Source organism: Variovorax sp. P4_B11, from assembly GCF_056402355.1.
Genome location: NZ_JBFUHO010000016.1, coordinates 1 through 55281, shown reverse-complemented (window position 1 = coordinate 55281; position 55281 = coordinate 1). Strand labels below are relative to the sequence as shown.

General features: G+C 68.2%; 54 protein-coding genes and 1 pseudogene (1 of these 55 only partly in view). 33 read left to right on the top strand and 22 right to left on the bottom strand.

All coding sequences use genetic code 11. The features are described from left to right. From pyrF to AC1DYD_RS16415, 5 genes are all read left to right on the top strand, one after another. Window positions 1-534: the 3' portion of an orotidine-5'-phosphate decarboxylase gene (gene pyrF / locus AC1DYD_RS16435; RefSeq protein WP_478173815.1), read on the top strand. Its footprint begins 291 nt before the window's first position; the window shows 534 of its 825 coding nt (coding positions 292-825); its start codon lies off the left edge, out of view; the stop codon is at window positions 532-534. Window positions 535-711: 177 nt separating this feature from the next. Further along, window positions 712-2565 (top strand): DUF1800 domain-containing protein, encoded by a 1854-nt coding sequence (locus AC1DYD_RS16430; RefSeq protein WP_478173814.1) that lies wholly within the window; start codon window positions 712-714, stop codon window positions 2563-2565. Between the two features lie 11 nt (window positions 2566-2576). Continuing rightward, window positions 2577-4052, top strand: coding sequence for a DUF1501 domain-containing protein (locus tag AC1DYD_RS16425; protein WP_478173813.1), 1476 nt, complete (start codon window positions 2577-2579; stop codon window positions 4050-4052). A 36-nt stretch (window positions 4053-4088) separates the two neighbouring features. Continuing rightward, window positions 4089-4445 (top strand): GFA family protein, encoded by a 357-nt coding sequence (locus tag AC1DYD_RS16420; protein ID WP_478173812.1) that lies wholly within the window; start codon window positions 4089-4091, stop codon window positions 4443-4445. After that, window positions 4442-4939: a GFA family protein gene (locus AC1DYD_RS16415; protein ID WP_478173811.1), complete on the top strand. Its 498-nt coding sequence runs from the start codon at window positions 4442-4444 to the stop codon at window positions 4937-4939. The genes AC1DYD_RS16420 and AC1DYD_RS16415 overlap by 4 nt, the downstream gene beginning before the upstream one ends. On the opposite strand, the gene AC1DYD_RS16410 is transcribed toward AC1DYD_RS16415, so the two are convergent. Beyond that, the gene (locus AC1DYD_RS16410) at window positions 4920-5747 is read right to left on the bottom strand and encodes an IclR family transcriptional regulator (protein ID WP_478173810.1); all 828 of its coding nucleotides are present in this window, start codon (window positions 5745-5747) and stop codon (window positions 4920-4922) included. The two genes, AC1DYD_RS16415 and AC1DYD_RS16410, sit on opposite strands and share 20 nt — an antisense overlap. A gap of 116 nt (window positions 5748-5863) precedes the next feature. On the opposite strand from AC1DYD_RS16410, the gene AC1DYD_RS16405 reads away from it, so the two are divergent. The 6 genes from AC1DYD_RS16405 to AC1DYD_RS16380 all read left to right on the top strand — a co-directional run bounded on the left by AC1DYD_RS16405 (window position 5864) and on the right by AC1DYD_RS16380 (window position 11776). Then, a complete protein-coding gene (locus AC1DYD_RS16405; RefSeq protein WP_478173809.1) occupies window positions 5864-6823 on the top strand; it encodes an MBL fold metallo-hydrolase in 960 nt (319 codons plus the stop codon). Between the two features lie 4 nt (window positions 6824-6827). Beyond that, on the top strand, window positions 6828-8519 hold the full coding sequence (locus AC1DYD_RS16400) for an FAD-dependent oxidoreductase (protein ID WP_478173808.1): 1692 nt from the start codon (window positions 6828-6830) through the stop codon (window positions 8517-8519). A gap of 5 nt (window positions 8520-8524) precedes the next feature. Then, the gene (locus AC1DYD_RS16395; protein ID WP_478173807.1) at window positions 8525-8716 is read left to right on the top strand and encodes a DUF2783 domain-containing protein; all 192 of its coding nucleotides are present in this window, start codon (window positions 8525-8527) and stop codon (window positions 8714-8716) included. Window positions 8717-8735: 19 nt separating this feature from the next. Then, window positions 8736-10055 (top strand): homogentisate 1,2-dioxygenase, encoded by a 1320-nt coding sequence (gene hmgA, locus AC1DYD_RS16390; protein ID WP_478173806.1) that lies wholly within the window; start codon window positions 8736-8738, stop codon window positions 10053-10055. Continuing rightward, window positions 10052-11338 (top strand): fumarylacetoacetase, encoded by a 1287-nt coding sequence (gene fahA, locus AC1DYD_RS16385; protein ID WP_478173805.1) that lies wholly within the window; start codon window positions 10052-10054, stop codon window positions 11336-11338. The genes hmgA and fahA overlap by 4 nt, the downstream gene beginning before the upstream one ends. An 81-nt stretch (window positions 11339-11419) precedes the next feature. Then, window positions 11420-11776: a DUF1622 domain-containing protein gene (locus AC1DYD_RS16380; RefSeq protein WP_478173804.1), complete on the top strand. Its 357-nt coding sequence runs from the start codon at window positions 11420-11422 to the stop codon at window positions 11774-11776. Between the two features lie 3 nt (window positions 11777-11779). Here the strand turns inward: AC1DYD_RS16380 and AC1DYD_RS16375 are convergent, their stop codons facing one another. Further along, a complete protein-coding gene (locus AC1DYD_RS16375) occupies window positions 11780-12229 on the bottom strand; it encodes an acyl-CoA thioesterase (RefSeq protein ID WP_478173803.1) in 450 nt (149 codons plus the stop codon). A 44-nt stretch (window positions 12230-12273) separates the two neighbouring features. Next, window positions 12274-13188 carry a LysR family transcriptional regulator gene (locus AC1DYD_RS16370; RefSeq protein ID WP_478173802.1) on the bottom strand — a complete coding sequence of 305 codons (915 nt, stop codon included), beginning with the start codon at window positions 13186-13188 and terminating at the stop codon, window positions 12274-12276. Between the two features lie 132 nt (window positions 13189-13320). Between AC1DYD_RS16370 and gtdA the strand changes: the two genes are divergently transcribed. The 8 genes from gtdA to AC1DYD_RS16330 all read left to right on the top strand — a co-directional run bounded on the left by gtdA (window position 13321) and on the right by AC1DYD_RS16330 (window position 21881). Beyond that, a complete protein-coding gene (gtdA, locus tag AC1DYD_RS16365) occupies window positions 13321-14358 on the top strand; it encodes a gentisate 1,2-dioxygenase (protein ID WP_478173801.1) in 1038 nt (345 codons plus the stop codon). Between the two features lie 67 nt (window positions 14359-14425). Further along, a complete protein-coding gene (locus AC1DYD_RS16360) occupies window positions 14426-15130 on the top strand; it encodes a fumarylacetoacetate hydrolase family protein (protein ID WP_478173800.1) in 705 nt (234 codons plus the stop codon). A 21-nt stretch (window positions 15131-15151) separates the two neighbouring features. Continuing rightward, on the top strand, window positions 15152-16372 hold the full coding sequence (locus tag AC1DYD_RS16355; protein WP_478173799.1) for a 3-hydroxybenzoate 6-monooxygenase: 1221 nt from the start codon (window positions 15152-15154) through the stop codon (window positions 16370-16372). Between the two features lie 41 nt (window positions 16373-16413). Continuing rightward, window positions 16414-17397, top strand: a complete 984-nt coding sequence (locus AC1DYD_RS16350; RefSeq protein WP_478173798.1) for a Bug family tripartite tricarboxylate transporter substrate binding protein — start codon at window positions 16414-16416, stop codon at window positions 17395-17397. A 68-nt stretch (window positions 17398-17465) separates the two neighbouring features. Continuing rightward, entirely contained in the window at window positions 17466-18446 is a 981-nt protein-coding gene (locus AC1DYD_RS16345; protein ID WP_478173797.1) for a Bug family tripartite tricarboxylate transporter substrate binding protein, read from the top strand. A 12-nt stretch (window positions 18447-18458) separates the two neighbouring features. Further along, entirely contained in the window at window positions 18459-19805 is a 1347-nt protein-coding gene (locus AC1DYD_RS16340) for an FAD-dependent oxidoreductase (protein ID WP_478173796.1), read from the top strand. 79 nt (window positions 19806-19884) lie between these two features. Then, window positions 19885-20772, top strand: a complete 888-nt coding sequence (locus AC1DYD_RS16335; RefSeq protein ID WP_478173795.1) for an acyl-CoA thioesterase — start codon at window positions 19885-19887, stop codon at window positions 20770-20772. Further along, on the top strand, window positions 20769-21881 hold the full coding sequence (locus AC1DYD_RS16330; RefSeq protein WP_478173794.1) for an NADH:flavin oxidoreductase/NADH oxidase: 1113 nt from the start codon (window positions 20769-20771) through the stop codon (window positions 21879-21881). Before AC1DYD_RS16335 ends, AC1DYD_RS16330 begins: the two co-directional genes overlap by 4 nt. 14 nt (window positions 21882-21895) lie before the next feature. On the opposite strand, the gene atpE is transcribed toward AC1DYD_RS16330, so the two are convergent. Together atpE and uvrA are read right to left on the bottom strand one after the other, a co-directional pair. Next, a complete protein-coding gene (gene atpE / locus AC1DYD_RS16325; RefSeq protein ID WP_478173793.1) occupies window positions 21896-22135 on the bottom strand; it encodes a F0F1 ATP synthase subunit C in 240 nt (79 codons plus the stop codon). Between the two features lie 171 nt (window positions 22136-22306). After that, window positions 22307-25348 carry an excinuclease ABC subunit UvrA gene (gene uvrA / locus AC1DYD_RS16320; protein WP_478173792.1) on the bottom strand — a complete coding sequence of 1014 codons (3042 nt, stop codon included), beginning with the start codon at window positions 25346-25348 and terminating at the stop codon, window positions 22307-22309. 174 nt (window positions 25349-25522) lie between these two features. Between uvrA and ssb the strand changes: the two genes are divergently transcribed. Next, window positions 25523-26044 (top strand): single-stranded DNA-binding protein, encoded by a 522-nt coding sequence (gene ssb, locus AC1DYD_RS16315; protein ID WP_478173791.1) that lies wholly within the window; start codon window positions 25523-25525, stop codon window positions 26042-26044. Between the two features lie 468 nt (window positions 26045-26512). Here ssb and AC1DYD_RS16310 read toward each other — a convergent pair whose 3' ends face one another. After that, entirely contained in the window at window positions 26513-27532 is a 1020-nt protein-coding gene (locus AC1DYD_RS16310; protein WP_478173790.1) for a LacI family DNA-binding transcriptional regulator, read from the bottom strand. 226 nt (window positions 27533-27758) lie between these two features. On the opposite strand from AC1DYD_RS16310, the gene ltnD reads away from it, so the two are divergent. The 6 genes from ltnD (at window position 27759) to AC1DYD_RS16280 (ending at window position 33362) form a co-directional block, all read left to right on the top strand. Next, entirely contained in the window at window positions 27759-28655 is an 897-nt protein-coding gene (gene ltnD, locus AC1DYD_RS16305) for an L-threonate dehydrogenase (RefSeq protein WP_478173789.1), read from the top strand. 3 nt (window positions 28656-28658) lie between these two features. Continuing rightward, window positions 28659-29963: a 3-oxo-tetronate kinase gene (gene otnK / locus AC1DYD_RS16300; RefSeq protein ID WP_478173788.1), complete on the top strand. Its 1305-nt coding sequence runs from the start codon at window positions 28659-28661 to the stop codon at window positions 29961-29963. After that, on the top strand, window positions 29960-30607 hold the full coding sequence (locus AC1DYD_RS16295) for a class II aldolase/adducin family protein (protein WP_478173787.1): 648 nt from the start codon (window positions 29960-29962) through the stop codon (window positions 30605-30607). The genes otnK and AC1DYD_RS16295 overlap by 4 nt, the downstream gene beginning before the upstream one ends. 22 nt (window positions 30608-30629) lie before the next feature. Then, window positions 30630-31424: a 2-oxo-tetronate isomerase gene (otnI, locus tag AC1DYD_RS16290; protein ID WP_478173786.1), complete on the top strand. Its 795-nt coding sequence runs from the start codon at window positions 30630-30632 to the stop codon at window positions 31422-31424. A 91-nt stretch (window positions 31425-31515) separates the two neighbouring features. Continuing rightward, a complete protein-coding gene (locus AC1DYD_RS16285) occupies window positions 31516-32817 on the top strand; it encodes an MFS transporter (RefSeq protein ID WP_478173785.1) in 1302 nt (433 codons plus the stop codon). 113 nt (window positions 32818-32930) lie between these two features. Beyond that, window positions 32931-33362 (top strand): FAD-binding protein, encoded by a 432-nt coding sequence (locus tag AC1DYD_RS16280; RefSeq protein WP_478173784.1) that lies wholly within the window; start codon window positions 32931-32933, stop codon window positions 33360-33362. Window positions 33363-33435: 73 nt separating this feature from the next. Here AC1DYD_RS16280 and AC1DYD_RS16275 read toward each other — a convergent pair whose 3' ends face one another. The 3 genes from AC1DYD_RS16275 to AC1DYD_RS16265 are packed head-to-tail and all read right to left on the bottom strand — an operon-like array spanning window position 33436 to window position 37349. After that, entirely contained in the window at window positions 33436-34875 is a 1440-nt protein-coding gene (locus AC1DYD_RS16275) for an MFS transporter (RefSeq protein ID WP_478173783.1), read from the bottom strand. A 4-nt stretch (window positions 34876-34879) separates the two neighbouring features. Further along, a complete protein-coding gene (locus AC1DYD_RS16270) occupies window positions 34880-35848 on the bottom strand; it encodes a tripartite tricarboxylate transporter substrate-binding protein (protein ID WP_478173782.1) in 969 nt (322 codons plus the stop codon). Between the two features lie 49 nt (window positions 35849-35897). Next, window positions 35898-37349, bottom strand: a complete 1452-nt coding sequence (locus AC1DYD_RS16265) for an amidase (protein ID WP_478173781.1) — start codon at window positions 37347-37349, stop codon at window positions 35898-35900. Between the two features lie 69 nt (window positions 37350-37418). Here AC1DYD_RS16265 and AC1DYD_RS16260 point away from each other — a divergent pair, with 69 nt between their 5' ends. Next, window positions 37419-38345 (top strand): LysR family transcriptional regulator, encoded by a 927-nt coding sequence (locus AC1DYD_RS16260; protein ID WP_478173780.1) that lies wholly within the window; start codon window positions 37419-37421, stop codon window positions 38343-38345. A 264-nt stretch (window positions 38346-38609) separates the two neighbouring features. On the opposite strand, the gene AC1DYD_RS16255 is transcribed toward AC1DYD_RS16260, so the two are convergent. From AC1DYD_RS16255 to AC1DYD_RS16215, 9 genes are all read right to left on the bottom strand, one after another. Further along, complete coding sequence (locus tag AC1DYD_RS16255; RefSeq protein WP_478173779.1) at window positions 38610-38936, bottom strand: hypothetical protein; 327 nt, start codon at window positions 38934-38936, stop codon at window positions 38610-38612. After that, window positions 38933-39634 carry an orotate phosphoribosyltransferase gene (locus AC1DYD_RS16250; RefSeq protein ID WP_478173778.1) on the bottom strand — a complete coding sequence of 234 codons (702 nt, stop codon included), beginning with the start codon at window positions 39632-39634 and terminating at the stop codon, window positions 38933-38935. Before AC1DYD_RS16250 ends, AC1DYD_RS16255 begins: the two co-directional genes overlap by 4 nt. A 14-nt stretch (window positions 39635-39648) precedes the next feature. After that, complete coding sequence (locus AC1DYD_RS16245) at window positions 39649-40554, bottom strand: helix-turn-helix transcriptional regulator (protein ID WP_478173880.1); 906 nt, start codon at window positions 40552-40554, stop codon at window positions 39649-39651. Between the two features lie 73 nt (window positions 40555-40627). Next, the gene (locus AC1DYD_RS16240) at window positions 40628-40975 is read right to left on the bottom strand and encodes a hypothetical protein (RefSeq protein ID WP_478173777.1); all 348 of its coding nucleotides are present in this window, start codon (window positions 40973-40975) and stop codon (window positions 40628-40630) included. 10 nt (window positions 40976-40985) lie between these two features. Continuing rightward, window positions 40986-42242 carry a hydantoinase/carbamoylase family amidase gene (locus AC1DYD_RS16235; protein ID WP_478173776.1) on the bottom strand — a complete coding sequence of 419 codons (1257 nt, stop codon included), beginning with the start codon at window positions 42240-42242 and terminating at the stop codon, window positions 40986-40988. A gap of 4 nt (window positions 42243-42246) precedes the next feature. Continuing rightward, window positions 42247-43197, bottom strand: a complete 951-nt coding sequence (locus AC1DYD_RS16230) for a dihydroorotate dehydrogenase (protein WP_478173775.1) — start codon at window positions 43195-43197, stop codon at window positions 42247-42249. Further along, window positions 43190-44038: a dihydroorotate dehydrogenase electron transfer subunit gene (locus AC1DYD_RS16225; RefSeq protein WP_478173774.1), complete on the bottom strand. Its 849-nt coding sequence runs from the start codon at window positions 44036-44038 to the stop codon at window positions 43190-43192. The genes AC1DYD_RS16230 and AC1DYD_RS16225 overlap by 8 nt, the downstream gene beginning before the upstream one ends. A 53-nt stretch (window positions 44039-44091) precedes the next feature. Further along, entirely contained in the window at window positions 44092-45345 is a 1254-nt protein-coding gene (locus AC1DYD_RS16220; RefSeq protein ID WP_478173773.1) for an MFS transporter, read from the bottom strand. 576 nt (window positions 45346-45921) lie between these two features. Next, window positions 45922-46689 (bottom strand): carbonic anhydrase family protein, encoded by a 768-nt coding sequence (locus tag AC1DYD_RS16215; protein WP_478173772.1) that lies wholly within the window; start codon window positions 46687-46689, stop codon window positions 45922-45924. Between the two features lie 276 nt (window positions 46690-46965). Here AC1DYD_RS16215 and AC1DYD_RS16210 point away from each other — a divergent pair, with 276 nt between their 5' ends. The 3 genes from AC1DYD_RS16210 to AC1DYD_RS16200 all read left to right on the top strand — a co-directional run bounded on the left by AC1DYD_RS16210 (window position 46966) and on the right by AC1DYD_RS16200 (window position 48549). Then, window positions 46966-47751, top strand: coding sequence for an amino acid permease (locus AC1DYD_RS16210; RefSeq protein ID WP_478173771.1), 786 nt, complete (start codon window positions 46966-46968; stop codon window positions 47749-47751). 148 nt (window positions 47752-47899) lie between these two features. Beyond that, window positions 47900-48124 carry a LapA family protein gene (locus AC1DYD_RS16205; protein WP_478107630.1) on the top strand — a complete coding sequence of 75 codons (225 nt, stop codon included), beginning with the start codon at window positions 47900-47902 and terminating at the stop codon, window positions 48122-48124. A 47-nt stretch (window positions 48125-48171) separates the two neighbouring features. Beyond that, complete coding sequence (locus AC1DYD_RS16200) at window positions 48172-48549, top strand: SHOCT domain-containing protein (RefSeq protein ID WP_478173770.1); 378 nt, start codon at window positions 48172-48174, stop codon at window positions 48547-48549. Window positions 48550-48581: 32 nt separating this feature from the next. Here AC1DYD_RS16200 and AC1DYD_RS16195 read toward each other — a convergent pair whose 3' ends face one another. After that, a complete protein-coding gene (locus AC1DYD_RS16195) occupies window positions 48582-50123 on the bottom strand; it encodes a phospholipase D-like domain-containing protein (RefSeq protein ID WP_478173769.1) in 1542 nt (513 codons plus the stop codon). Between the two features lie 103 nt (window positions 50124-50226). Between AC1DYD_RS16195 and AC1DYD_RS16190 the strand changes: the two genes are divergently transcribed. After that, window positions 50227-51222 carry an LLM class flavin-dependent oxidoreductase gene (locus AC1DYD_RS16190; protein WP_478173768.1) on the top strand — a complete coding sequence of 332 codons (996 nt, stop codon included), beginning with the start codon at window positions 50227-50229 and terminating at the stop codon, window positions 51220-51222. 49 nt (window positions 51223-51271) lie between these two features. Beyond that, window positions 51272-52456, top strand: a complete 1185-nt coding sequence (gene mnmA, locus AC1DYD_RS16185; RefSeq protein ID WP_478173767.1) for a tRNA 2-thiouridine(34) synthase MnmA — start codon at window positions 51272-51274, stop codon at window positions 52454-52456. Here the strand turns inward: mnmA and AC1DYD_RS16180 are convergent. The 3 genes from AC1DYD_RS16180 to AC1DYD_RS16170 form a co-directional block, all read right to left on the bottom strand. Next, complete coding sequence (locus AC1DYD_RS16180; RefSeq protein WP_478173879.1) at window positions 52446-52913, bottom strand: NUDIX hydrolase; 468 nt, start codon at window positions 52911-52913, stop codon at window positions 52446-52448. The genes mnmA and AC1DYD_RS16180 overlap by 11 nt on opposite strands. A gap of 78 nt (window positions 52914-52991) precedes the next feature. Further along, entirely contained in the window at window positions 52992-53993 is a 1002-nt protein-coding gene (locus AC1DYD_RS16175; protein ID WP_478173766.1) for a hypothetical protein, read from the bottom strand. A 58-nt stretch (window positions 53994-54051) separates the two neighbouring features. Further along, on the bottom strand, window positions 54052-54774 hold the full coding sequence (locus tag AC1DYD_RS16170) for a response regulator transcription factor (protein WP_478173765.1): 723 nt from the start codon (window positions 54772-54774) through the stop codon (window positions 54052-54054). Between the two features lie 225 nt (window positions 54775-54999). Here AC1DYD_RS16170 and AC1DYD_RS16165 point away from each other — a divergent pair. Further along, a pseudogene (locus AC1DYD_RS16165) lies at window positions 55000-55281 on the top strand (NAD(P)(+) transhydrogenase (Re/Si-specific) subunit alpha); the annotation flags it as partial.

Here is a 55281-nt window from a genome sequence, read left to right as displayed (position 1 = left end):
GACATCGGCTCCACCGCCGAGCAGTACGCGCGCGAGGCCTTCGAGCGCTACGGCGCCGACGCCGTCACCCTGTCGCCGTTCATGGGCTTCGATTCCGTCGAGCCCTATCTGCGCCACCCGGGCAAGGGCGCCTTCCTGCTGTGCCGGACCAGCAACCCGGGCGGTGCCGACCTGCAGGGCCAGCGCCTGGCGGATGTCGAGGGCCAGCCCTTCCTGTATGAGCATGTGGCAAGGCTGGCCCAGGGGCCCTGGAACCTCAACGGCCAGCTCGGGCTGGTGGTCGGGGCCACCTACCCGGCCGAGATCGAACGCGTGCGCGCCCTGGCGCCCACGGTGCCGCTGCTGATCCCCGGTGTCGGCGCCCAGGGCGGCGATGCGGTCGCCACCGTCCGCGCCGGCTGGCGCCCGGATGCGCCGATCGTGGTCAATTCGTCGCGTGCCATCTGCTACGCCTCGGCCGGCGAGGACTTCGCCGAGGCCGCCCGGCGCGAGGCCATCCGCACCCGCGACGCGCTCCAGGCCGCCAGGCCCTGAACGACATTCCGCGTCAGTCCGCAAGCGCCTCGTGGTGTCGGTGTGACGGAAAAAGTCACATTTACTCACAAGTGTCGTACTAAACGCTTCTCTTAATTTCCTCGGGGCCCGGGAAAAGGCCGGGCATGGCAATTGCCTGAAGAGGGATGGCGCGTCCGCGTCGAGGAGTGGAGTTCCATGGTGGAAGACATCGCGATCGGTCGCGCCGAAGCGGCCGACGAGACATCGTGCGCGCAGGAAATCGTCGCAGCCTCCCCGGCCGGCGCGTCTTTCGATCGCTTGCCGTTGGCAGCGACCCTGGCCGCGTCGGCGGCACTGACGGCCTGCGGCGGGGGCGGCGGCAGCAGTGGCGGAGGTGCGAGCCTGGCCGGCCTCGGCGGGTCGAGTGCGACCACCGTGCAGGCCGGATCGCTGACGGCGCTGGCCAGCACGCCGACCGCGCAGACCTACGCCTACACGCAGGCCAAGACCGACGATGAAGCCGCGCGCTTCCTGCTGCAATCGCAGTTCTCGGCTTCGGAAGCGGACATCGCCGCGGTGCGCGGCAAGGGCTACCTGCCCTGGCTCGGCGAGCAGGTCGACCGGCCGGCCGAGCAGACGGGCCGCGACTGGATCCTGAGCAAGCCCTACAACACCGTCAACAGCGACGACATGATCTGGAACCAGCTCATGACCGCGCCGGACGGCTTGCGCAAGCGCATGGCGCTGGTGTTCACCGAGATCTTCGTGGTCTCGCGCAACGACATCGGCTCCAACTGGCCCGAGCTCATGATGGCCCAGTACTGGGACATGCTGGTGGCCGGCGTCACGACCAACTTCCGCAAGCTGCTGGAGGACGTGACGCTGAATCCGGCGATGGGCTACTACCTCAACACCAAGGGCAACCAGAAGGAGAACGCCCAGGGTCGCCAGCCGGACGAGAACTATGCGCGCGAGGTCATGCAGCTGATGACCATCGGGCTCTACCAGCTCGATGCCGACGGCACCGTCAAGACCAGCAGCGACGGCGCGCCGCTCGACAGCTACAGCCTGGACGACGTGACCAACCTGGCGCGCGTCTTCACCGGCTACGACCTCGACATCCGCGCCGACGAGAAGAGCGGCACGCCGGGCGCATTCACCCCGCCGGGCGCCAGCTACACCCTCGAGAGCAGCGCCTGGACATCGCGCCCGATGTCGCTCACGGCCTCCCGGCATTCCACGCTCGAAGCCAGGTTCCTCGGCGCCACGGTGCCGGCCGGCACCGAGGGCAGCGCGGCGCTGAAGATCGCGCTCGACACGCTGTTCAACCACCCGAACGTGGGCCCCTTCATCGGCAAGCAGCTGATCCAGCGGCTGGTGACCAGCAACCCGAGCCCGGCCTACGTGAAGCGCGTCTCGGATGTGTTCGCGGACAACGGCGCCGGCGTGCGCGGCGACATGAAGAGCGTCTTCGCCGCGGTGCTGCTCGACAACGAGGCGCGCAGCCCGGCCGGGCTCTCGGATCCGAACTTCGGCCGCCTGCGCGAGCCGATGCTGCGCTTCACGCAATGGGGGCGCAGCTTCGGCGCCGGCTCGACCAGCGGCAACTGGAAGATCGGCGACCTCTCGCGGCCCAACGACCAGCTGGGCCAGAGCCCGCTGCGCTCGCCCTCGGTGTTCAATTTCTTCCGGCCCGGCTACGTGCCGCCATCGACCGCGATGGCCGCCTCGAAGATGGTGGCCCCCGAGTTCCAGCTGGTCAACGAGACCAGCGTGGGCGGCTACCTGAACTTCATGCAGAACAACGTGCTGCCGAAAAGCACCGGCAAGGACGTCAATGCGGCCTATGCGAGCGAGCTGGGGCTGGTGCTCGACCCGACGGCGCTGGTTCAGCGGCTGAACCTGCTGCTGACCGGCAACCAGTTGCCCGCGGCCACCCAGGCGCTGATCGTCGGCGCCCTGGCCAATCCGGTCGTGACCGACAAGAGCACCGACGCCGTCAAGCTCAACCGCATCTATGCCGCGGTGCTGCTGGTGATGGCCTCGCCCTCCTACCTGATCCAGAAGTAAGGGACCGCGCGATGTACCTGATCGACCCCGCCGCGCACACGCGCCGTGCCTTCCTGCGGCGCTCCGGCCAGCTCGCGATGGCCGGCACCGCCCTGCCCTTCGCCCTCAACCTGGCCGCGATGGGCGAGGCCGCGGCGCAGGCCGCGACCGGCGACGACTACAAGGCGCTGGTCTGCGTCTTCCTGTTCGGCGGCAACGACTATGCGAACACCGTCGTCACCTACGACGACCCGAGCTACAACGCCTACAGCACGATCCGCGTGCCGCAGGCCTCGGGCGGCGTCGCCATCGCCAAGGATGCGCTCGCCGGCACATTGCTGGTGCCGGGCGTGGCGCTGCCCGACGGCCGCCAGTACGCGCTGCATCCATCGATGACGCAGCTGGCCGGCCTCTTCAACAACGAAGGCAAGGTGGCGGTGCAGCTCAACGTCGGCCCGCTGGTGGTGCCGCTCACGCGGGCCCAGTACAACAACAGCAACAAGAAGCTCTACCCGCAGCCGCCCAAGCTGTTCTCGCACAACGACCAGCAGTCGACCTGGCAGTCGTCCTCGCCCGAGGGCTCGACGATCGGCTGGGGCGGCAACATCGGCGACCTGATGCTGGACCAGCGGCAGAACACGAACTCGCTGTTCACCTGCATCTCGGTCGCCGGCAATGCGGTCTTCCTGTCGGGCGACCAGGCGCTGCAATACCAGGTCAGCACCGGCGGCGCGGTCGGCATCCGGAGCATCAAGGACAACACGACCTTCGGCTCGAGCACGGTCAAGGCGGCGATGGCGCAGCTGGCCCAGGAGGCCCGCAGCCACGCACTGGAGAACGAATACAACAAGGTCACGAAGCGCGCGGTCGAGGCCGAGACCACGGTCACCGCGGCGATCGCGCCCGCCACCTTCGCCACCGACACCTTCGCCGGCCTCAACAGCGGGCTGGCCAACCAGCTCAAGATGGTGTCGCGGATCATCCGCGGCCGTTCCGCGCTGGGCACCAAGCGGCAGGTGTTCTTCGTCTCGATGGGCGGCTTCGACCTGCACGACAACCTGATCGCCAACCAGCCCAACCTGATGCAGCAGTTGAGCGACGCCCTGGCGGCCTTCCATCGGCAGATGGTCGCTCAGGGCATGGCCGACAAGGTGACGGCCTTCACGGCCTCCGACTTCGGCCGCACGCTGGCCAGCAACGGCGACGGCTCCGACCACGGCTGGGGCGGCCACCACTTCGTCGTCGGGGGTGCGGTCAACGGCAAGAAGTTCTACGGCACGCCGCAGGTGGTCAGCATCAACAACGACGCCAAGCTCGCGGGCTACGAGGGCCACGTGGGGCAGGGCCGGCTGATCCCGACCACCTCGGTCGACCAGTACGGCGCCACGCTCGCCAAGTGGTTCGGCGTGCCCGACGCCGACCTGCCGGGCATCCTGCCGAACCTGAAGAACTTCGGCGGCAACGTCAACGGCATCGAGTACCCGAAGGACCTTGGATTCATGGCCTGACGAGGTGTAATCTCGGTCGCGCCAACGCTTCGGAGATTGCCCGATGATCTACCAGGGAGCTGCCATTGCGGCCGGATCGCCTTTACCGTCGACGGCGAGATCCAGGGCGCGCTGGCCTGCAACTGCTCGATGTGCCAGCGCAAGGGCTCGCTGCTGTGGTTCGTCCCGCGCACGCGGTTCACGCTGCAGACGCCCGAGGACGACAACCTGGGCACCTACCTCTTCAACAGGCACGCGATCCGGCACCGCTTCTGCAAGACCTGCGGCATCCATCCCTTTGCCGAGGCGACGGATCCCAAGGGCCAGCCGACCGCGGCGGTCAACATCCGCTGCCTCGAGGGCATCGACCTCGATGCGGTGCCGGTGCAGCACTACGACGGGCGCTCGCGGTGAACGCGCCCGCGGCCGCCGGGCCGGATCCCTTTCCGATCGAGGGCGGCTGTACCTGCCGCGCGCTTCGCTATCGCATGGCCACGCGGCCGCTGTTCGTGCACTGCTGCCATTGCCGCTGGTGCCAGCGCGAGAGCGGCTCGGCCTTCGCGCTCAACGCGATGATCGAGACCGACCGTGTCCAGCTGCTCGAAGGCGAGGCCGAGCGGGTGCGGACGCCCTCGGCCAGCGGCCAGGGCCAGACCATCGTTCGCTGCACCCGCTGCCGCATCGCGCTGTGGAGCCATTACGCGGGGGGCGGCGAGGCGATCGCCTTCGTGCGCGTCGGCACGCTCGACGACCCCGACCTGCTGCCGCCCGACATCCACATCTTCACGATGTCGAAGCAGCCCTGGGTGGTGCTGCCGCCGGGTACGGCGGCCGTCGCGGAGTACTACCGCCGGTCCGAGCACTGGCCGGCCGGGAGCATCGAGCGCCTCAAGGCCTTGAAAGGCTAGCCCCGAGCCGCTGCGACACCTGGCCGGCGCAGGCCTTGAGCGCCACGGCGGTCTCGCCATCCCAGCGCGTGTCGAAGATGGCCGCCGGCCCGATCGCGGTGACTGCCAGCACGATCGCGCCGGTGTGATCGAAGACCGGCGCCGACATCGCGCTCACGCCGGGCAGGATCTCGCCTTCGGACCGGCTCAGGCCGCGCGATCGCACTTCGTGCAGTTGCGCCTCGAACTCCTTCCAGCCCGGCAGCGGTTGCACGGGCGGCATGCCGCGCTGCGGCGGCACCACAGGGCCTTTTTGCTCGCGCTGGCGCTCCTGCTCGAGCAGGCCCTGGACCACCGCTGGGTCGAGGTAGGCGCCGAAGAGCCGCCCCGACGCGGTGTTGGTGAGTGAGAACACCGTGCCATGGCGCATGTTGACGTGCAGCGGGGCCGGCGATTCGGCGATCCGCACGATGGTGGCGCCGCGGTCGCCCCAGACCGCGATCGCCACCGTGTGGCCGATCTGCTGCGCCAGCTCGGCGATCAGCGGCGTCGCGATGTGCACCGGATTGGCCTGCTGCAGGCTGATCAACCCCAGTTGCAAGGCCAGCGGTCCGAGCAGATAGTGGCCGGTGGTGCGGTCCTGCTCGATCAGCCCGAGGCGGCCGAAGCTGACCATGTAGGGATGCGCCTTGGCGGCGGACATCTCGGCTTCGCGCGCCAGGTCCTTGAGCGCCATCGGCCGGCCATGGTGCACCAGGGCGCGCAGCAGTTGGCCGCCCACCTCGATGCTCTGGATGCCGCGCTGCGCGCGATCGGACTCAGCCGCCATGGTGTTTTGTCATTCGTTGATACAGAAGGCATTAGACATTAACTGATCCTCGAATTACACTTCGCGCATTCGTTCCATGCGAATCCGTTCACTTTAGACAAATCAGGAGACCCGCGATGTCCGAGACCAAGAAGTTCGCCAGCCAGGCCGATCTGGAAGAAAAGAAGATCACCTTCAGCCAGATTTCGGAGCACGCCTGGGCCTACACGGCCGAAGGCGACCCCAACACCGGGATCGTCATCGGCGACGACTGCGTGCTGGTGGCCGACACGCAAGCCACGCCGGCGATGGCGGCCGACGTGATCCGCCGCATCCGCGAGGTCACCGACAAGCCGATCAAGTACGTGGTGCTGACCCACTACCACGCGGTGCGCGTGCTCGGGGCCAGCGCCTACGGTGCGGACCACATCCTCGCCAGCCAGGACACCTACGACCTCATCGYCGAGCGCGGCGAGCAGGACAAGGCCAGCGAGATCGGCCGCTTCCCSCGCCTGTTCGCGGGCGTGGAGACCGTGCCGCCCGGCATGACCTGGCCGACCATGACCTTCACCGGCAAGATGACGGTGTGGCTSGGCAAGCTCGAAGTGCAGYTGCTGCAGCTCGGCCGCGGCCACACCAAGGGCGACACGGTCGTCTGGCTCCCGGGCGAAGGGGCCTTGCTGTCGGGCGACCTGGTCGAGTTCGGCGCCACGCCCTATGCCGGCGATGCGTACTTCAAGGACTGGCCCMAGACRCTCGAGAAGCTCGCTGCGCTCAAGCCCAAGGCGCTGGTGCCCGGTCGCGGCGCCGCGCTCACCACGCCCGACGAAGTGGCCAAGGGCCTCAGCGAGACGCGCGACTTCATCTCGGACGTGTACGCCAACGTGCAGAAAGGTGTCGAAGCCGGCAAGGACCTGAACGCCGTCTACAAGGACACGTTCGCTGCGCTGAAGCCCAAGTACGGCCACTGGGTGATCTTCGACCACTGCATGCCCTTCGACGTCACGCGCTGCTACGACGAGGTCACGAAGTACACCGATCCGCGCATCTGGACCGCCGAGCGCGACATCGAGATGTGGAAAACGCTCGAGGGCTGAAGCCATGCAAGGCCTCGCATCGCATGCCGGGGCGCCGGTCGACTACCAGTCGCTGCGCTTCGATTACAGGCGGCACCCCGACCAGGATGCCGCGACGCCGGCGCACCACCCGGTGGTGGTGGTCGGCGCCGGGCCCGTGGGCCTGGCGCTGGCGATCGACCTGGCGCAGCAGCAGGTGCCGGTGGTGCTGCTCGACAACGACTGCACGCTGTCGAGCGGCTCCCGCGCGATCTGCTTCGCCAAGCGCACGCTCGAGATCTTCGACCGCCTGGGCTGTGCCGACCGGATGGTCGACAAGGGCGTGTCGTGGCAGGTCGGACGGGTGTTCTTCGGCGACGAGCAGGTCTACAGCTTCGACCTGCTGCCCGAGCCCGGCCACGAGCGCCCGGCTTTCATCAACCTGCAGCAGTACTACGTCGAGGGCTACCTCGCGGAGCGCGCCGCCGAGCTGCCGCTGATCGACCTGCGCTGGAACAACAAGGTGGTCGGCATCGCGCAGGACGCCGACCAGGCGCTGCTGACCATCGAGACGCCCGAGGGCGAGTACCGCCTGGCGGCGGGTTATGTCGCCGCCTGCGACGGCTCGCGCTCCAGCCTGCGGCAGCTGCTGGGCCAGGAGGCCAAGGGACGCGTGTTCCGCGACCGCTTCCTGATCGCCGACGTGAACATGGACGCCGACCTGCCGACCGAGCGCCGTTTCTGGTTCGACCCGCCTTTCCATCCGAAGCAGAGCGTGCTGCTGCACAAGCAGGCCGACAACATGTGGCGGGTCGACTTCCAGCTCGGCTGGGACGCCGATCCGGTGGAAGAGCGCAAGCACGAGAACATCATCCCGCGGGTGCGGGCGATGCTCGACAGCATCGGCCACCACGGCGTCAAGTTCGACATCGGCTGGGCCAGCGTCTACACCTTCGCCTGCCAGCGCATGGCGCACTTCCGCCACGGCCGCGTGCTGTTCGCGGGCGACTCCGCGCACGGGGTCTCGCCCTTCGGCGCGCGCGGTGCCAACTCCGGCGTGCAGGACGCCGACAACCTGGCCTGGAAGCTGGCGGCGGTGCACAAGGGCGAGGCGCCCGACGCCCTGCTCGACAGCTACGCCAGCGAGCGCGAGTACGCGGCCGACGAGAACATCCGCAACTCGACCCGCGCAACCGACTTCATCACGCCGAAGAGCGAGGTCAGCCGGCTGTTCCGCGACGCGGTGCTGGAGCTGTCGAAGCGCCATGCCTTCGCGCGGGCGCTGGTCAACAGCGGGCGGCTGTCGGTGCCGAGCACCTTGCGCGACTCGAGGCTCAACACGCCCGACGTGGATGCCTTCGAAGGGCCGATGGTGCCGGGCGCCCCGGCGATCGACGCGCCGATCGTCGACGCCGACGGGCGCCGCGGCTGGCTGCTGCGCGCGCTGTCGCCAGCGAGTGCGGCGGCCACCCGCTTCACGGCCCTGGTCTTCGGCGATGGCGAGGCCGCCCGGCGCAGCCTCGATGCGCTGACCGCGGCCGATCTGCCGCTGCACATGGTGCGCCTCGCGGCCGGCGAGGCGGGCGAGATCGCCGGCCGGCGCTACGACGCCCGCCCCGGTACGGTCTACCTGCTGCGGCCCGACCAGCATGTCTGCGCGCGCTGGCGCGCGCCCACGCCCGAAGCAGTGCGCGCCGCGCGCGACCGCGCGCTGGCGAAGCCAGCCAAGGAGGCCTAGAACCCATGGACCTGATCACCACCCCGAACCTCGACGCGCCCGACGACTTCTACGAAGCGTTGATCGAAGCCCACCAGGGCCTCACGAGCGACGAGAGCCACGCCTTCAACGCCCGCCTGGTGCTGGTGCTGGCCAACCACGTCGGTTCGACCGCCGTGCTGCGCCAGGCCTTCGAGGCGGCCGCGCCTTCCCGTTGAATCTTCAAGAGAAGCCATCATGACGATCGCATCCACGGCCGAGCGCCGCTACCAGGCCGGCATCGGCAACGAATACGCCACCGAAGCCGTCGCCGGCGCCCTGCCGCAGGGCCGCAACAGCCCGCAGCGCGCGCCCTTCGACCTCTACCCGGAGCTGATCTCGGGCACCGCCTTCACGGCGCCGCGGCACCAGAACCGGCGCAGCTGGCTGTACCGTCGCCAGCCTTCGGTGGTGGCCGGCCGCTACCAGGCCTATCCCCAGGCGCACTGGACGACCGGCGCCGACCGCGAGATCGCGCTGCCGCCCGAGCCCCTGCGCTGGGCGCCGATCCCCTTCGGCGGCGACGAGGTCGATTTCATCGACGGCATGCACACGCTGGCGGCCAACGGCGACGCCGAGGCGCAGACCGGCATCGGCGCCCTGGTCTACCTCGCGAGCCGCTCGATGGAGCGCCGCGCCTTCGTCAATGCCGACGGCGAGATGCTGGTGGTGCCGCAGCAGGGCCGCTTGGTGATCACCACCGAGATGGGCGTGCTCGACGTCAGGCCCGGCGAGATCGCCTTGTTGCCGCGCGGCGTGGTGTTCAAGGTCGATCTGCCGGATTCGGAGGCTGGCGCGGGGCCCTCGCGCGGCTATGTCTGCGAGAACTACGGCGCCCAGTTCCGGTTGCCCGAGCTGGGCCCGATCGGCTCCAACGGCCTGGCCAACGCGCGCGACTTCCAGGCCCCGGTGGCGGCGTTCCAGGACGCCAGCGTGGCCTACGAGCTGGTCAAGAAGTCGGGCGGCCGCTTCTGGTCGGCGCCGACCCGGCATTCGCCCTTCAACGTGGTCGCCTGGCACGGCAACCTGGCGCCGGTGAAGTACGACACCGCCCACTTCATGACCATCGGCTCGATCAGCTTCGACCATCCCGATCCGTCGATCTTCACGGTGCTGACCTCGCCCTCGGACACGCCCGGCACCGCCAACTGCGACTTCGTGATCTTCCCGCCGCGCTGGCTGGTGATGGAAGACACCTTCAGGCCGCCGTGGTACCACCGCAACCTCATGAGCGAATTCATGGGCCTGGTCTACGGCGAGTACGACGCCAAGCCCGGCGGCTTCAAGCCGGGCGGCGCCAGCCTGCACAACTGCATGGTGCCGCACGGCCCCGACGAGGAAGCCTTCGACAAGGCCAGCAACGCCCAACTGGCGCCGCAGAAACTCGACAACACGCTGGCCTTCATGTTCGAGAGCCGCTTCCGGTTCATCCCGACCGGGTACGCGATGCAAAGCCCCGCGCTCGACCACGACTACGCCGACTGCTGGGCCGGCCTTCAGGATCACTTCAAGCCATGAACACCACGCTCAATGCCACCCACGATCCGAAGCTGCGCAGCTGGGTCGCCTCGGCCAACGAAGCCGGCAGCGACTTCCCGATCCAGAACCTGCCGTTCGGCCGCTTCCGTGCGGCCGGCAGCAGCGAGGCTTTCCGCATCGGCGTCGCGATCGGCGACCAGGTGCTCGACCTGAAGGCGGCTGGGCTGGTCGACACGGACGACATGAACCTGCTGATGGCCCAGGGCGTGGTCGAGAGGCAGGCGCTGCGCCGCATGCTTTCCGAAGGCCTGCGCGAAGGTAGCCCGAAGCAGGCCGCATGGGCCAAGGCCCTGCATGCGCAGGCGGCCGTCGAGCTGACCGTGCCCTGCCGCATCGGCGACTACACCGACTTCTACACCGGCATCCACCATGCGACCACGGTCGGCAAGCTGTTCCGTCCCGACCAGCCGCTGATGCCCAACTACAAGTGGGTGCCGATCGGCTACCACGGCCGGGCCTCCTCGATCGCGGTCAGCGGCCAGCGCTTCAAGCGGCCGCAGGGGCAGACCAAGGCGCCGGGCTCCGATCCGGCCGAGGCGCCCAGCTTCGGGCCCTCGAAGCGGCTCGACTACGAGCTCGAACTGGGCTTCGTCGTCGGCCAGGGCAACGCGCTGGGCGAGCCGGTCGCGATCGCCGACGCCGAGTCGCACCTGTTCGGCGTCACCCTGCTCAACGACTGGTCGGCGCGCGACTTGCAGGCCTGGGAGTACCAGCCGCTGGGCCCGTTCCTGGCGAAGAACTTCGCCTCCACGCTGTCGCCGTGGATCGTCACCATGGAGGCGCTGGCGCCGTTCCGCGCGAAGTTCGAGCGCCCCGCCGGCGATCCGCAGCCGCTGCCCTACCTGGACTCGCCGGCCAACCGCGAGCGCGGCGCGCTCGACATCACGCTCGAGGTCTGGCTCCAGACCGCGAAGATGCGCGAGGCCGGCGAGCCCGCGGTGCGGCTCACGCGCGGCAACACCGCCGAGGCCGCCTACTGGACCGCGGCGCAGCTGCTCACGCACCACACGGTGAACGGCTGCAATCTGCAGCCCGGCGATCTGCTCGGCTCCGGCACGCTGTCGGGCCCGAAGGCCGACGAAGCCGGCTCGCTGCTCGAACTGACGCTGGGCGGCAAGAACCCGATCACGCTGCCCAACGGCGAGCGCCGCACCTTCCTCGAGGACGGCGACACCCTGAGCCTGCGCGGCTACTGCGAGCGCGCCGGCGCGGTGCGCATCGGCCTGGGCGAGGTCAGCGGCACGGTGCTGGCGGCGGGCTGATCCGGCCCGACCCCTCACCAAAGGGCAATTGCGAACTGCGCCGCGCAGCAGGCACCATGGGCCGAAACCGAAGGCCCTCTCATGGAACAAGCGCTTCAGCTCCTTGCCGAACGTCTGTCGCAGACGCTCCAGTTCATCACCTTGCTGCTGCTCGCCTTCGGCACCGTGGCGGCGCTCTGGGGCCTGGGCACAGGCCTGTTCGCGCGGCGGCCGGTGTCCGCCGTCACGCTCGAGGTCTGGCAGGGGCTCTCGCGCTGGTTGCTGCTGGGGCTTGAGTTCATGCTGGCGGCCGACCTGATCGCCACCGCGGTGTCGCCCAACTGGGACGACATCGGCAAGCTCGGCGCCATTGCCGCGATCCGTACCGTGCTCGGCTTCTTCCTCGGGCGGGACATCGAGCTGGCGCGGCGCATCGCGCAGGAGCCTGCGGCTCGGTGAGCGCTAGCTCGCGGCCGCGGCCGCCCGGGCCGCCTCGAGATGCGCCCGGGCCCGCTCGGCCAGCGCCATCTCGCCCGGCGTGCCGGGCGTGAAGGTGTCGACCGGCAGGGTGCGGCCGTGCGAATCGACCGAGACGAAGACCACCAGGCACTCGGTGGTCTTGTGCATCTCTCCGCCCTTCATGTCGCCGCTGCGCACCTCGACCGAGATGTTCATGCTGCTGTTGCCGGTGTAGGCGAGGCGGGCCTCGACCTCGACCAGGTCGCCGATCATGATCGGGCGATGGAAGCGGATGCTGCCGATGAAGACCGTGACGCAGTAGCGCTTGGACCAGCTGGTCGCGCAGGCGTAGCCGGCTTCGTCGATCCATTTCATGACGGTGCCGCCGTGGACCTTGCCGCCGAAGTTGACGGTGCTGGGTTCGGCCAGGAAGCGCAGGGTGATAGACGACATAGGGGGCCTGGGCGAGGAGTGGATCGAGGGGGCGCCCGCGCCGATTATGCGAGCGCCGCGGCGTTTCGTGGGGCGAACAGCTGCGCCACGGTGCGCCGCAGCCACATGTTGCCGGCGTCGGCGTGGAAGCGCTCGTGCCAGTGCTGCTTGACCGCGTACGAGGGCAGCGCGAAGGGCGGCTCCAGCAGCCTCACCCGCTCCTGCGTCGCCAGCACCTCGCCGAGGATCCGCGGCACGATCACGATCAGCTCGGTGTGGGCCACGATCCGCGCCACGCTCAGGAAGCTGGACAGCCGAACCACCACGTTGCGCTCCAGCCCGAGGCGGGCGATGGTCTTGTCGACGATCGCGTGGCCGGTGCCCGAGGAGGAGATCACGGCGTGCGCCTCGGCCTCGAAGCGGCGGCGCGTGAGCCGGGCGCCGATGCGCGGATGGTTCTGCGCCGCCAGGCAGACGAAGTTCTGCAAGAAGAGCGTCTGCTGGTAGAAGCCGGCGTCCAGCTGCGGCATGAAGCCGACCGCCAGGTCGACCTCGCCATCCTCCAGCCGGCGGCTGCTGTCGGTCGAGATGATCTCGGTCTCGAGGTGCACGCCCGGCGCCTCGCGCCGCAGGTGGTCGAGCAGGCCCGGCAGCAGCACCACCTCGCTGATGTCGGTCATGCAGATGCGGAAGCTGCGCCGCGCCTCGGACGGCGCGAAGCCGGCGCGGCTGCCGCGCGCCTGGTCGAGCTGGGCCAGCACCTCGCGCACATGGCCGCTGAGCCGCTGCGCGTAGGGCGTGGGCTGCATGCCCTGGGCGGTGCGCACGAAAAGCCGGTCGTCGAAATGCGCGCGCAGCTTGTTGAGCATGGTGCTGGCCGCCGCCTGCGCCATGCCCAGGCGGTCGGCCGCCTTCGAGACGCTGCCGGTCTTGTAGACCTCGTCGAAGACCGAGAGCCATTCGAGGTCGAGCTTGGACATGGGGATTCGGGTCGGTGGAAAGCCACCATTATCTAAAAACAATATTCCAAGTATTGAGTAGAAGTCTTGAACAAATAGTGGTCGCGCCCAACAATCCGTGCCTCGGCGTCCGACGCCAGGAGACAACGCCCCATGAACGAACGCCGCGCCTACTACGAGCGCATCCGCCCGCTGAACCTGACCCCGCTGTGGGAGTCGCTGCACGCATTGGTGCCGCGCGAGCCGCAGACGCCCTGCGTGCCGGCGCTGTGGCGCTACGACGAGATCCGGCCGCTGCTGATGGCGTCGGCCGAGCTGATCACCGCCGAGGAAGCGGTGCGCCGGGTGCTGGTGCTCGAGAACCCGGCGATCCCCGGGCGCTCGTCGATCACGCAGTCGCTCTATGCCGGGCTGCAGCTGATCATGCCGGGCGAGGTGGCGCCCTCGCACCGCCACGTGCAGTCGGCGCTGCGCTTCGTCGTCGACGGCAAGGGGGCCTACACCACGGTCGCCGGCGAGCGAACCACGATGTACCCGGGCGACTTCATCATCACGCCCTCGTGGGCCTGGCACGACCACGGCAACGAGGGCATCGCGGGCGTGAGCGAGCCGGTGGTCTGGCTCGACGGCCTCGACATCCCGATGATCCGCTTCTTCGACGCCGGCTTCGCCGAGAACGACGACGCCCGCATGCAGCAGGTGGCGCGGCCCGAAGGCCACAGCCTGGCGCGCTTCGGCCACAACATGGTGCCGGTGCGCCACGACCACACCGCGCCGACCTCGCCGATCTTCAACTACCCCTATGCGCGCAGCCGCGAGGCCCTGGCCCAGCTGCAGAAACAGGAGGCGCCCGACGCCTGGCTGGGCCACAAGCTGCGCTACATCAACCCGCTGACCGGCGGCTCGCCGATGCCGACCATCGCGACGAACCTGCAGCTGCTGCCGGCGGGCTTTGCCGGCAAGGCGCACCGCGCCACCGACGGCGCGGTCTACAGCGTGGTCGAGGGCCATGGCAGCGCCGAGATCGGCGGCCAGCGCTTCGCCTTCGGGCCGCGCGACACCTTCGTCGTGCCCTCCTGGGCGCCGCTGCGCCTCGCAGCCTCCGACGAAGTGGTGCTGTTCAGCTTCTCCGACCGGCCGGTGCAACAGGCGATGGGCGTGCTGCGCGAAGCCTTCCTCGACAACGCCTGATTTCCTCCGGCTGCCGCGCGCAGCCGTTTCTCGATCCCCATGGCCGCAGCGCGCGGCAGGAGCCTCCATGTCCTTCGTCCTTCCTCCCCCGGCCATCGTCGGCCTTCCCGTCGCCGGCACCGCCGAGCTGTTCCCGGTGCGCCGCGTCTACTGCGTCGGCCGCAACTACGCGGCGCATGCGCGCGAGATGGGCTTCGACCCCGACCGCGAGCCGCCCTTCTTCTTCTGCAAGCCGAACGACGACGCCTCGGTGGTGCCGGTGCCCGCCGGCCGTGCCGTGGCCATTCCCTATCCGGCCCAGACCGTCAACTACCACTACGAGGCCGAGCTGGTGGTGGCGATCGGCGAGGGCGGCCGCGACATCGCGGTCGAGGACGCGGTGCGCCACATCTACGGCTACGCGGCCGGCCTCGACATGACGCGCCGCGACCTGCAGATGAAGATGCGCGAGCAGGGCCGGCCGTGGGAGATCGGCAAGGCCTTCGACTTCTCGGCCCCGGTGGGCGTGCTGCGCCCGCGCGCCGCAATGGGCGAGATGACGGCCGGGGCGATCACGCTCGAGGTCGACGGCGAAGTGCGCCAGAAGAGCGACATCCGCAACCTGATCTGGTCGGTCAGCGAGGTCATCGCCAATCTGTCGACCTTGTTCGCGCTGCAGCCCGGCGACCTGATCTTCACCGGCACGCCCGAGGGCGTCGGCGCGGTGCGGCGCGGGCAGACCCTGAACGTGCGCATCGACGGCCTGGAGCCGATCTCGGTGCGCGTCGACTGACTTTTCTCGAAGGGGACCCTCATGAGCCTGACATCCGGAAGCAAACCCTCCGTGCTGCTGGTCGGCGGCGGCATCGGCGGCCTGGCCACGGCGCTGGCGCTGGCGCGGCTGGGCATCGGCGTCGACCTGCTGGAGCAGAGCGCCACCATCGGCGAGATCGGCGCCGGCCTGCAGCTGGGGCCCAACGCCTTCGCGGCGCTCGATGCGCTCGGCGTCGGCGAGGCGGTGCGGCGCGGCTCGGTCTTCACCGACCGGCTGGTGATGATGGACGCGGTCGATTGCCGCGAGCTCGCCTCGGTGCCGGTCGGCGAGGCCTTCCGGGCGCGCTTCGGCAACCCGTACGCGGTCAGCCATCGGGCCGACCTGCACGGCGCCATCCACGACGCCGTGAAGCAGCAGCCGCTGATCCGCTTCCACACTTCGGCGCAGGTCGAGGCGCTGGCGCTGGGCGAGCGCGGCGTGACCGCGGTGACGCGCGACGGCCGCCGCTTCAGCGCCGACGGCATCGTCGGCTGCGACGGCGTCAAGTCGGTGGTGCGCGCCCGGCTCATCGGCGACGCGCCGCGGGTCTCGGGCCACGTGGTCTACCGCGCCGTGGTGCCGGCGGCCGACATGCCGGAGGACCTGCGCTGGAACGCGCCCGTGGTCTGGGCCGGTCCCAACTGCCACCTGGTCCACTACCCGCTGCGCCAGGGCGAGCAATACAACCTGGTCGTCACCTTCCACAGCCGCGAACGCGAGGAGTGGGGCGTCGGCGAAGGCAGCAAGGAAGAGGTGATGTCCTATTTCGAGGGCGTGCATGCGCGCCCGCGGCAGCTGCTCGACCGGCCCACCTCCTGGCGCCGCTGGAGCACCGCCGACCGCGAGCCGGTCGCGACCTGGAGCGAGGGCCGGGCCACGCTGCTCGGCGACGCCGCCCATCCGATGATGCAGTACCTGGCGCAGGGCGCTTGCATGGCGCTCGAGGATGCGGTGACGCTCGGCGCCGCGGTCGAGGCCTGCGACTTCGACCTGGCCGCTGCCTTCCGGCTCTATGCCGCGGCCCGGGTCGCGCGCACCGCGCGCGTGGTGCTGTCGGTGCGCGAGATGGGCCGCCTCTACCACGCCAGCGGCGTCGAGCGCCTGGTGCGCAACAGCCTCTGGGTCGGCCGCACGCCCGAGCGCTTCTACGATGCGGTCGAGTGGCTCTATGGCTGGAACCCGGCGCACTGCCTGGACGACGCGCGCGCCGCAGCAACCTGATGCAAATCCCGACCTTTCATTTCCAACCAGAGACAAGCCGCATGAAATCCCTCCGCTCGCTGCTCGCCGCCAGCGCCACGGCCCTGCTTTCCACCACCGCGGCGGCCCAGGCGCCGGCCGCGGACTTCCCGAGCAAGCCCGTGACCATCGTCACGCCCTTCGCGGCCGGCAGCGGCCCCGACGCGGTGCTGCGGCTGATCTCGGACAAGCTCGGCCGGCTCTGGAACCAGCGCGTGCTGGTCGACAACAAGCCCGGCGGCGGCGGCTTCATCGCGATCGAGCAGGCGCGCCGCGCCGCGCCCGACGGCTACACGCTGCTGCAGCTCGACAGCGAGCACATCGCCGCGCTGCCGCACCTCTACAAGTCGCGCAATTTCGTGACGCTGCAGCATTTCGACCCGGTGGCCTCGCTGTTCCGCACCCCCTTCTTCGTCGCCGTGCCGACCGACTCCAAGTGGAAGACCATGAGCGACCTGGTCGCCGCCGCCAAGGACAAGCCCGGCCAGGTCAGCTATGGCTCATGGGGCGTCGGCAGCCCCGGCCACCTGGGCGCCCAGCAACTCGAGGCGCTGACCGGCACCCACATGCAGCACGTGCCCTACCGCGAGGTCTCGCAGCTGTTCGCCAACGTCGGCTCGGGCGAGGTGGCCTGGAGCTTCGCCAGCCTGCCGTCGAGCCAGGGCATCTACAAGGCCGGCAAGCTGCGCTACATCGCGATCGCGGCGCCGAAGCGCATCCCGCAGATGCCCGACGTGCCGACCATGGCCGAGGCCGGCGGGCCGGCCGGGCTGGACGTCAACTCCTTCGTTTCGCTGCTGACGCCGAAGGGCGTGCCGGCGGCGATCCGCATGAAGATCAACGTGGACGTCGCCAAGGTCATCGCCGACCCCGAGATCCGGGCCCGCTTCGACACCTTCGCCTTCGAGCCGCTGGCCTGGTCGCCGGAAGAGATCGAGCGCAACGCCGAGGCGAAGTCGAAGATCTACGGCGAGCTCGTGAAGCGCGGGAACATCAGCCTCGAATGAGGTCTGATGACGTCTGGTTACAAGAGCGGGCTATCCTTCGTTTCCCAATTTCCCCCCACCGAGTTTCCATGCATCCCTCCAAGAGAGCCCTCCTGATCGCTGCCGCCTGCGGCCTCGCCGCCGGTGCCCTGCCGCTCGCCGCCTCGGCGCAGGGCGCGGCCTGGCCGACCAAGCCGATCCGGCTGATCGTCGGTTTCCCGGGCGGCTCGACCCCCGACATCGCGGCGCGCACCATCGCCGAGCCATTGGCCAAGGCCCTCGGCCAGCCGGTGGTGGTCGACAACAAGCCGGGCGCCTCGGGCAACATCGCGGCCGACCAGGTGGCCAAGGCGAGCGACGACCACACGCTGGGCATCGTCATCAACGGCAACCTGACCTCGTCGAAGATGCTGTACCCGAAGCTGCCCTACGACCCGGGCAAGGATTTCACCTACCTGTCGCTGATCGCCACCGCGCCGCTGGTGCTGGTGAGCCAGAGCAGCCTGCCCACCGGCGCCGCCTTCTTCGACGCCGCCCGCAAGGGCGGCGACAAGTGGAGCTACGGCTCGGTCGGCGTCGGCTCGGTGGGGCACCTCGGCATGGAGTTGCTCAAGAGCAAGGTCCCGGGCCTGAAGGCCGAGCACGTGCCCTACCAGGGCAACCCGCAGGTCATGACCGATCTGATCGGCAACCAGATCCAGATGGCGCTGATCCCGCCCGGCGTGGCGCTGCCGCAGATCAAGGCCGGCAAGGTCAAGGCCATCGGCTTGACCAGCGGGCGCAGCACGCTGGCGCCCGACGTGCCGGCGCTGGCGGACGCGGGGGTGCGCGACTTCAACCTCGAAGTCTGGACCGCACTGGTTGGCCCGGCCAACCTGTCGAAGACGGCGCAGGACCGCATCACGAAGGAGCTGGCGATCATCATGAAGTCGGCCGAGGTGCGCCAGAAGCTGTTCGAGCAGGGCTGGCAGGCGGTCGGCACCTCGCCCGACGGCATGCGCACGCGGGTCAAGGAAGAGGCCGCGATCATGACCAAGATCATTTCCACCAACGGAATCAAGCTTCAGTAACCCCCCAGCAAAATGAACGATGTCCTTCGCGAACCTGCGCGCGATCTGCCGGTCTTCGGCGACTACGACGTCGTGGTGGTCGGCGGCGGGCCGGCCGGCATCGCGGCCGCGGTGAGCGCGGCGCGCCACGGCGCCCGCACGCTGCTGGTGGAGCGCTACGGCTTCCTCGGCGGCATGGGCACCGCCGGCGGCGTGACCAATTTCGCCGGTCTCTACGGCAAGCGCGACGGCCAGATGACGCAGCTGGTGCATGGCGTGGCCGACGAACTGCTGGCGCGCATCGATGCGCTCGGCGGCCTCAACCAGCCGCAGGATGGCCTGCAGGGCCGCATCCGCGTGCGCTCCTACGACACCTCGATCTACAAGTGCGCGGCCGACCAGCTGCTGCTGGACGCCGGCGTGCACCTCTTGTTCCATGCGCTGGCCGCGGCCGTCGTGATGGACGGCGATCGGATCGCGGCGCTGGTGGTCGAGACCAAGTCGGGCCGTCAGGCGATCCGCGCCAATGCCTTCGTCGACGGCAGCGGCGATGCCGATGTCGCGGCCTTCGCCGGCGTGCCCTTCGCGGTCGGCGATGGCCTGGGCAGCGGCCTGTTTCCCTCGACCATGTTCCGGGTCGGCCACGTCGAGGCGGCGCGCGCGCTGGCCGCGGTCGGCGAGTTCAAGGCCATCAACGACCTGATGGCGCAGGCGCGCGAGCGCGACCCGAACGCCTACCGCTTTCCGCGCGAGGGCGCCATCCTGCGCCCGCAGATCGACCCGCGCGAATGGCGCGCCAACGTGACGCAGATCCGCAATGCGGAAGGCGGCGCGATGAACGGCGTCGATGCCCGCCAGCTCAGCGACGGCGAGGTCGAGGGCCGGCGCCAGATCGGCGAGTTCTTCCGTTTTCTCAAGGCCGAGGTGCCGGGCTTCGAGCAGTCGGCCATCGTCGAGATCGCGCCCCAGGTCGGGATCCGCGAGACCCGGCGCATCGAGGGGCTGTACGCCCTGTCCGGCGAAGACATCCTGTCGTCGGCGCGCTTCGACGACAGCATCGGCATCAACGCCTGGCCGATGGAGATGCACGCGGCGGGCCGGATCGAGTGGGCCTTTCCGCGCGACCAGCGGCGCACCTTCAACCAGCTGCCCTGGCGCATGCTGGTGCCGCGCGGGGTCGACAACCTGCTGGTGGCCGGCCGCTGCGCCTCGATGACCCACGAGGGCCAGTCGGCCGCGCGCGCCAGCGGCGGCTGCTTCGTGATGGGGCAGGCCGCGGGCACTGCCGCAGCGGCACTGGGCGCCGGCCGCTTCGCCGAGGTCGAGGTGCCGGCGCTGCAGCGCAAGCTGGCGGCCAACGGCGTCGACCTGGACCGCTGAACATCGCCTGACAGCCGCGGGACAGCGCGGCGGCCGGGTCTTTGCTATCGTGGCAGGCTCCCATTTTCCGGCCTCCCCGATGATTGATCCTTCCACCGCCGCCCGCGTCGTCGCCGACCTGGTCGCGCTGATGCGCCTCGAACCCCTGGGCGACGACCGCTTCCTGGCCCAGAGCGAGGACATCGGCACCCCCGCCGTCTTCGGCGGCCAGGTGCTCGGCCAGGCCCTGATGGCCGCCAGCCGCACGGTCGAAGCCGACCGGCCGGCCCATTCGCTGCACGCCTATTTCCTGCTGCCCGGCGAGCATGCGCCGATCGAGTATGCGGTCGACCGCGTGCGTGACGGCCGCAGCTTCACCACCCGCCATGTGGTGGCGCGCCAGGGCGAGCGCATCATCTTCGAGATGTCGGCCTCGTTCCAGACCGTCGACGACGGCATCGAGCACCAGCTGCCGATGCCCGCCGCGGCCGGCCCGCAGGGCCTGGCGAGCGAACTCGAGCAGCGCCTCACGATGGGCGAGCGCCTGCCCGCGCGCTGGCGCGTCAAGGGCCTGGCGCCGCACGGCCTGGAGTACCGCCGGGTCGACCCCGACGACCTGCTGGCGCCCGAGGCGCGGCCGGCCGAGAGCGCGCTCTGGATGCGCGCCATCGCCGCGCTGCCCGACGACCCCAACGTGCATCGCGCGCTGCTGGCCTATGCCTCGGACCATGGTCTGCTGGGCGCGGCCATGCGGCCCCACGGGCTCAGCTTCATGAGCGGCCAGGTGCGTCCCGCGAGCCTCGACCATGCGATGTGGTTCCATCGCGACTTCCGGCTCGACGACTGGCTGCTCTACAGCCTCGATTCGCCGAGCGCGAGCGGCGCCCGCGGCTTGTGCCGTGGCAGCATCTTCGCGCGCGACGGCCGGCTGGTCGCTTCGACCGCCCAGGAGGGCATGCTGCGGGTGCGGCGCCCTGAAAGCGCATGAGTTCTCTGTTCTCGCCCTTCGCGCTCGGCCCGCTGGGGCTGCGCAACCGCATCGTGATCGCGCCGATGTGCCAGTACTCGGCCGCGGACGGCAATGCGCTCGACTGGCACCTGATCCATCTGGGGCAGCTCGCGCTGTCGGGCGCCGGGCTGCTGATCATCGAGGCGACCGCGGTCGAGGCCCTCGGGCGCATCACGCTCGGCGACCTCGGCCTCTACAGCGACGACAACCAGGCGGCGCTGGCGCGGGTGCTGGCGGCCATCCGGCGGCATTCGCGCATCCCGGTCGCGATCCAGCTCGGCCACGCGGGGCGCAAGGCGTCCAGCCATGTGCCGTGGGACGGCGGCCAGTGCCTGGCGCCGGCGCAGGGCGCCTGGCAGACGGTCGCGCCTTCGGCCCTGCCGCACGCGCCCGGCGAGCCCCCGCCCGTGGCGCTCAATGCCGACGGCCTGGCGCGCGTCAAGGCGGCCTTCGTGCGGGCGGCGCAGCGCGCCGATGCGCTCGGGCTCGATGCCATCGAGCTGCACGCGGCGCACGGCTACCTGCTGCACCAGTTCCTGTCGCCGATCGCGAATCGCCGCGAGGACGATTTCGGCGGCTCCCTCGACCAGCGCATGCGCTTTCCGCTCGAGGTCTTCGAGGCCGTGCGCGCCGCCGTGCCGCAGCGCATGCCGGTCGGGGTCCGCATCTCGGCCACCGACTGGGTCGAGGGCGGCTGGGACGTCGACCAGAGCATCGCCTTCGCCCGGGGGCTCGAGCAGCGCGGCTGCAGCTTCATCCATGTCTCGTCGGGCGGCGTCTCGCCGCAGCAGAAGATCCCGGTCGGCCCCGGCTACCAGGTGCCGCTGGCCGCGCAGATCAAGCGCGCCGTCGGCATGCCGACCGTCGCGGTCGGACTGGTCACCGAGCCGCAACAGGCCGAAGCGATCGTCGCGGCCGGCCAGTCCGATCTGGTGGCGCTGGCCCGCGCGATCCTGTTCGAGCCCCACTGGCCCTGGCGCGCCGCCGCCGAACTCGGGGCCCAGGTCGAGGCCCCGCCGCAGTACTGGCGCTCGCAGCCGCGCGAGCTGAAGGCCTTGTTCGGGGACGCCCGCATCGGACAGCGCTGACTGCGCCGCAGCCGCTACCTGAACGGGTTGGCGGTCGCGAACCAGAGGCCAATGCCGGTGGCGATGATGAAGGCGCTGTCGGTGACGCCGGCGATCAGGAAGAACAGCGTCTGCAGCGTGTCCTTGAGCTCGGGTTGCCGCGCCGTGCCCTCCAGCAGCTTCGCACCCACGATGCCGATGCCGATGCACGAACCCACGGCGGCGATGCCGATGAGGAGGGCCACTGCGAGGGGGAGAATGTCGAAGCCGGTCATGATGCGCTTTCGTTGGCCTTGGAGGGTCGGCCTGGTGGCTGCCGGCACCACCCTGGTTCCGGCTGGCCTCCAATGTCGCGCGGCGCCTGCGCGGCGTCGATGACCTTGCAGGTCATGGCGCCGGCGCCGCACGCGTCGCCGACCCGGCGCGGCGCTGCCTGGGCGCGAGCCTCAGCCCAGCAAGCGCTTGAGGTAGCGCCCGGTGTGGCTGGCCTCGTTGGCGGCGATGTTCTCCGGCGTGCCCACGCCCACCACGGTGCCGCCGCCGGCCCCGCCCTCGGGGCCCATGTCGATCACCCAGTCGGCGGTTTTGATGACGTCGAGGTTGTGCTCGATCACCACGATCGTGTTGCCGGCATCGCGCAGCTGGTGCAGCACCTTGAGCAGCAGTTCGATGTCGGCGAAGTGCAGCCCGGTGGTCGGCTCGTCGAGGATGTAGAGCGTACGGCCGGTGTCGCGCTTGCTGAGCTCGAGCGCGAGCTTGACTCTTTGCGCTTCACCGCCCGACAGCGTGGTCGCCGACTGGCCCAGCTTGATGTAGGAGAGGCCGACGTCGAGCAGGGTGCGCAGCTTGCGCTCGATGGTCGGCACCGCACGCAGGAAGTCGTGCGCGGTCTCGACCGTCATGTCGAGGATCTGCGCGATGTTGCGGCCCTTGTAGAGCACCTCGAGCGTCTCGCGGTTGTAGCGCTGGCCGTGGCAGACCTCGCAGGGCACGTAGACGTCGGGCAGGAAGTGCATCTCGACCTTGACCACGCCGTCGCCCTGGCAGGCCTCGCAGCGGCCGCCCGCGACGTTGAAGCTGAAGCGGCCCGGTCCGTAGCCGCGCTCGCGCGCGGTGTTGGTCTCGGCCATCAGCTCGCGGATCGGCGTGAAGAGTCCCGTGTAGGTCGCCGGGTTGCTGCGCGGCGTGCGGCCGATCGGCGACTGGTCGACGTTGATCACCTTGTCGAAGTACTCGATGCCCTCTACGCCCACGTGCGCGGCCGGCTCCTCGTGGGCGCGGTACAGCGTGCGCGCGACCGTGCTGTAGAGCGTGTCGTTGACCAGCGTCGACTTGCCCGAGCCCGAGACGCCGGTCACGCAGGTCAGCAGGCCGACCGGGAAGGCCACGCTCACGTCCTGGAGGTTGTTGCCGGTGGCGCCGATGACGCGGATTTCCTGCAGGTCGCTCTGCGAGGCCAGATGCGCGGCCTCGCGCGCCGCGCGCCGCTCGGCTGCGGGACTGGGCGGAAAGCGCGGCGGCTTCTTGCCTCCGTGGAAGGCCGCGGTCGCCACCACCGGCAGCCACGGCGTACGGCGCTGGGGCACGTCGATCTTCTTGGCGCCTGACAGGTACTGACCGGTCAGCGAGTCCGGGTGGGCCGCGACTTCGGCGTAGCTGCCCTGCGCCATCACTCGGCCGCCGTGGACGCCGGCGCCCGGCCCCATGTCGATCACGTGGTCGGCCGCGTGGATCATGTCCTCGTCGTGCTCGACCACGATCACGCTGTTGCCGATGTCGCGCAGGTGGCGCAGCGTGCCGATCAGGCGGTCGTTGTCGCGCTGGTGCAGGCCGATGCTGGGCTCGTCGAGCACGTACATCACGCCCGTCAGGCCCGAGCCGATCTGCGAGGCCAGCCGGATGCGCTGCGCCTCGCCGCCCGACAGCGTCTCTGCGCTGCGGTCCAGGCTCAGGTAGTTGAGGCCGACGTCGTTGAGGAACTTGAGCCTGAGGCCGATCTCGCGCACCACCTTGTCGGCGATCTCGGCCTTGGCGCCGCGCAGCTGCAGCTGCTGGAAGTAGGCCAGGCTGTCGCGCAGCGTGGCGCGGCTGACCTCGTAGATCGCCATGCGCTTCGGCTCGGGCCCGGATTCGTCGACCAGGAACACGTTGCGCGCCTCGGGCCGCAGGCGCGAGCCTTCGCAGTCGGGGCAGGGCTGCATGTTGCGAAAGCGCGAGAGGTCTTCCCGCACCATCGTCGAGTCGGTCTCGCGGTAGCGCCGCGCCATGTTCGGGATGATTCCTTCGAAGGGATGCTTGCGCACCAGCTTCTTGCCGGCCTGCTGGCCGCTGTCCATCACGTAGCTGAACTTGATCTCTTCCTGCGCCGAGCCGTGCAGCACCGTCTGCTGGACCGAGGCGGGCAGCTCCTCGAAGGGCTTGTCGACGTCGAACTTGTAGTGCTTGGCCACGCTCTCCAGCATGCTGAAGTAGTAGCCGTTGCGCCGGTCCCAGCCCTTGACGGCGCCGCTCGCGAGGCTCAGCGACGGGAAGGCGACCACCCGCGCCGGATCGAAGAACTCGCGGTGCCCGAGGCCATCGCAGCTCGGGCAGGCGCCGACGGGCGAATTGAACGAGAACAGCCGCGGCTCGAGCTCAGCCAGCGAGTAGTGGCAGATCGGGCAGGCGAACTTGGCGTTGAACAGGTGTTCCTGCGGCGCGGCGGGCGCGCTGCCTTCGGCCGCGGGCGCCTCCATCTCGAGCGCGATCGCGCGGCCGTCGGCCAACCGCAGCGCGGCCTCGAAGCTCTCGGCCAGGCGCTGCTGCATGTCGGGGCGCGCGCGCAGGCGGTCGATCACGACGTCGATGTCGTGCTTCTCGGTCTTCTTGAGCTTGGGCAGGTCGTTGTACTCATAGGTCTGGCCGTCGACCCGGAAGCGGATGTAGCCCTGGGCCTGCATCTCGGCGAACAGCTCCAAGAACTCGCCCTTCTTCTCGCGCGCCACCGGCGCCAGGATCATCAGGCGCGGCTCGTCCGGAATCGCCAGTACGGCATCCACCATCTGCGACACGGTCTGCGCCTGCAGCGGCAGGTGGTGTTCGGGGCAGTAGGGCGTGCCGGCGCGGGCGTACAGCAGGCGCAGGTAGTCGTGGATCTCGGTCACCGTGCCCACTGTGGAGCGCGGGTTGTGGCTGGTCGCCTTCTGCTCGATGCTGATCGCCGGCGACAGGCCCTCGATCATGTCGACGTCCGGCTTGTCCATCAGCTGCAGGAACTGCCGCGCATAGGCCGACAGGCTCTCGACGTAGCGGCGCTGGCCCTCGGCATAGAGCGTGTCGAAGGCCAGGCTCGACTTGCCCGAGCCCGACAGGCCGGTGATCACCACCAGCTTGTTGCGCGGGATGTCCAGGTCGACGTTCTTGAGGTTGTGCGTGCGTGCGCCGCGGATGCTGATGCGCTGCTGCGCCAGCACGGCGCCGAGGTAGGCGTCTTCGGGGGGGAATTTCACGGGGCGGTCGATTTTGGACAACCGGACATGATAAGTCCTGGGCGGTTTCCGAGCCTGGGGGCGGTTTCCTCCCGTTTCCGGTGCGGATGGTTCCGAGGCGGGCCTCCGGCCTCGCGCATGCGGCACAATCTCCGGTTTTCCTTCTCCTTCATCCATTCATCAGGGGCAGTGCATATGGCATCGGTCAACAAAGTCATCCTCGTCGGCAATCTGGGACGCGATCCCGAAACCCGCACCTTTCCCAGCGGCGACCAGGTCTGCAACGTGACCCTGGCCACCACCGACAAGTGGAAGGACAAGCAGAGCGGCGAGATGCGCGAGGCCACCGAGTGGCATCGCCTGGTGTTCAACGGCCGGCTGGCCGAAATCGCCGCGCAGTACCTGCGCAAGGGCTCGCAGATCTACGTCGAAGGCCAGATCCGCACCCGCAAGTACAACGACAAGGACGGCGTCGAGAAATACGCCACCGACATCCGCGTCGACCAGATGCAGATGCTCGGCAGCCGCCAGGGCCAGGGCGGTCCTTCGGGCGGGGACGACGACGGCGGCTACTCGCAGGGTGGTGGCGGCGGCGGTGGCTATTCGCGTCCGCCCGCAGCCGCTCCGCGCGCGCCTGCGGCCGCGCCGGCTCCACGCCAGGCACCGGCCAAGTCGTCGTCGGGCTTCGACGACATGGACGACGACATTCCGTTCTAGTCTGGACTTGAACTGATTTGTCAATAAAGGAGCCGGTTCTCATCGAGAACCGGCTCTTTACTTTTGTGCCACGTTTTTTGTAGACGCCGCTTGTCATGGAACTGGCGCTCATGTAGACAAAATGGAGACAAGCAATCATGTCCACATGCTTGTCTTGCGTTCAGGAGAGCGCCTGCCCGTCTGCTGGACCGGGGCTCCGGCACGCCGCTCTTCTTACCCTCCATATACGCTCTGACGACGGGGCGCATGAAGGGCCGATCCGAATCCACGATCGAGCAATCCCTCAGGGCCATCGGGTGGCTCTACGACTTTCTCAGACGGGAGGGTATCGACTTGATGGTCAAACGCAGGCCGCTTTCTCCCTCAACTGTTCCGTCCCGCGTGGAACTACGTCACTCCCGCGACCGGGATGAACTCGATCCGATCGAAACCCGCAATCAGTTGAGTGCCACGTCACTACATCGATTGCTACGCCGTTTGGCCGGCGATGAATTCACACCCCACGTCCTCGCGCCGCCGGGGTGTTTCGCCGGCAAGCGTGGCCAGAATGTTCTCCGCCGCCAACTGGCCGATTCGGTAGCGGGGAGAACGTATCGTCGTCAGCCTCTGCGGCACTGCTTCGCCAATTTCCAGACCATTGAAACCCGCCACTGCGAGCCGGCCCGGCACGGCAATGCCGGCGGCCATGCAATGCATCAGCCCGCCCACGGCCATGTCGTCGTTGGAGAAGTACACGGCATCCAGGTCCGGGTGCTGCGCCAGCAGGTGCGCCAGGCCCGCACGGCCCAGGAGCAGCGAGGAGGGCTCGTCGGCGGTGAACTGACCCTGTAGTGACACGCCGCGCTCCTCGAGCGCCTGCACAAAACCTTGAAGCCGTTTGGCCGCGCGCAGATCGCGCTCGAGATGACCGCCCACGTAGCCGATGCGGCGCCGTCCACTGTCCACCAGGTAGGCGCCCATGTCGCGGCCCGCGCCAACGTTGGAGAAGCCCACCGCCATGTCGATGGGGTTTCCGTCAACATCCATCACCTCCACCACGGGGCTGCGGGCCTCGCGCAGTATCTGGCGTGCGCGCGGTGTGTGCTCGAGCCCGGTCACGATCCAGCCCGAGGGGCGCCAGGATTGCATGGCCGCGATGAGTTGCTCTTCGCGGTCCAGGTTGTAGTCCGAGACCCCGATCACGGCCTGGTAACCGGCGGCCTCGAACCGTTCGTTGGCGCCGCGCAGCACTTCGGGAAACACAATGTTGCCCAGCGACGGGATGATCACAGCCATCAGCCGCGTCTTGGCCGTGACCAGCGCACCGGCCAGTTGGTTGGGCACGTAGCCGAGCGCCACCACGGCGGCCTGCACCTTGGCGCGGGTCCGTGCGGAAACGTTGGCGTGGCTATGCAACACGCGCGAGACGGTCATGGCGCTCACGCCGGCCAGACGCGCCACTTCGGACAAGGTGGCAGGGCCGCTCGCGTCCCGTTCGTCGATCGTCATCAGACTGGATCCATCGTTGTCAATACACGGCACCACGGCCCGATACACCCCGAGCATAGCGGCAGGCCATTGGGCTGGACGGCCGCCGTCACGGGCCTGTCGTGGATGACGGGCAAAGGCCGCAATCAGGGTTATTGCCAATATGTTCACGCTAACAATCGTTAAATAATTAATTGTTAACGCAAACAACAACTTCCACCTCGGTCAACCGTTGAGGAGAAATTTCATGAACAAGATCGGCGTCGTCGGCCTGGGAGCCATGGGTTCGGGCATGGCCAGGTCGTTACGGCGCGCCGGCTACAACGTGCACGTGTGCGATGCGCGGCCGGGCGCGGCAGATGCCTTTGCGAGCGAAGGAGGCGTGGCCTGCGCGACGCCGGCGGAACTGGCCAAGGCCTGCCAGACCGTGGTTTCAGTCGTGGTGAATGCCCAGCAGACCGAGACCGTGCTGTTCGGGCCGGAGGGGGCGGCCGCCGCCATGGCGCCGGGCAGCGTGTTCGTGATGTGCTCGACGGTGGACCCGAACTGGTCCATCGCGCTCGAGGGCCGGCTGGAGGAAAAGGGCTTGCTCTACCTCGATGCGCCGATCTCGGGCGGCGCCGCAAAGGCGGCCTCCGGCGAGATGACCATGATGACGGCCGGCAAGCCCGCCGCCTACACCGCCTGCGGCGAGGCGCTGGACGCGATGGCGGCCAAGGTCTATCGGCTCGGCGGCCAGGCCGGCAATGGCAGCAAGGTGAAGATCATCAATCAGCTGCTGGCGGGCGTGCACATTGCTGGCGCGGCCGAAGCCATGGCACTGGGCCTGCGCGAAGGCGTGAACGCCGAAGCGTTGTATGAGGTCATCACCCACAGCGCGGGCAACAGCTGGATGTTCGAGAACCGCATGGCCCATGTGCTGAAGGCCGACTACACCCCGCTCTCCGCCGTCGACATCGTCGTCAAGGACCTGGGGCTGGTGCTGGACACGGCCCGCGCCAGCAAATTCCCGTTGCCGCTGGCCAGCACGGCGCACCAGATGTTCATGCAAGCCTCGACCGCGGGCTACGCCAAGGAAGATGACAGCGCGGTCATCAAGATCTTCCCCGGCATCGAGCTGCCCGAGCCGCCACGGAAAGGCTGAGCCATGAGCAAGCCATTGCTGGGCTGCATCGCCGACGACTTCACCGGCGCCACCGACCTCGCCAACAACCTGGTGCGCGGGGGCATGCGCACGGTGCAGACCATCGGTGTACCCGAAGACGCCGCATCGGCCGTCGACGCCAACGCCATCGTGGTCGCCCTGAAGTCGCGCACGATTGCGCCGGCTGAAGCCGTGGCGCAATCGCTGGAAGCGCTGCGCTGGTTGCGGGCGCAGGGGGTGCAGCAGGTCTATTTCAAATATTGTTCCACCTTCGATTCGACCCCCGACGGCAACATCGGCCCCGTCACCGATGCGCTGCTGGATGCGCTTGCCGATCTGCCGGGCAGCGGCCTCACCATCGCCTGCCCGGCCTTTCCGGAGAACCAGCGCACGGTCTTCAAGGGCCACCTTTTCGTGGGCAACCAATTGCTCAGCGAGAGCGGCATGCGCAAGCACCCACTCACGCCCATGACCGACGCCAACCTGGTGCGCGTGATGCAGGCGCAAACTCGACACAAGGTGGGCCTGGTGGCCTACGACGCCGTCGCCCGAGGCCCGCGGGCCATACGCGAACGTTTCACGGAATTGCAAGCCGAAGGTGTGCGCGTTGCCATCGTCGATGCCGTCTCGAACGACGACCTGATGCGCATCGGCGCGGCACTGAAGGACATGCCGCTGGTCACCGCCGGCTCCGGCATTGCCATCGGTCTGCCGCAGAACTGGCCGCAGCTCGTGCAGGGCGCTGCCGCCTCGCGCGCCAACCGGTTGCCACGGGCGACGGGCCTGCAAGCGGTGGTGTCCGGCAGCTGCTCGCTGGCCACCAACACCCAGGTGCTGCATTTCAAGCGCAGCGGACGGCCCAGCTTCGCCATCGACCCGTTGGCCATCGCCGCCGGTGACGACGTAGCGGGCCAGGCCCTGGCCTGGGCCGGTCAGCATATGGCGGATGGACCCGTGCTCGTATACGCCACGGCCGAGTCGGCCGGCGTCAAGTCGGTGCAGTCCCGACTGGGTGTGGCACGCGCCGGTGAGATGGTGGAACAGGCGCTGTCCGCCATCGCCGCAGGCCTGGTGGCGCGCGGCGTGCGACAACTGGTGGTTGCCGGGGGCGAAACCTCCGGTGCCGTTGTGCGCGAACTGGGGGTACGTCAAATGCTCATCGGCCCGCAGATCGACCCCGGCGTGCCGTGGACGGCGGTGCAGTCTCCGGCCTGCGCGGGTGAGACCGTGCACGTGGCGCTGAAATCCGGCAACTTCGGCACCGACGATTTCTTCACCAAGGCATTCACCGTGCTGGCGGGTGCATGACGGCGGCGCTGCGTGAAGAAATCTGCCGTGTCGGTGCGTCGCTTTACGCACGCGGCTATGTGCACGCGACCGCCGGCAACATCAGCGTTCGCACCGACGCCGGCTACCTGATCACCCCCACGGACGCCTGCCTGGGCCACCTCGATCCCGCGCGTCTTGCCGAGGTCGACATCCGTGGCCAGCAGATGGCAGGTGACCGCGCCTCCAAGACCCTGGCCCTGCACCGGCGCATCTACGCTGCCGACACGGACGCGCGTTGCGTGATCCACACCCACTCGACGCACCTCGTCGCGCTGACGCTGGCCGGCGCTTGGAGCCGCGACGACATCGTGCCGCCCATCACGCCCTACTTCGTGATGAAGGTGGGGCATGTGCCGCTGATCCGCTACCGCCGCCCGGGCGACCCGGCCGCGGGCGACGAGGTGGCCCGCACGATAGAAGCCATGCACGCCAAGGGCACGCCGATCCGTGCCGTCGTGCTGGAGCGACTGGGCCCCAACGTCTGGCACCGTTCACCAGGCGAAGCCAGCGCGGTGCTGGAAGAGTTGGAAGAAACCGCTCGTCTCTGGCAGATGGCGCACCCCGAGCCACTTACACCGGCCCAGATCGATGAACTGCGCGTTCAATTCGGCGCGCGCTGGTAACCCGCAACAAGAAAGCATTGCCATGCCCCGTTTTGCCGCCAACCTCTCGATGCTCTACAACGAGCACGACTTCCTGGACCGTTTTGCTGCCGCCGCGCGCGATGGGTTCAAAGCCGTCGAATACCTGTTTCCCTACGCCTACCCGGCCGACACGCTGGCGCAGCGCCTGACGGAAAACGGTCTGCAGCAGGTGCTGTTCAATGCCCCGCCGGGCAATTGGGACGCGGGCGAGCGCGGCTTGGCGTGCCTGCCAGGGCGCGAAGCGGAATTTCGTGACGGGACGCTGCGGGCGCTCGACTACGCCGCCGTCTTGAAGTGCCCGCGCGTGCACCTGATGGCGGGCCTGGCGCCTACCGGCACGGACCGCGCGGTGCTGCGACGCACCTATGTGGCCAACCTGGCCTGGGCCGCACAACAGGCCGCGTCGCGCGGCGTGACCGTGCTGATCGAGCCCATCAACACCCGCGACATCCCCGGCTTCTTCCTGAACCGTCAGGACGAGGCGCACGCGATCGTGGCGCAAGTGGGTGCGCCCAACCTCAAGGTGCAGATGGACCTGTATCACTTGCAGATCGTCGAGGGCGACGTCGCAATGAAGCTGCGGCAGTACCTGCCCACTGGCCAGGTCGGGCACCTTCAGATCGCCGGTGTGCCGATGCGCCATGAGCCCGATTTGGGAGAACTGAACCACGACTACCTTTTCAGCGTGATCGACGAACTCGGGTTCGAAGGCTGGATAGGCTGCGAATACCGGCCAAAGGGTTCGACGTCGGCCGGCCTGAGCTGGTTGAAAAGGATCGCAGGCTCGGGACAGTAGAGAGCGCGCATTGAAGCACCGCGGCCCGAATCGGTCATTCGGGCGGCGACTTTTGCATCTGGCAAGTCAGACCACCACAAAAGGAGACGAAATGAATTCAACGCTCGAGCAGCGCACCATGTCCAAAGTGACCTGGCGCCTGGTGCCATTCTTGATGGTTTGCTACTTTGTCGCCTACCTGGACCGGGTCAATGTCGGTTTCGCCGGCGCCAGCATGAGCAAGGACCTGGGTCTGACGGCAGCCGCATTCGGCGGCGCGGCCGGCATCTTCTTTGTCGCCTACTTCTTCTTCGAAGTGCCGAGCAATCTGGCGCTGAACAGGTTCGGCGCGCGCAAGTGGATCGCCCGCATCATGTTCACGTGGGGCCTCATCACCGGCGCGCAGGCATTCGTGCAGGGTGAGTTCTCGTTCAACCTGGTGCGGCTGCTCCTTGGGGTGGCAGAAGCCGGCTTCTTCCCGGGCATCATCTTCTACCTCACACTCTGGTTTCCGTCAGCCTACCGCGCGCGCATCGTGGGCCTCTTCATGTTCGCGATCCCGATTTCGACGGTGATCGGCGCACCTATCTCGGGGTTGCTTCTCAATCTCGATGGCATGGGGGGCCTGAAGGGCTGGCAGTGGATGTTCATCATCGAGGCGGTTCCCGCCTTGCTGCTGACCTTTGCGGTCTTGTACTACCTCACGGACCGTCCGGCTGATGCGAAATGGCTGGCGCCCGATGAGCGCGGATGGCTCCAGGGCCGGCTCGATCAGGAACGCGCCAATCGCGAATCGATCCATCACATGTCCTGGAAGCAGTCGCTGCTGAACCCGCGCGTGATCGCCTTCGGCTTTGTCTACATGGGTTGCAACATTCCGCAGTACGGCCTGAGCTTCTTCTTGCCGCAGATCGTCAAGGCGTTCGGAGGCCTCGGCAACATCGAGATCGGACTCATCACCGCGCTGCCCTATGCCGTAGGGGCCATCGGCATGATCCTGTGGAGTCGCCACTCCGACGCCACGGGTGAGCGCATGTGGCACGCCGTGATTCCGCTCGGCATCATCGCGATCGGCCTCGTTCTGGCGGCAGTCACACCGGGTCCGGCGATGAAGATGGCCTTTCTGTGTGTCGCAGGTTTCGGCTTCTTTGCGGTCTTGCCGATCTTCTGGACCCTGCCCACGGCGTACCTGAGCGGCGCGGCGGCGGCCGCAGGCATCGCGGCGGTCAACTCGATCGGCAATCTCGGTGGCTTCTTCGGCCCCAAGATCTTCGGCATGCTGAAGGACCAGACCGGCGGGGACTTTGCCAGCCTCATGTTTCTGGCCGCGTGCGCGGTGGTCGGCGCCGTGATCGTGCTGGTGATTGGCCACAATCCGGCCCTGGAGCGAGCGCCAGTCCGGCAGCCGGCTTGAGGTCTCGGTTCGGCCCTCGACCCGCGGCGCTTTGGCGCTCACCGAAACTGACCCAGCGTCGCCCACCGAAATTGACCCAGTACCGGGCGGAACACCGAGGGCTGTTCCGCTACATGACCAAGGTCGACTACGTGCACGTGCCCTACCGGGGCGGCGCGCCGGCCATGCCCGACTACCGCCCCAACCGGCCCGACGTGTTCACCGAGGCGTCTACGCTGGAGGCCCTGGCGGCGCGCCTGGGCATGGACGCGGCGGCGCTCGTGCGCAGTGCCGGAGAAGGTGGCGTGCGCGCGCTCGGTGCCGGCCCCTACGTGGCGCTCGGCCCGGTGCGCTCGGTGTTCGTCCACAGCGAAGGCGGGCTGATGGTGGACCAGCGGCACCGCGTGCTCGACGCTAACGACCAGCCGCTGCCTGGCCTCTACGCGGCCGGCTCCACCGGTCAGGGCGGCTTGCTGCTCAAGGGCCACGGCCACCACCTGGCCTGGGCTTTCGTTTCTGGACGTCGCGCGGGGCGATTCGCGGCCGAGGCCGCAGGCCAGGTGTGAAGCTCCAATCCGACGAAACCGTTGCACCTTAAGGGTTGCATGACCGTTCTAGCTCGTTCGAAAGCCGCCCGCCTCAGGCGGGTTGTCCCACCTGGGGCGTGCGGCAGTTCTTCGCGATCAGGGCTGCACCCATAAAGCAAAGGGAAGCGAGCATTGCGAAAGCAGCTCTTGCACCCTGAGTGAATGCGGCGACATCGAAGCCCGAGAGGCCTGAACCGCCATTTCCAAGAATCATGCGCTGCGAGCTGTAGGGCAGATTGGCCAGCGCCACGCTCAACGTGAGGGCCGTTCCCGCCATGATCCCGGTGTTTTGCAGCGTCGAGCGGACGCCGTTCGCAATACCCCGGCGTTGGGGCACCACGCTCTGGAGAATCGACGCGTTGTTCGGTGTCACGAAGCTCCCGATGCCCAGGCCCAGCATCCAGAGGCAGACGGCCAGTTGCCCGGCACCGATGGCCGGTTGCAGCACGGCTGCCAACAGCGCCAGCGCGCCGCCGGCGAGCAGCATGCCTCCGACACAGATGACGTCGGGCGTGACGCGCCGCATCAGGCTGCCGGCCGCCGGAGCGGCCATCAACATCCCCAGCGCGACCGGCGCGATGCGCAGGCCCGCCTCCGAGGGTGCCAGGCCCGCGCAGGCCTGGAGATACAGGGCCACAAGCAGCAGGGGCGCGGCCTGCGACATCGACAGCAGCAAAATGCCTGCGTAGGCGATGCGACGCCTCGGATCCCTGAACAGCGCCGGGTCGACCAAGGGGCTCGCCACGCGCTGTTGCACACTGGCGAACACGAGGATGGCGCAAAGCCCGGCGAGCATGAAGGCCCACACGGGGGTGCTGGTCCAGCCGCGTGTCCCCGCCATCGTGAGCGCATAGGTCACGCCGCCGATCCCGGCCAGCGACAGCACGGCGCCGGCCAGGTCGAAGCGCTCGGCCTTGGCCGCCGCGCTCTTCGGCAGCAGCAGCCACGAGCCAGCGAGCACGCAAAGCCCGATCGGGACGTTCAGCATGAAGAGAACGCGCCAGCCCCACCACGACACGACGAAGCCGCCGGCCAGCGGCCCCGCGACCTGCGCCAGGGCGGCCACCATGGCGAGCACGCCGAGCGCGAGGCCCACCCTTTGGCGGCCGAACGCGTCGCCGACCAATGCGCTGGTGTTGGCCATGACACCGGCCGCACCCACGGCCTGGCAGACGCGAAAGACCAGCATCGCGCCGACGCTGGTCGCGACCGCACAGGCCGCGCATGCGATCACGAAGAGGCCCAAGCCCGCGAGGAAGAGTTGCCGCCGCCCCCACAGATCGGCCAGCCTTCCGAAGCTGAGGATGCAGACGGTACTGACCAGCATGTAGGACAGCAGGATCCAGCTCGCCTGCGATGGCGAAGCCTGGAGGCTACGCGCAACCGCCGGCAATGCCACGTTGAGCGCGCTGAGGTTCAGGAAGCACAACGCCGCACCCAGGCTGGCGACAACGAGCACCGCCCATCCGGCCCTTTCTTCGTCCCCCGTCACCGCTTCAATCTTCGCTCTTGAAGCCCGAAGCCTTGACGATGGGGCGCCAATACTCGCGGTCTTCATTCATGATGCGCGTCACTTCGGTGCCGGGCAGCCCGGTCGCATCGAGCCCCACGCGGTCGAGCTGGCCGCGCACTTGCGGGCTGCGCACCGCGGCCAGGAAGGCTGTCTCCAGCTTCGCGACAACGTCCTTCGGCGTGCCCGCCGGCACGAAGGCGGCATAGGACGCGTTGGCGCGGTCGAAGGCGTCGTAGCCGGCCTCCTTGAGGGTCGGAACATCGGGCAGCCAACTCAGCCGCTTCGTCCCTGCGACGCCCAGGATGCGCAGCTTGCCCGAGCGGTGCAGCTCCAGCTGACTGGCTAGTGCGTCGGTGCCGATCGGCACGTGGTCGCCGATGATGTCCGTCGCCAGCGGCGCGCCGCCTCGGTAGGTGACGGCCGTGAGCGGCACGCCGATGGCCTTCGACAGTTGCAGCACGCTGAAGTGCAGGCCGCCGCCGAGGTTGGTCATGCCCACGCTGCCTCGAGCGGGGTTCTTCCTGATCCACGCCACGTATTCGGGAATCGTCTTGTACGGCTGGTCCGCGCCGGCGGAGACGACGCTGGGCACGCTGGCCAGGTGCGCAACGGGAATGAAGTCCTTGTCAACGTCGTAGTTCAGCCGCGCATAGGTCATCGGAAACAGCACGAAGGGCGGCGTCGCGCCGATGAGGATGGTGCGGCCGTCGGGCCGCGCGGTCTTCACGGCCTCGATGGCAATGCGCGTGGATGCACCGGGGCGGTTCTCCACCAGAACGGGCTCCTTGAGCGAGCCGCGCAGTTCTTCGGCCATCGAACGCGCCAGGTTGTCGAGCGCGCCGCCCGGCGGAAACCCAATGATGAGGCGGATCGGCGCGTTGTCGGCGTGCGCGGCGGCGCCGGCCAGCGCGATCGACGTGCCGAGCACGAGTGTCTTCAGGAACGAGGTCATGGTGGCTCCCTGCGAGTTGAAAAAATTGAAAGAGAAGAAGGCGACGAACTCAGAAGGCCACGACGGGCAGCGGGTTCGCCGGCCGGTGCGCGCCTTCGAATGAAGCGGCGGCCTGCAGCAGCTGCGCGTCTTCGCGGAAGCGGCCGACGAGCTGCATGCCGATGGGCAGGCCGTCGCGGTCCGCGCCGCAGGGCAGGCTGATGGCGGGGTGGCCGGTGAGGTTGAACGGCATGGTCCAGGGGAACCAGTTCGCGCGCACCTCGGCATGTTCCCTGCCGTCGATCTCGATGCGGCCGAACAGGTCCTGGTCGATCGGCAGGGCCGTGCGCGAAAGGGTGGGCGTGAAGATGAAGTCGTGCGTCTCCAGCCGCGCCTGAATGTCGCGAAACAACGCAGTCCGCGCGAACATGGCCTGCTGGAACGCAACGCCGTCCACATGCTCGGCCAGGGCCAGCTGCTGCAGCAGCGACGGGCTCATCAGGTCGCCGTGCGCCTCGGCCAGGGGGGCGAAGCGGCCGCGCCAACTGGTGTGGTTGATCACGCGCCACACGGGCTCGATGTCGAAGCCTTCGCCGGACATCGGCTGCAGCTCGGCACCCATCGACGCCAGGGTCGCGAGAGCGGCCTCGAAGGCGGATGCAACGTCCGCGGCGATCGGCCGCCCCGCGGGTGCGGCGCAGAAAAGGATGCGCTTGCCGCGGAGGTCGCCCCCGGCTTGCAGGTCGTCGAAGTAGCGCTGGGCCGGCACACCCAGCGACCAGGGGTCCGATCCATGCGCGCCGGTCATGGCCTGCAGCATGAGTGCCGTGTCGGCCACGTTGCGCGTGGTGGGCGTCACATAGGTGTAGTTGCCGAACGCGTCCTGCACCTGGCTGTGGGGCACCACGCCCAGGCTCTGCTTGAGGCCGACCACGCCGTTGCACGCGGCGGGAATGCGCGTCGAGCCGCCTCCGTCGGTCGCAATGGCGAGCGGCGCGATGCCCGCCGCCATCGACGATGCCGCGCCGCCGCTGGAGCCGCCGCTCGTGCGCGACGCGCTCCACGCGTTGCGGGTGCTTCCGAACAGCGGCGCATCGGTCATGCACTTGGCGCCGAATTCGGACGAGGTGGTCTTGCCGATGAGGATGGCGCCGGCCGCGCGCATGCGCGCCACGGCCACCGCGTCCTTCGTGGGCACGTGGTCGCGGTGCAGCAGGGAGCCGTAGGTGGTCCGCACGTTCGCGGTGTCGACGATGTCCTTCACCGTGAAGGGCAGGCCATGCAGCAGGCCCGGGGCCTCGCCGCGCATGAGCGCCTGTTCGGCTTCCCTGGCCTGCTGCAGGGCCTGCTCATGGCACAGCGTGATGAAGCAGTTCAGGTGCGGCTGCAGCGCATCGGCGCGGCGCAGCACCGCTTCCACGATCTCCACCGGCGAGAGCTCGCGCTGCGCGACCCGCATGCGCAGGGTCGTTGCAGGCATCTCGCAGATCTCGGACTTGGGAAGGACGGGAAAATTTTTCATGCGCAGATGATTGAGGCGCCGCAACATGGCGTCCAATACTGTTTTCTTGAAAGGGCATATGCACAGGGTATGACTGCACCAGACCTGCGCATGCTTCGCTATTTCGTTGCCGTCGCCGAGGAACGCAGCGTCGGCAAGGCGGCTCGCCGGCTCAACATGGCACAGCCGCCGCTGTCGGTTCACATCAAGAACCTGGAGGCGGCGGTGGGCACGCCGCTGTTTCGCAGGGCGGCGCACGGCATGGAGATCACCGATGCGGGCAATGCACTGTTTCGGCGCGCGAAAGAGGCGTTGCTCCTGGCCAACGAGGGCTTCGACGCGGCGCGCGCCGTCGGCTCGGGCCGCCGTGGCCGGCTCACGGTCGGCACGATGATCGCGCTGTCCTACCTGATGTTGCCGCGGCTGGAGAACGAGCTGCGGCTCAGCTTGCCGGAGGTGGAGATCCAGTATGTGGAGCTGAACGCCGTCAACAACGTCTCGGCCCTCGTCGACTCGGACGTGTCGGTGGCGCTCTGCATTCCTCCCATCGCGCAGGCGGGCATTGCGGTCGAGCGCATCGGCAGCCAGCCGTTGATGCTTGCGGTGCGCACCGATTCACCGCTGGCGCGACTGGCCAGCATTCCGTTGGCGCGCCTCTCGGGCCTCGCGCGCATCGGGCTGCCCGTGCCCGAGGGCGATGTCGACAAATCGGTCGTCGCGTCGATGCTGCGGCGGCACGATGTCAGCATGCCGATCGCGCAGCGGGTCGAGACGATGGTCTCGGCATTGGCGCTTGTCCTGGCAGGCAAGGGCGTGGCGATCCTGCCCGCCTGCGCCCAGATCGGCCGGCCTCCCGGCGTGGTGTTCAGGTCCTTGCGCAACGTCGATGCAAGGATGGACATCGCGGCCTGCTGGCGCAGCGATTGGGACAGTCCGCTGATCGACCCGTTCCTGGCCTGTGCGCGCGCGTCCTTGCGAGAGCCGGCCGTCCGGTCCACCGCGGCCATCGGCAGCTAGGGCCTGTTCACACTGCTTCCGGGGATCGCGTTGCCGTGCAAAGGGGCTGGATGCAAGGCGCCCGCGCGCAGCAAGGCTTTCGCCTTGCAAGCGGGGGCAACGCCGCAGACGGCCCCTTTGCACGGCAACCCGAAGGGAAGGTATGCCAGGACGGGCCACTCGGCGTTGCACTCCTTGCATGTGCCAACGCACATGCGGCGTCGCGCGCCTTGATTGGCCCGTCCTGGCATACCTTCGCGACCCCGGAAGCAGTGTGAACAGGCCCTAGTAGCTGGCGATGTTCCACTCGTAGTCGGTCGCGACCTCGCCCAGCAAGCGCAGTCGAATGGCCGGCTCCGACGCCAGGGCGCGGATCAGCTTGGCATTGAAGGCCGCGAGCGTGGCCTTGGCCCCGTCGGCGAATTCGGCCGTCACGCCCTGGTCCTCGTAGGTTCGCACGTACGATTGCCCGGCCACGGCCACGACGAAATACAGCGCTGCGTTCTCGGGGTCGCTCTTCATCAGCTCGAAGGCGTCCTTGTAGAAGACCTTGAAGGCGTCGGTGCCCGACTCCGCGCGCTCGAAACGCTCGGCGATATCCTTGAAATTCATTGCTTGCTCTCCTTCAACGCGTTCTGAGCTCGTGAATCTGCGCCCCGACCGCCATGCGCTTGCGACCACGCAGGCGGATCGTTGAGAAACTCCTGCAGCTCACGGATCAATTCAAGATTTCCTCGTTCTTCGGCGGCGCGCAGCACGTCGCGCCAGGTGGCCAAGGCATGGACCTCGATGCCGAACGACGCCAGCAATGGCCCGGTCGGAAAGCACCCATAGTCGAAGATCACGAAGACATCCGCCACCTGCGCCCCGACCGAGGCCAACGCACTGCAGAACCCCGCCTTCGAATGTCCGGCCGCCATCAGGTCGTCGATCAGCAGCACCTTGTCGCCGGGACGGATCACGCCCTCGATCTGGCTCTTGCCTGCCGGCCGCTTGCGGACGTACGCGAGCGGCAGGTCCAAAGCCTCGGCGATCCACGCCGCCAGGGCAATCCCGCTCGACTCCGCGCCGACCACCGAGGCCAGGCCCTCGAGGCAGCCGCGAGCCTTCAGCAGTTCGACAGCGTGGCCGACCAATTCGCGTCGAAACGCAGGAAAGGAAATCAGTCGGCGACAGTCCATGTAGACCGGGCTGGCCCAGCCGGAGGGGAGCCGGAAGGGCTCGTCGGTGCGGACGCTGACACACCCGGCGTCGATCAGTTTTCCGGCGACGCTTCGGGCCAGCTTGTTTGGAATTCGGGTGGTCAACATCGCTCCAATGAGATCTAGTGAATTCGTTCGAGCAGCTTGCGCAGATGCTGGGCGCCCGACTTGCCCTTGTAGGCAGCTTTCCAGAGCCTGCCGATCATGGTTTCGTACATCCGCACGGCTTCCGGCGATGCGGTCACGGTGGCAATGCCGTTCCTGACGTTGGGAAGCTCGCCGAGCCGGAAGGGGCTGACGGCCAGAACGGTACTTTCACGTCCCGAGAACACCTGGAACGTCGATGCGGGCATGGCGTCATCGATCAGGCCGATCTGGACGTCGATCGGCTCGCTTTCCATGAGGCTGGCAATCCGCTCGACCTCGCGGCGTGCCGCCAGTCGCCGAGCGGCCCGAAGCGCCTCGGGAAGATCGACGCGTCCGACCAGACCCGTGTCCACGAACCGCTCCAGTTCGCGCAGGCCAATGAGGCTGACGATGTGGGGTCGCCGGCGCTGGAAGAATGCGCGTCGCTCCTGCATGATCTCGAGCATCTTGTCGATGTCGGCCGAACTCGGGCCTTTTCCCGCGCCTTTGGGCGACGCCTCTGCCAGCATTTCACGCAGCAGCGGCAGGTACGCGTCAGATGTCAGGAGCAGCGAGATGGGCTCGAAATGCGCCAGGATGCGATCGGATGATTCTTCGAGTTGGCGCATGCGTTCGAAGAGCCCCAATGCCGTCGGGTAGTACTCGACCTCCACGCCCAGCAGCGAGGCGACGGAGGTGTTGAGCAGATGCGCGAGCCGCTCCAGGGTTTCGATCTTGACGATCTCGCCCTTTTCGAGGCGATAGACCACCGCGCGCGAGACGCCGAGCCGCTCGGCCACGTCTTCCGCGAGCAGCGAGGCGCCAATCCGGTAAGCGCGCAGGCGGTTGCCCAGGGCCACGTAGTCGATCGATGATTTGAATGTCTGGCTCGCGGCTTCCATCTCGTTTTCCACATTTTGGATCGAAAAAGAGACTATAGGCGAAACCAGTGAATCGAACAGCATGCGGGGTGTCCTATGCTGCGCGGTGTCGCACGATCGTCCATGGCAAGCCTGCTCCGCCCAGGAAGGGGTGGATCGTGCCCCCACCGGGCAGGGCGATGTCCGCCGGCACCTGGAAGCCGGACCTCTGCAGGGTGACGGTGCCTTCGTTGGGCGGCAGGCCATAGAACTGCGGGCCATTCGAGCTGGCAAAGGCCTCGAAACGGTCGAGCGCGCCCTCCTCGTCGAACACCGTGCAATAGCTTTGCAAGGCCGTCGGGGCATTGAAGATTCCGGCGCAGCCGCAGCCGGCTTCCTTGCGCGATCGCAGGTGAGGCGCCGAGTCGGTGCCGAGGAAGAAGCTCGGCTTGCTCTGGATCATGTGCGCGAGCTCAGCTCAGCTGGTTGAATGCATGGTTCATGGCCTGGACGCCGAGCATGAAATCGTCGATCTCCATCGCTTCGTGGGGGTTGTGGGAACCGTTCTGATTGCGCACGAACAGCATGCCGCTCGGAATGCCCGCATTGGCGAACAGCGACGCGTCGTGCCCTGCACCACTGGGAATCAGTTCGAACGCTGCGTTCTGGTCCGCGCAAGCCTTCGACAGCAGGCCGCAGATCCGGTCGTCCATCGTGGCGGGATCGCTGAGAAGCCGGCGGTCGAATTCGAAGCGCACGCCGCGCTCGCGGCCGATCGCCGCACATTCGGCGCGCATCAACTGGTAGAACGCCTCGAGGGTGTCGTTGCTCTTGCTGCGCGCCTCGAGACTGAAGCTCACCCGGCCCGGGATGCGGGAGATGGCGTGTTCGGCCGGATCGGTGTTGACGATGCCGGCCGTCACGACCAGATCGGTACCGCGCTCCAGCAGGACCCGCCAGTGCTCGTCGATGCGCATGATGAGGTCGGCCACCGCGAACATCGCATCATGTCGCAGCCAACGCGGCACCACGCCTGAATGCTGCGCATCGCCATGGCAGACGATGTGCTTGTGCCGGACATTGCCCCGGATGCCGGAGACAACCGCGAGCGGCAGCTGGCGGGCGATCATCACCGGCCCTTGCTCGATGTGCAGTTCGATGTAGGCCTTGACTCGCGCCTTGTCGAAGAGGATCTGCTGAGCCCGGATCGCCTCGACATCGGCGCCTGCCTTGCGCATGCATTCGGCCATCGTTTCGCCGGTGCTGCGCTGCCTCAATTCGAGGTCGGCTTCGCTCACCTTGCCGAACAGGGCGCCGGAGCCCATGTAGGCCTTGCCGAACCAGGCGCTTTCCTCGCCACGGAAGGCAATCACTTCGAGCGGCAGCCTGGGCCGATGGGCCTCTTGCTTTTGCGCAAGCAGGCACAGCAATCCGGCGACCACGCCCGCCAACCCATCGAAGTTCCCTCCCTGCGGCACGGAATCGATGTGGGAACCCGTCCATGCGACCGGCGCATCGGGCGGTGTTTCCGCCAGCCGGAACACGAGGTTGGCGGCCTTGTCGGCCGCCACGCCAAGGCCTTCGGCCAGGGCGAACTGCCGCAGGTAGTCGGCCGCCGCCGTTTCGCCGCGGCCATAGCTCTCGCGGGTGACGCCGACGCCGTCGAACGAAAGCTCGCGAACATCGGCGAAGAGCTTCTCGGCCAGCGGCCTGAGTGCGCACAGGTCCATGGCTTCAGCCCGACTGTTGCGCAAACCGCAGCCAGCGATCCGACAGTTGGCGGTCGAGCTTGACCTGGCCCGTGAGATCGCGGATGTGCGCGACCCCCATCTCCCGGCAGTAGGCAGCCAGTCCGTCGATGATCTTCTGCATCGCGCCCGGGTCGAGGAAGGACGCCGTGCCGACCTGCACGGCGCTGGCGCCGGCGAGCATGTACTCCACCGCATCGTCTGCGCTGCAGATGCCGCCGCAGCCGATGATCGGAATCCGGACGCTGCGATAGCACTGGTGCACCATGCGCAGCGCGATCGGCTTGATCGCCGGCCCCGACAGGCCGCCCATGACATTGCCCAGTGTGGGCTTGCGGGTGCGCACGTCGATCGACATGCCCAGAACGGTGTTCCCCATGACGAGCGCATCGGCGCCGGCTTCTTCCGCGGCCTTCGCGACGGCGGCGATGTGCGAGGCGTTGGGTGTGAGCTTGGCCCAGAGCGCATGCGTGGTGCGCCTGCGGATCGCGCTCACCACCTGGTACGTGGTCTCCGGCGTCATGGCGAAGGCCATGCCGTCGGCCTCGAGATTGGGGCACGAGATGTTGGCCTCGATCACCGCCACTTCGGGCAGCGACATGTGCGCCACAGCATCGGCGAATTCGCCCACTGTGTCGGCCGAGATCGATACCACCACCGGCGTGTCGAAGCAGGTGTAGGGCGGCAGCACCTCGCGGCGGTAGTGGTCGAGGCCCTTGCTGGGAATGCCGATCGAATTCAGCATCCCGCTGCAGGCTTCGGTCACCCTCGGCGTCGGGTTGCCGGCCCGGCTTTTCGGCGACACGCTCTTGATCACGAGGGCACCCAGCTTGTTGAAATCCAGGGCCTCGCTGTATTCGATGGCGAAGCACCCCGAGGCGGGCATCACCGGGTTGCGGAGCTCCAGTTCTCCGACCCTGACGTTCAGATCAGCCAAATTCCACCTCCCCGACGACGTCGCAGATTGGAAACACGGGGCCTTCGCGGCAGACGCGAAGGAATTGCTTGTCGCCGTCCTTGTCGAACAGGCGCACGCAGGAAAGACAGACGCCCATGCCGCATGCCATGCGTTGCTCCATGGCGACCTCGCCGCGGGTTCGGGGATAGTCCCGCAGCAGCTGCTGAAGCAGCATCAGGACGCGGTGCGAGCCGCAGGTGTAGACGACGTCATGGTGCTGCGCCTCCAGCAGCCGGCGCACCAGGGCTTCCACACCTTCGACCGAAGAACTGCCGTCGCTGTCGTAGACGCAGTGCACGTCGGCTTCGACGCCGCGAAGGAACTCGTTGCGCATGAGGTCCTTGGGAGCCCTTGCGGACATGATCGCGGTGATTTCGATGCCGGACTGGGCGGCGTGCTGGAGCAGGGGCGCCATGGTGGCCAGGCCGACACCTCGAGCGACCACGAGAATTCGCTGGATTCCGGGATCGAGGACGAAGGTGTTGCCGAGCGGACCCACGATGTCCATGCGGTCACCGGCCTCGAGCGCGCAGAGGGCGCGGGTCCCGACGCCGCTCACGTTGTAGAGGAACTCGATGGTGCCGGCCTCGGGGCCGACACCGTAGACGCTCATCGGGCGCAGCAGGAAGGGGTGCAGCGCATCGGTCGACGGGCATTTGAGCTGGTAGAACTGCCCGGGCCTGGTGCTTCCCGCAAGGTCCGCCTTGGCGCTGAGCCGCAGGTACCTGTAGCGGTCGTTGACCCACCGGTGCTCGGCGACCTCGCATCGATGCGAGGCCACGCTCGCGGCGTTGCGCTGGAAACATGATGTGGCGTTCATGACGTTCTCCGATTCGAAAGAGATCGCTTGTGCGGTCGCTGCTGCGTGTGTCATTACTCGAGCTCCTTGCCCTTGAGCTCGGGAATCAGGAACACCGTGGCGAGCATGTCCAGGACGTAGATCGCGGCCAGGAGCGCGATGGCGATCTGGAAGGAGTAGGCGGCGGCCAGTGCGCCGACCACAACGGGTCCGAAGCCGCCGATCCCGCGGCCGATGTTGAACAGGACGTTCTGCGCCGTGGCACGGGCCTCGGTCGGGTAGGCCTCCGACATCAGGGCGCCATAGCCGCCGAGCATGCCGTTCACGAACATGCCGAGCAGTGCGCCGGCCCACAACATCGAGACCGGGTCCGACAACTGGGCGTAGAGCAGCACCATCACGACGGCGCCGGCCTGGAACAACAGGAAGCTCGGCTTGCGGCCGATGCGATCGGCCAACTGGCCGAAGACGAAGATGCCGGCCATCATCCCGAGGATGGTCACCGACGTCCACATCGCGGACTTCGTCAGGTTGAAGCCGAGCTGGTTCGCGAGGAAGCTGGGCATCCAGATCATGATCCCGTAGTAGCCGAAGTTCTGGACCGCGCACAGGATCACGATGCCGAGACTGGTGCGGGTCGTGCGGGCGTCCTTGACGAGCAGCTTGAAGGCCTTCGACTTCGAGCCCCTGGTCTTGGCCTTGCGGACGAACACTTCGGGTTCGTGCAGCCGGTTGCGGATCACCCAGGCCACGATGGCGGGGAGAACGCCGACGAGGAACATCCCTCGCCAGCCGATCGTCGGCAGCAGCAGCGGCGTCAGCAGGGCGGCGCCCAGGACCCCGGTCTGCCAGCCGAGCGCGACATAGGAAGAGACGCGCGCCCGATGCCTGGCGGGCCAGGCTTCCGCTGCCAGCGCCATGCCGATGCCGAATTCGCCGCCGAGGCCGATGCCGGCGATGGTTCGATAGGCGAGCAGGTCCCAATAGCCTTGGGCAAAGGCGCACAGGCCGGTGAAGAGCGCGAACAGGACGATGGTCCAGGTCAGTACGCGAATGCGGCCGAAGTGATCGCTGAGCGAGCCGAAGATGATGCCGCCGGCCACCGCGCCGATCAGCGTCCAGGTGACCAGGGAGCCTGCCTGGCCCGGGGTCAGATGAAGCTCCGCAGAGATCGCCGGCAGCATGAAGCCGAGGATCAGCAGGTCGAAGCCGTCCATGGCGTAGCCGATGGCCGAGCCGGCCAGGGCCTTCCAGCCGTAGCCGGTGACCTTGTCCTCGTGCTCGATGTTCCGTGCGGCGCCTGCCGCGGGGGTCGCTGTTGCTTCCACGTCGATCTCTCCTGTCCGGCGCGGTCCTGCGCCGCGATGGCTAGCGGGATCGATGGCTTGAGGCCATCGCGAAACACTGTGCTTCAGTGCATATTTCGATACTAGTCTCAGTTTTGAGATTACGCAAGAAGGTGAGCCGCAGGGTTAACCCGTGGCTGCCGAGGATCGTCGGAAAGGGTTGTCGGCGGGCCCGCCGGGGACGGCGCGGAAGATGAGCACGCAGGACAAGAGCGCGCGTCGAGTTGCGAACTCGACGTGCTTTGACATTCCGGTCGCGGTGCGAGCGCCCGCGGCCGCTGCCGGGCGTGCTAGGGCCTGTTCACACTATTTCCGGGGATCGCGTTGCCGGGCCAAGGGGCTGGATGCAAGGCGCCCGCGCGAAGCAAGGCTTTCGCCTTGCAAGCGGGGGCAACGCCGCAGACGGCCCCTTGGCCCGGCAACCCGCAGGGAAGGCCTGCCAGGACAAGCCACTCGGCGTTGCGCTCCTCGCATGTGCCAACGCACATGCCGCGTCGCGCGCCTTGATTGGCCCGTCCTGGCAGGCCTTCGCGACCCCGGAAATAGTGTGAACAGGCCCTAGCCCAGGAAGGTCACGACCCCGTTCGACAGGTCGTACATCGACCCGACGATCTTGATCTGCCCCTTCTTCTCGAGATCGGCGAGGATCGGACTGCCGCTGCGCAGCGTATCGATCGTCAATTGCACGTTGGCCCGCGCCACGGCATCGACGAAGGCCGGATTCTTGCTGGATCGCTCGCCCGCATAGGTGGTCGCGGCGATGGCCGGCTTGATGGTGTCGAGCAGGCCGGTCAGGTTGCCGAGCTGCACGTTGTCGATGGCGCCCTTGACCGCGCCGCAGGCGGTGTGCCCCATCACCAGCACCACCTTGGCGCCGGCGGCCGCGCACGCGAACTCCAGGCTGCCCATCAGGTCCTTGTTGGCGATGTTGCCGGCGATGCGCGCATTGAAGGTGTCGCCGATGCCCATGTCGAGCAGGATCTCGGCCGGCGCGCGCGAGTCGATGCAGCTCAGGATCACCGCGGCCGGATACTGGCCCGAGGCGCTGGCGCGTTTCTGCGCCAGGTAGTCGTGCGTCTGCAGCTTGCCGGCGCGAAAGCGCTGGTTCCCCTTCTTCATCATCTCGATGACCGCGTCGGGGGTCATGGCATCGCGCCGGGCCTGGCTCAGCGAGGCCGCTTCGGCGTCTTCCGTGCGAAGGCCGATGCCGGCCATCAGCACGGCGGCGCCGGTTCCCGCCCCGAACTTCAGCCAGGCGCGCCGCCCGCTGCGGCTTGTCGAAGCTTCGCCATCGTCGGCAGCACAGCAACCGTGGATCGATTTCATGGCAGTCCTTTCGTCGGATGAAACTTGCAAAGGGCGGTCCTCGACCTGCGTGGCGAGACCCTCGAGCGAACGATCATGAGGCCAGCAAATCCGAAAAACCAGTGCCGCGCGCGGCGCTAGAAGTCGCCCTTGACAAAGAATCGCGAGCCACTGATGCTCGTCCGCACCAGGCGCTCCATGGACACGGCCGATGCGCGAGAACCGTCGACAAGGACACATGAGAACAAGAATTCCGGGGGGTGCACGGACGCCTTGGCCCTCCTTCGCTGATCCTGCATGACCACATCGCAAGACCAGAAGCTCTCCCGCGGCGCCCTCATTGCGCTGGTGGTCGGATCCATGATCGGCTCGGGCATCTTCGCGCTGCCCTCGGCCTTCGGCCGCTCGACCGGCGGCCTCGGCGCGCTGGTCGCCTGGGCCATCGCAGGCACCGGGATGCTGATGCTCGCGCTGGTGTTCCAGACCCTGTCGCGGCGCCGGCCCGACCTCGACACCGGCATCTACGCCTATGCCAAGGCCGGCTTCGGCAACTACCTGGGCTTCGCCTCCGCGGTGGGCTACTGGATCGGCTGCTGCCTGGCCGACGTGGCCTGCCTGGTGCTGATCAAGGCCACGCTGAGGCAGTTCTTCCCGGTCTTCGGCGATGGCTCGACCGCTGTCGCGATCGTCTCCGCGTCGGTGATCCTCTGGGGCGTGCACGTGCTGGTGCTGCGCGGCGTCAAGGAGGCGGCGGCGTTGAACACCATCGCCACCGTCGCCAAGATCGTACCGATCGCGGTCTTCCTGGTGGTCGCGGTCGCCGGCTTCAAGGCCGACATCTTCGCCTTGAACTTCTGGGGCGGCGAAGAACGCAGCCTGTCGAGCCTGGCGAGCCAGGTCCGCAACACGATGCAGGTGACGGTGTTCGTGTTCGTCGGCATCGAGGGCGCCAGCGTCTATTCGCGCCACGCCAAGAAGCGCGAGGACGTCGGCACCGCCACCGTGCTCGGCTTTCTCGGCGTGCTCGTGCTCGCTGCGCTGATGGCCCTGTGGGCCCTGGTTTCCGGTGTCATCACGGTCTAGACGAGGACGCCCATGCCGACCCGCTTTTCATGCCGATGGCTTCTTGCACTTTCGCTGTTGCTGCCACTGCCGGTGCGGCCGCCGGGCCAGCGAGGGCCCGCCGGTTGAGCCATCAGCACGCAGTCATTTCACGAAAGGAGAGAGCCTCATGCATCGCTACGTCTACATCGCGCTGATCGTGATCCTGGCCGGCATCGTCGTGCTGTTCAAGGTCCAGAACCTGGAGTCGGCGACCGTCTCGCTGTTCTCGATGAGCATCACGCTGCCGATCTCGGTGCTGGTGCTGCTGATCTACGTGCTGGGCATGTTCACCGGCGGTTTCGTGTTGAGCCTGCTGCGCTCGATGGCGCACGGCGCGACGCGCCGGCCCTGAGCGTCGAGCCCCATTCCTCGTTTTTTCAACCAGCCAGAAAGACCTGTATGAGCAATTTTTGGGACCTGATCCAACTCCTGCTGTCGACCTTCGTCCTCATCGTCTACCTGCTCATCCTGTTCCAGATCATCGGCGACCTGTTCCGTGATTCGGAGCTGGGCGGCGGGTCCAAGGTGCTGTGGATCATCGGGCTCGTGATCATCCCGGGCCTGACGGCCATCATCTACATCATCACCCGCGGCCGCGGCATGGCGGAGCGCCAGCGCGCCAGCCTGCAGCGCGCCAAGTCCGACACCGACGCCTACATCCGCGAAGTGGCGGGAAAATCGCCGGCCGAGCACATCGCGGACGCCAAGGCGCTGCTCGACGCCGGCACCATCACGCAGGAAGAGTTCGAACGCCTCAAGGCCAAGGCCCTGGCCTGAGCCAGCCTCTCGAGGCCTGACGGGGCCAGTCCCTACAGCAGGTCCTCGGGCACCAGCGGCTGCAGCAGCATCCGCTGCAGCGCGTTCCATGGCGAAACCCCCGGCTCGGTGTCGACGGCCTGCGCGTCGTCCTCGCCGGACGACACCCAGGACAGCGCGTTGCCTTCCGACTCGAGCCGCACGCCGTAGGCCTCGCTCTTCATGGCCTCGAGCAGGCGCAGCGCCTCCCTGGCGAGCGCCGGGCTGTCGATGGCGACCCCGAGCTCGGTGTTGCGGCGGGCCGAGCGCGGGTCCAGATTCAGCGACCCGAGCAGCACCACCTGCTGGTCGATCACCACCAGCTTGGCATGCAGGCGTCCGCGTGACGAGCCGCTGAAGAAGGGGCGGCTCGCGCTCGCCGAGGGTTGGGCACTGACCTCGTACAGCTTGACGCTGGCGCGCAAGATCGGCAGCCGATAGCGCGCATAGCCGATGTAGACCAGGGCCGAGTCGTTGGCCGACAGCGAATTGGTCACCAGCGTCATGTCGACGCCCTTGCGCTGCAGGCTGTGCAGCACCGCCATGCCGCGCGTGCCCGGCACCAGGTAGGGCGAGCTCACCACCAGTTCGCTGCGGGTGCCGAGCATCTGGCTGACCGCGCCGGTCATCAGGCTGTTGGCCTCGAGCTCGTCCCCGATCTGCAGCCGCTTGGACGGCAGGTCCGCGACGGCATAGGCGAGGCCGGGCAGCAGGCTCAGGCGATGGGCCGCCAGCTCCTTGCCGACCGGCTCGCGGCCCAGCAGGTCGGCGGGCGGCAGCGCGAGGCCGATCCGGCTCGCCTCCGGCGGCAGCAGGCGGGCCAGCATGGCCGAGCGCTCGGGTCCCGCGGCCGGCGGGCGGACCAGCGCCTCGGCCGGAAAGGACTCCTCGCTGTTCCAGTAGCGATCGAAGAGCACGCCCAGCTGCGGCACCACGCGCCCGGCGGCGACGGCGTCGAGGTCGATGAAGTTCGCCACTGCATCGCGGCCGAAGTACGCGTCGGCGATGTTGCGGCCGCCGACGATCGCCAGTGCGCCATCGGCGATCATCAGCTTGTTGTGCATCCGGTGGTCGAGCCGCGTCAGATCGCCGAGCGAGCTGGCGATGCGGCTGGCCAGGCTTTGGCGGGCGCAGCAGAACGGGTTGAACAGCCGGATCTCGAAATTCGGCACGCCGACCAGCGCCTGCAGCAGGGGCTCGGCCCCGGCGCTGTTGAGATCGTCGAGCAGGAGCCGCACGCGCACGCCGCGCAGGGCCGCATCCCGCAGCGCCGCGAACACCGCCCGGCCGGACTCGTCGTTCTCCATGATGTAGACCTGCAGGTCGAGCGTGCGCGTGGCGCGGCCGATCAGTGCCAGCCGGGCATCGAGCCCGTAGGCGCCCAGCGGCAGCAGCCGGAAGCCCGACTGGGCGCCGGCCGGCAGCTCGCTCGCGGCCAGCCGCGCCAGCGGGCTCTGCTCGGGCGCGGCGGGCAGGCTCATCGACACGGGGCGCTCGACATTCGTCGGCAGCGAGCCGCAGGCGCCCAAGGCCAGCGCCAGGGCCAAAGCAAGCATGCGGGAAGCGAAAAGATGCCATCTCATGGCCGCAAGCCTATCCGGAGTCGGGCCAATAGCCCTTCGCGGCTTGAACGCGCCCGATCCGGGCCAAGATAGCGGCATGATTGCGTTTTCCATCCTCGATCTCTCCCCCGTCACCGAAGGCAGCGACCCCGCGCAGTCCTTCCGCAATTCGCTGTCGCTGGCGCGGCACGGCGAGAAGCTGGGCTACCGGCGCTACTGGCTGGCCGAGCACCACGGCATGCCGGGCATCGCAAGCGCGGCCACCGCCGTGCTGCTGGCCCACATCGGCGCCGGTACCTCGACCATCCGCATCGGCGCCGGCGGCGTGATGCTGCCGAACCACTCGCCATTGGTGATCGCCGAGCAGTTCGGCACCCTGGAGTCCTTGTACCCGGGCCGCATCGACCTCGGCCTGGGCCGCGCGCCGGGCTCCGACCAGCGCACCGCGCAGGCGCTGCGGCGCGACCTCCAATCCGACGCCGACCAGTTCCCGCAGGACGTGGTCGAGCTGATGGACTTCATGTCGAAGGAGCCGCGCCAGCCGGTGCTCGCGGTGCCCGGCAAGGGGCTCGAGGTGCCGGTGTGGATCCTCGGCTCCAGCACCTTCGGGGCCCAGCTCGCGGCCCACCTGGGCCTGCCCTATGCGTTCGCCTCGCACTTCGCGCCGCAGCAGCTGATGCAGGCGATCCGCATCTACCGCGAGACCTTCAAGCCTTCGGCGCAGCTGGCCAAGCCCTATGTGATGCTGGGCTTCAACGTCTTCGCGGCCGAGACCGACGAGGAAGCCGCGTTCCGCGCCACCTCCTGGCAGCAGGCCTTCGTGAACCTGCGCAGCGGCCGGCCCGGCCGTTTGCCGCCGCCGGTCGCGGGCTACCGGCAGAAGGTCGGGCCGGCCGAGAACGCCCTGCTCGAATCGGTGTTGTCGTGTTCCGCCGTGGGCTCGCGCGACACGGTGCGCGCCGGCATCGAGGCCTTCGTCGAGCGCACCGGTGCCGACGAACTGATGATCACCTCGCAGGTCTTCGATCACGAGGCGCGGCTGCGCTCTTACGAGATCCTGGCCGAACTCCGCGACCGGCCTTCGCCCCGCTGATTCCCGTCCCCGGGCACCGGCTTGCCGGTCCTGGGACAATCCCAGCCTTATGAAAAAGCAGCGCATCGTGGTGGGCCTGAGCGGCGGAGTCGACTCCGCGGTCACGGCGCACCTGCTGAAGCAGCAGGGCCACGAGGTGGTCGGCATCTTCATGAAGAACTGGGAAGACGACGACGACAGCGAATACTGCTCGTCGAACATCGACTTCATCGACGCCGCCAGCGTGGCCGACGTGCTGGGCATCGAGATCGAGCATGTCAACTTCGCGGCCGACTACAAGGACCGCGTGTTCGCCGAGTTCCTGCGCGAGTACCAGGCCGGCCGCACGCCCAACCCGGACGTGCTGTGCAACGCCGAGATCAAGTTCAAGGCCTTCCTCGATCACGCGATGCGGCTCGGCGCCGAGAAGATCGCCACCGGCCATTACGCCCGGGTCCGCCGTATCCCGGCGGCCCCGGACACAATGCCGGGCCGGCATCCACATGAATCGCACGCGACCGCGTGCGATGGCGCCCGCGACGTGGGATGGCGCTACGAGCTGCTCAAGGGCCTGGACCCGGCCAAGGACCAGAGCTACTTCCTGCATCGGCTCAACCAGCAGCAGTTGTCGAAGACGCTGTTTCCGGTCGGCGAGCTGCACAAGACCGAGGTGCGGCGCATCGCCGACGAGATCGGCCTGCCGAACGCGAAGAAGAAGGACTCCACCGGCATCTGCTTCATCGGCGAGCGGCCCTTCCGCGAGTTCCTCAACCGCTACATCTCGAAGGAGCCGGGCCCGATCCGCGACGAGCGCGGCCGCAAGATCGGCGAGCACCAGGGCCTGAGCTTCTACACGCTGGGCCAGCGCCAGGGGCTCGGCATCGGCGGCATCAAGGCCAAGGGCGCGCAGCGCGGCGCCGGCGACCATGCGCCGTGGTTCGTGGCGCGCAAGGACGTCGCCAGCAACACGCTGTGGGTGGTGCAGGGCCACGGCCATCCGTGGCTGCTGTCGCCGACGCTCGAGGCCGACGATGCGAGCTGGGTCGCGGGCACTGCCCCGGCCGCCGGTCCGCTGGCCGCCAAGTCGCGCTACCGCCAGGCGGATGCGGCCTGCCGGCTGGGCGAGGGGGGCAACGGCGCCTTCCGCCTCGATTTCGACGAGCCCCAGTGGGCGGTGACGCCCGGGCAGTCGGCCGTGCTGTACGACGGCGAGGTCTGCCTCGGCGGCGGCGTGATCGCCAGCGTCAGCGCTTGAGCGACGGATCGACCCGCACCAGTTCCAGCGGATAGCGCTTCCCGGCCAGGTGGTCTTCCACGCCCTGCAACAGCAGCGGGCTGCGATGCCGCGCCGTGCTGGCGCGGATCTCTTCGACCGTCAACCACAGCGTGCGCACGATGCCCTGGTCGAGCGCCCGCGCCGGCTCGAAGGCACCCAGCGTGCCGGTGAAGGCGAAGCGCAGGTAGGTGATGTCCTCGGGCCACCGGCTGCGCGCCAGGTAGATGCCGACCAGGGCGCTGGGCGTGAAGTGGTGAGCGGTTTCTTCCAGGGTCTCGCGCACGCAGCCCTCGGCGGGCGATTCGCCGGGGTCGAGGTGGCCGGCCGGCGTGTTCAGGCGCAGGCCTTCCGGGGTCTCTTCCTCGACCAGCAGGTAGCGGCCTTGGCGCTCGATCACGGCCGCCACCGTGACATTGGGTTTCCAGCGCGTTTCCATGGTCATGAGAGTACCTTCGTGCTTCGCACTGCGGTGCGCGCTTGCTTGGGGCGGCGCGGCGCTGCACGCATTGCGTCCTCACGCATCCTCGTGCGATTCCGGTGCCGCGGCCGCCCTCGGGAGCAGCAGCCTGACGCTGCAGCCGCCGCCGGCCGGCCGCTCGGCCTCGATCGATCCGCCGTGGCGCTGTGCCACGGTGCGGGCCAGCCGGCAATGTAGCTCGGCCATCGGCCCGGGGCTCGGGTCTTGCACGAAGACGCACCATCGATCGCCTTCCGCCGCGATGCCGCAGTGCAAGTCCGAGCCCGGCGAACAGCGATCGAGCGCGTGCTCGAGCAAAGCCTGCAGCGCGCGCGCCAGCAGGCCTCTGTCGGCCAGGCAGGGCGCTGCCGCCAGCGCGCTCGGGAGCCGAATGCGGGCCTGTCGCTGGCGGGCCCGCGACCATGCCATGTCGACCGCCTGCTGAAGCAGCAGCCCCAGGTCGAGTGCTTCGAGGCGCAAGGGCTGCAGCTGCGCGCGTGCCAGCGCCAGGAAGGCGTCGGCGCGGTCGAGGCCGGCCTGCGCCTCGCGTTCGATGCCCGCCAGCAGCGCGTCGTTGTCGACCGCCGCGGGCCGCGCGCGCGCCAGGTCCACCATGCCAAGGATCGAGGCACAGGCCGTGCGCGCATCGTGCGACATGAAGCGCAGCGCGTCGTCGCGCTGCCGCTCCGCCAGCCGCATCGGCGTGATGTCGATCAGCAGCAGCAGCCAGCCGCTGTGCCGGTCGGCTTCGAACTGCGGCCAGCCGCGCAGTAGCAGGTTGCGGCCGGCCATGTCCTCGCCCTCGCCGGCCAGGGGCTCGAGGGCGTCGGCCGGTGCGCTGCTGGGCAGCCAGGGTGCGGCATGGCCGTGCCAGCACAGCCCGCGCAGCAGCTGATCGATCCGGCGGCCGGGAAGCGGGTCGCTCGCGTCGTGCCAATGGCGCCGTGCAGCCGGGTTGGCTGCCAGCACCCGGCCGAGGGCATCGAGGACCAGCACGGCATCGGGCCCATCGGCGAGTCGGGCCCCGAGGGCCGGCAGCGCGTCGCCTGCCGCGCTCACGAGCCAAGCTCCGTGCTTCGCACTGCGGTGCGAGCGCCTTCGGGCGGCCGGGCGGCGCTCATCGCCCCGTGTCCGGGTGCAGCGGTGAGAGCATGTCGCCTTCGATCGGTTCCAGACGGTAGCCGAGGCCGTAGATGGCGGACAGCAGGAAGCCGTTCGAAGGCTGCAGGTCGAGCTTTTGCCGAAGCCGCGAGATGTGCGTATCGAGCGAGCGCGACGGCGCTTCGACGCCGATGCCCCAGACCGCTTCGCGCAGGTGCTCGCGCGACAGCAGGCGGCCCAGGTTCTGGAACAGGAACAGTGCCAGTTCGTACTCGCGCCGGCTGAGTTCGACCAGTTTGCCGGCGATCCGCAAGGTGCGTGTCGAGGGATAGAAGCGGTAGTTGCGGAAGCTGATCTCGCCGCCGTGGTGGGCGGGGTAGGCGCGGCGCAGCAGCGCGCGGACGCGGGCCTGCAGTTCGGACACCCGGATCGGCTTGGTCATGAAGTCGTCTGCGCCGGCGGCCAGCCCTTCGACCAGGTCCTTCTCCTCGCTCCGATGGGTGACGAAAAGAACGGGAAGCGCGTTGCCCAGGTCCTCGCGGATCCATCGAACCACGCGCGGGCCTTCGATGTCGGGCAATCCCCAATCGAGGATCAGCAGATCGTAGGTTTCGTGGTGCAGGTCGCGCAGCAGCGATTTGCCGTCGCAATAGCCATGGCACTCGTGGCCAATGACCTCCACGGTGTGGCGGATCAGCTCGAGCTGATGCGCCTCGTCATCGAGTGCCGCTATACGCATTCCATCCCCCTGTGTCTCTTCGTTTCGATGCCGGCGTCTTTGCGCCGCTCATCAGGGTGACAGTGTACCCAGCTACCCCGAATCGGAATGCTATTGATTTGATAGCAAGGCGGGCAGGCCGGATGCTCGAAGGGCGGTGGTGGCGTCGGCACCTGGGGGACAACTTCCGGCTTGCGTCTTCGGGTAAGCTCGCGCGAATTCCAATGATGCCCTGAGGAGATGTCCATGCTGATAGGCGTGCCGGCTGAAACATTGCCAGGCGAGACCCGGGTCGCCGTGACCCCGGAGACCGCGAAGAAGCTGGTGGCGCAAGGCCATGTAGTGCGGGTGCAATCGGGCGCCGGCGTGGCCGCCAGCGTCACCGATGCGGCCTACCAGGCCGCCGGTGCCGAGATCGCCGATGCCGCGGGGGCCTTCGGCTGCGACATCGTGCTCAAGGTGCGCAGCCCCGACGACCGCGAGTGCGCGCTGATGAAGCCGGGCACGGTGCTCATCGGCATGCTCAAC

Excerpts from the sequence above, each read along its gene's own strand:
- AC1DYD_RS16430 (WP_478173814.1), top strand. The coding sequence starts at position 712 with ATGGTGGAAGACATCGCGATCGGTCGCGCCGAAGCGGCCGACGAGACA.
- AC1DYD_RS16425 (WP_478173813.1), top strand. The coding sequence starts at position 2,577 with ATGTACCTGATCGACCCCGCCGCGCACACGCGCCGTGCCTTCCTGCGG.
- AC1DYD_RS16410 (WP_478173810.1), bottom strand. The coding sequence starts at position 5,747 with ATGGCGGCTGAGTCCGATCGCGCGCAGCGCGGCATCCAGAGCATCGAG.
- AC1DYD_RS16400 (WP_478173808.1), top strand. The coding sequence starts at position 6,828 with ATGCAAGGCCTCGCATCGCATGCCGGGGCGCCGGTCGACTACCAGTCG.
- AC1DYD_RS16395 (WP_478173807.1), top strand. The coding sequence starts at position 8,525 with ATGGACCTGATCACCACCCCGAACCTCGACGCGCCCGACGACTTCTAC.
- hmgA (WP_478173806.1), top strand. The coding sequence starts at position 8,736 with ATGACGATCGCATCCACGGCCGAGCGCCGCTACCAGGCCGGCATCGGC.
- fahA (WP_478173805.1), top strand. The coding sequence starts at position 10,052 with ATGAACACCACGCTCAATGCCACCCACGATCCGAAGCTGCGCAGCTGG.
- AC1DYD_RS16380 (WP_478173804.1), top strand. The coding sequence starts at position 11,420 with ATGGAACAAGCGCTTCAGCTCCTTGCCGAACGTCTGTCGCAGACGCTC.
- AC1DYD_RS16375 (WP_478173803.1), bottom strand. The coding sequence starts at position 12,229 with ATGTCGTCTATCACCCTGCGCTTCCTGGCCGAACCCAGCACCGTCAAC.
- AC1DYD_RS16370 (WP_478173802.1), bottom strand. The coding sequence starts at position 13,188 with ATGTCCAAGCTCGACCTCGAATGGCTCTCGGTCTTCGACGAGGTCTAC.
- gtdA (WP_478173801.1), top strand. The coding sequence starts at position 13,321 with ATGAACGAACGCCGCGCCTACTACGAGCGCATCCGCCCGCTGAACCTG.
- AC1DYD_RS16360 (WP_478173800.1), top strand. The coding sequence starts at position 14,426 with ATGTCCTTCGTCCTTCCTCCCCCGGCCATCGTCGGCCTTCCCGTCGCC.
- AC1DYD_RS16355 (WP_478173799.1), top strand. The coding sequence starts at position 15,152 with ATGAGCCTGACATCCGGAAGCAAACCCTCCGTGCTGCTGGTCGGCGGC.
- AC1DYD_RS16350 (WP_478173798.1), top strand. The coding sequence starts at position 16,414 with ATGAAATCCCTCCGCTCGCTGCTCGCCGCCAGCGCCACGGCCCTGCTT.
- AC1DYD_RS16345 (WP_478173797.1), top strand. The coding sequence starts at position 17,466 with ATGCATCCCTCCAAGAGAGCCCTCCTGATCGCTGCCGCCTGCGGCCTC.
- AC1DYD_RS16340 (WP_478173796.1), top strand. The coding sequence starts at position 18,459 with ATGAACGATGTCCTTCGCGAACCTGCGCGCGATCTGCCGGTCTTCGGC.
- AC1DYD_RS16335 (WP_478173795.1), top strand. The coding sequence starts at position 19,885 with ATGATTGATCCTTCCACCGCCGCCCGCGTCGTCGCCGACCTGGTCGCG.
- AC1DYD_RS16330 (WP_478173794.1), top strand. The coding sequence starts at position 20,769 with ATGAGTTCTCTGTTCTCGCCCTTCGCGCTCGGCCCGCTGGGGCTGCGC.
- atpE (WP_478173793.1), bottom strand. The coding sequence starts at position 22,135 with ATGACCGGCTTCGACATTCTCCCCCTCGCAGTGGCCCTCCTCATCGGC.
- ssb (WP_478173791.1), top strand. The coding sequence starts at position 25,523 with ATGGCATCGGTCAACAAAGTCATCCTCGTCGGCAATCTGGGACGCGAT.
- AC1DYD_RS16310 (WP_478173790.1), bottom strand. The coding sequence starts at position 27,532 with ATGACGATCGACGAACGGGACGCGAGCGGCCCTGCCACCTTGTCCGAA.
- ltnD (WP_478173789.1), top strand. The coding sequence starts at position 27,759 with ATGAACAAGATCGGCGTCGTCGGCCTGGGAGCCATGGGTTCGGGCATG.
- otnK (WP_478173788.1), top strand. The coding sequence starts at position 28,659 with ATGAGCAAGCCATTGCTGGGCTGCATCGCCGACGACTTCACCGGCGCC.
- AC1DYD_RS16295 (WP_478173787.1), top strand. The coding sequence starts at position 29,960 with ATGACGGCGGCGCTGCGTGAAGAAATCTGCCGTGTCGGTGCGTCGCTT.
- otnI (WP_478173786.1), top strand. The coding sequence starts at position 30,630 with ATGCCCCGTTTTGCCGCCAACCTCTCGATGCTCTACAACGAGCACGAC.
- AC1DYD_RS16285 (WP_478173785.1), top strand. The coding sequence starts at position 31,516 with ATGAATTCAACGCTCGAGCAGCGCACCATGTCCAAAGTGACCTGGCGC.
- AC1DYD_RS16280 (WP_478173784.1), top strand. The coding sequence starts at position 32,931 with ATGACCAAGGTCGACTACGTGCACGTGCCCTACCGGGGCGGCGCGCCG.
- AC1DYD_RS16270 (WP_478173782.1), bottom strand. The coding sequence starts at position 35,848 with ATGACCTCGTTCCTGAAGACACTCGTGCTCGGCACGTCGATCGCGCTG.
- AC1DYD_RS16265 (WP_478173781.1), bottom strand. The coding sequence starts at position 37,349 with ATGAAAAATTTTCCCGTCCTTCCCAAGTCCGAGATCTGCGAGATGCCT.
- AC1DYD_RS16260 (WP_478173780.1), top strand. The coding sequence starts at position 37,419 with ATGACTGCACCAGACCTGCGCATGCTTCGCTATTTCGTTGCCGTCGCC.
- AC1DYD_RS16255 (WP_478173779.1), bottom strand. The coding sequence starts at position 38,936 with ATGAATTTCAAGGATATCGCCGAGCGTTTCGAGCGCGCGGAGTCGGGC.
- AC1DYD_RS16250 (WP_478173778.1), bottom strand. The coding sequence starts at position 39,634 with ATGTTGACCACCCGAATTCCAAACAAGCTGGCCCGAAGCGTCGCCGGA.
- AC1DYD_RS16245 (WP_478173880.1), bottom strand. The coding sequence starts at position 40,554 with ATGGAAGCCGCGAGCCAGACATTCAAATCATCGATCGACTACGTGGCC.
- AC1DYD_RS16240 (WP_478173777.1), bottom strand. The coding sequence starts at position 40,975 with ATGATCCAGAGCAAGCCGAGCTTCTTCCTCGGCACCGACTCGGCGCCT.
- AC1DYD_RS16235 (WP_478173776.1), bottom strand. The coding sequence starts at position 42,242 with ATGGACCTGTGCGCACTCAGGCCGCTGGCCGAGAAGCTCTTCGCCGAT.
- AC1DYD_RS16225 (WP_478173774.1), bottom strand. The coding sequence starts at position 44,038 with ATGAACGCCACATCATGTTTCCAGCGCAACGCCGCGAGCGTGGCCTCG.
- AC1DYD_RS16215 (WP_478173772.1), bottom strand. The coding sequence starts at position 46,689 with ATGAAATCGATCCACGGTTGCTGTGCTGCCGACGATGGCGAAGCTTCG.
- AC1DYD_RS16210 (WP_478173771.1), top strand. The coding sequence starts at position 46,966 with ATGACCACATCGCAAGACCAGAAGCTCTCCCGCGGCGCCCTCATTGCG.
- AC1DYD_RS16205 (WP_478107630.1), top strand. The coding sequence starts at position 47,900 with ATGCATCGCTACGTCTACATCGCGCTGATCGTGATCCTGGCCGGCATC.
- AC1DYD_RS16200 (WP_478173770.1), top strand. The coding sequence starts at position 48,172 with ATGAGCAATTTTTGGGACCTGATCCAACTCCTGCTGTCGACCTTCGTC.
- AC1DYD_RS16195 (WP_478173769.1), bottom strand. The coding sequence starts at position 50,123 with ATGCTTGCTTTGGCCCTGGCGCTGGCCTTGGGCGCCTGCGGCTCGCTG.
- AC1DYD_RS16190 (WP_478173768.1), top strand. The coding sequence starts at position 50,227 with ATGATTGCGTTTTCCATCCTCGATCTCTCCCCCGTCACCGAAGGCAGC.
- mnmA (WP_478173767.1), top strand. The coding sequence starts at position 51,272 with ATGAAAAAGCAGCGCATCGTGGTGGGCCTGAGCGGCGGAGTCGACTCC.
- AC1DYD_RS16180 (WP_478173879.1), bottom strand. The coding sequence starts at position 52,913 with ATGGAAACGCGCTGGAAACCCAATGTCACGGTGGCGGCCGTGATCGAG.
- AC1DYD_RS16170 (WP_478173765.1), bottom strand. The coding sequence starts at position 54,774 with ATGCGTATAGCGGCACTCGATGACGAGGCGCATCAGCTCGAGCTGATC.